This window comes from Bacillus sp. KNSH39 (assembly GCF_052656585.1).
In genome coordinates, this window is sequence record NZ_JBQXYO010000001.1 from 4,507,843 (window position 1) to 4,565,513 (window position 57,671).

Annotated in this window: 57 protein-coding genes (2 of these 57 only partly in view); 44 read left to right on the forward strand and 13 right to left on the reverse strand. The window is 35.3% G+C overall.

What is annotated here, in order from left to right; translation table 11 throughout:
• Positions 1-240 carry the final stretch of an alpha,alpha-phosphotrehalase gene (gene treC, locus ACUL40_RS22980; protein ID WP_047792195.1) on the forward strand. It extends 1,422 nt beyond the left edge of the window, so the window shows 240 of its 1,662 coding nt (coding positions 1,423-1,662); its start codon lies off the left edge, out of view; its stop codon occupies positions 238-240.
• Positions 241-271: 31 nt separating this feature from the next.
• On the opposite strand, the gene gerKC is transcribed toward treC, so the two are convergent.
• Genes gerKC through gerKA form a run of 3 tightly spaced genes read right to left on the reverse strand, consistent with a single transcriptional unit; the run spans position 272 to position 3,966 of the window.
• Positions 272-1,396: a spore germination protein GerKC gene (gene gerKC / locus ACUL40_RS22985; RefSeq protein ID WP_000486848.1), complete on the reverse strand. Its 1,125-nt coding sequence runs from the start codon at positions 1,394-1,396 to the stop codon at positions 272-274.
• On the reverse strand, positions 1,377-2,483 hold the full coding sequence (locus ACUL40_RS22990; RefSeq protein ID WP_000185789.1) for a GerAB/ArcD/ProY family transporter: 1,107 nt from the start codon (positions 2,481-2,483) through the stop codon (positions 1,377-1,379). Before ACUL40_RS22990 ends, gerKC begins: the two co-directional genes overlap by 20 nt.
• Positions 2,464-3,966, reverse strand: a complete 1,503-nt coding sequence (gene gerKA / locus ACUL40_RS22995; protein ID WP_445423040.1) for a spore germination protein GerKA — start codon at positions 3,964-3,966, stop codon at positions 2,464-2,466. Before gerKA ends, ACUL40_RS22990 begins: the two co-directional genes overlap by 20 nt.
• A gap of 149 nt (positions 3,967-4,115) precedes the next feature.
• Here gerKA and ACUL40_RS23000 point away from each other — a divergent pair, with 149 nt between their 5' ends.
• The 12 genes from ACUL40_RS23000 to ACUL40_RS23055 all read left to right on the forward strand — a co-directional run bounded on the left by ACUL40_RS23000 (position 4,116) and on the right by ACUL40_RS23055 (position 15,133).
• Complete coding sequence (locus ACUL40_RS23000; protein WP_000175182.1) at positions 4,116-4,802, forward strand: CPBP family intramembrane glutamic endopeptidase; 687 nt, start codon at positions 4,116-4,118, stop codon at positions 4,800-4,802.
• Positions 4,803-4,825: 23 nt separating this feature from the next.
• Positions 4,826-5,797, forward strand: coding sequence for a phosphotransferase enzyme family protein (locus tag ACUL40_RS23005; RefSeq protein ID WP_445423039.1), 972 nt, complete (start codon positions 4,826-4,828; stop codon positions 5,795-5,797).
• A 159-nt stretch (positions 5,798-5,956) separates the two neighbouring features.
• Entirely contained in the window at positions 5,957-7,417 is a 1,461-nt protein-coding gene (locus tag ACUL40_RS23010) for an alanine/glycine:cation symporter family protein (protein ID WP_000387160.1), read from the forward strand.
• A 133-nt stretch (positions 7,418-7,550) separates the two neighbouring features.
• Positions 7,551-8,279 carry an amino acid ABC transporter ATP-binding protein gene (locus ACUL40_RS23015; protein ID WP_016125464.1) on the forward strand — a complete coding sequence of 243 codons (729 nt, stop codon included), beginning with the start codon at positions 7,551-7,553 and terminating at the stop codon, positions 8,277-8,279.
• 12 nt (positions 8,280-8,291) lie between these two features.
• Positions 8,292-9,122 carry a glutamine ABC transporter substrate-binding protein GlnH gene (gene glnH, locus ACUL40_RS23020; RefSeq protein WP_445423038.1) on the forward strand — a complete coding sequence of 277 codons (831 nt, stop codon included), beginning with the start codon at positions 8,292-8,294 and terminating at the stop codon, positions 9,120-9,122.
• 100 nt (positions 9,123-9,222) lie between these two features.
• The gene (locus ACUL40_RS23025; RefSeq protein ID WP_001112671.1) at positions 9,223-9,879 is read left to right on the forward strand and encodes an amino acid ABC transporter permease; all 657 of its coding nucleotides are present in this window, start codon (positions 9,223-9,225) and stop codon (positions 9,877-9,879) included.
• Positions 9,880-10,524, forward strand: a complete 645-nt coding sequence (locus tag ACUL40_RS23030) for an amino acid ABC transporter permease (RefSeq protein ID WP_000345960.1) — start codon at positions 9,880-9,882, stop codon at positions 10,522-10,524.
• A 203-nt stretch (positions 10,525-10,727) separates the two neighbouring features.
• Positions 10,728-12,155: an amino acid permease gene (locus ACUL40_RS23035; RefSeq protein ID WP_001187097.1), complete on the forward strand. Its 1,428-nt coding sequence runs from the start codon at positions 10,728-10,730 to the stop codon at positions 12,153-12,155.
• Complete coding sequence (locus ACUL40_RS23040; RefSeq protein WP_000778831.1) at positions 12,130-12,507, forward strand: OsmC family protein; 378 nt, start codon at positions 12,130-12,132, stop codon at positions 12,505-12,507. The genes ACUL40_RS23035 and ACUL40_RS23040 overlap by 26 nt, the downstream gene beginning before the upstream one ends.
• 36 nt (positions 12,508-12,543) lie before the next feature.
• Positions 12,544-13,005, forward strand: coding sequence for an HIT family protein (locus ACUL40_RS23045; protein WP_171287438.1), 462 nt, complete (start codon positions 12,544-12,546; stop codon positions 13,003-13,005).
• A gap of 180 nt (positions 13,006-13,185) precedes the next feature.
• Positions 13,186-13,743 (forward strand): RNA polymerase sigma factor, encoded by a 558-nt coding sequence (locus ACUL40_RS23050; protein ID WP_000869257.1) that lies wholly within the window; start codon positions 13,186-13,188, stop codon positions 13,741-13,743.
• On the forward strand, positions 13,709-15,133 hold the full coding sequence (locus ACUL40_RS23055; protein WP_000185137.1) for a DUF4367 domain-containing protein: 1,425 nt from the start codon (positions 13,709-13,711) through the stop codon (positions 15,131-15,133). The genes ACUL40_RS23050 and ACUL40_RS23055 overlap by 35 nt, the downstream gene beginning before the upstream one ends.
• A 29-nt stretch (positions 15,134-15,162) precedes the next feature.
• Here ACUL40_RS23055 and ACUL40_RS23060 read toward each other — a convergent pair whose 3' ends face one another.
• Positions 15,163-16,125 (reverse strand): helix-turn-helix transcriptional regulator, encoded by a 963-nt coding sequence (locus ACUL40_RS23060; RefSeq protein WP_139245457.1) that lies wholly within the window; start codon positions 16,123-16,125, stop codon positions 15,163-15,165.
• 95 nt (positions 16,126-16,220) lie between these two features.
• On the opposite strand from ACUL40_RS23060, the gene ACUL40_RS23065 reads away from it, so the two are divergent.
• Complete coding sequence (locus ACUL40_RS23065; RefSeq protein WP_000085781.1) at positions 16,221-16,742, forward strand: dihydrofolate reductase family protein; 522 nt, start codon at positions 16,221-16,223, stop codon at positions 16,740-16,742.
• 165 nt (positions 16,743-16,907) lie between these two features.
• Here ACUL40_RS23065 and ACUL40_RS23070 read toward each other — a convergent pair whose 3' ends face one another.
• Positions 16,908-18,299: an ATP-binding protein gene (locus ACUL40_RS23070; RefSeq protein WP_445423037.1), complete on the reverse strand. Its 1,392-nt coding sequence runs from the start codon at positions 18,297-18,299 to the stop codon at positions 16,908-16,910.
• 11 nt (positions 18,300-18,310) lie between these two features.
• A complete protein-coding gene (locus tag ACUL40_RS23075) occupies positions 18,311-18,988 on the reverse strand; it encodes a response regulator transcription factor (protein WP_000565475.1) in 678 nt (225 codons plus the stop codon).
• 175 nt (positions 18,989-19,163) lie between these two features.
• On the opposite strand from ACUL40_RS23075, the gene ACUL40_RS23080 reads away from it, so the two are divergent.
• From ACUL40_RS23080 to ACUL40_RS23095, 4 genes are all read left to right on the forward strand, one after another.
• Entirely contained in the window at positions 19,164-20,411 is a 1,248-nt protein-coding gene (locus ACUL40_RS23080; protein WP_063220867.1) for an ArsR family transcriptional regulator, read from the forward strand.
• Between the two features lie 156 nt (positions 20,412-20,567).
• Positions 20,568-22,019: a SulP family inorganic anion transporter gene (locus ACUL40_RS23085; protein WP_063220866.1), complete on the forward strand. Its 1,452-nt coding sequence runs from the start codon at positions 20,568-20,570 to the stop codon at positions 22,017-22,019.
• 65 nt (positions 22,020-22,084) lie between these two features.
• A complete protein-coding gene (locus tag ACUL40_RS23090; protein WP_000277999.1) occupies positions 22,085-22,507 on the forward strand; it encodes a universal stress protein in 423 nt (140 codons plus the stop codon).
• A gap of 203 nt (positions 22,508-22,710) precedes the next feature.
• Positions 22,711-22,827 (forward strand): DUF4027 family protein, encoded by a 117-nt coding sequence (locus ACUL40_RS23095; RefSeq protein WP_000834733.1) that lies wholly within the window; start codon positions 22,711-22,713, stop codon positions 22,825-22,827.
• Between the two features lie 118 nt (positions 22,828-22,945).
• Here the strand turns inward: ACUL40_RS23095 and glpT are convergent, their stop codons facing one another.
• Complete coding sequence (glpT, locus tag ACUL40_RS23100) at positions 22,946-24,295, reverse strand: glycerol-3-phosphate transporter (RefSeq protein ID WP_000466385.1); 1,350 nt, start codon at positions 24,293-24,295, stop codon at positions 22,946-22,948.
• Between the two features lie 269 nt (positions 24,296-24,564).
• Here glpT and ACUL40_RS23105 point away from each other — a divergent pair, with 269 nt between their 5' ends.
• From ACUL40_RS23105 to ACUL40_RS23160, 12 genes are all read left to right on the forward strand, one after another.
• A complete protein-coding gene (locus ACUL40_RS23105) occupies positions 24,565-25,023 on the forward strand; it encodes a MarR family winged helix-turn-helix transcriptional regulator (RefSeq protein ID WP_001132365.1) in 459 nt (152 codons plus the stop codon).
• Between the two features lie 19 nt (positions 25,024-25,042).
• Positions 25,043-26,656, forward strand: a complete 1,614-nt coding sequence (locus ACUL40_RS23110; protein WP_000437647.1) for an MDR family MFS transporter — start codon at positions 25,043-25,045, stop codon at positions 26,654-26,656.
• Positions 26,657-26,793: 137 nt separating this feature from the next.
• Positions 26,794-27,765, forward strand: a complete 972-nt coding sequence (rbsR, locus tag ACUL40_RS23115) for a ribose operon transcriptional repressor RbsR (RefSeq protein WP_000104051.1) — start codon at positions 26,794-26,796, stop codon at positions 27,763-27,765.
• Between the two features lie 13 nt (positions 27,766-27,778).
• On the forward strand, positions 27,779-28,675 hold the full coding sequence (rbsK, locus tag ACUL40_RS23120) for a ribokinase (protein ID WP_001132865.1): 897 nt from the start codon (positions 27,779-27,781) through the stop codon (positions 28,673-28,675).
• Complete coding sequence (gene rbsD, locus ACUL40_RS23125) at positions 28,672-29,067, forward strand: D-ribose pyranase (RefSeq protein ID WP_000716152.1); 396 nt, start codon at positions 28,672-28,674, stop codon at positions 29,065-29,067. Before rbsK ends, rbsD begins: the two co-directional genes overlap by 4 nt.
• Positions 29,068-29,085: 18 nt before the next feature.
• Positions 29,086-30,570, forward strand: coding sequence for a ribose ABC transporter ATP-binding protein RbsA (rbsA, locus tag ACUL40_RS23130; RefSeq protein ID WP_000546778.1), 1,485 nt, complete (start codon positions 29,086-29,088; stop codon positions 30,568-30,570).
• Positions 30,571-30,572: 2 nt separating this feature from the next.
• Positions 30,573-31,508 (forward strand): ABC transporter permease subunit, encoded by a 936-nt coding sequence (locus ACUL40_RS23135; protein ID WP_001074641.1) that lies wholly within the window; start codon positions 30,573-30,575, stop codon positions 31,506-31,508.
• 14 nt (positions 31,509-31,522) lie between these two features.
• Positions 31,523-32,449 carry a ribose ABC transporter substrate-binding protein RbsB gene (gene rbsB / locus ACUL40_RS23140; protein ID WP_000758976.1) on the forward strand — a complete coding sequence of 309 codons (927 nt, stop codon included), beginning with the start codon at positions 31,523-31,525 and terminating at the stop codon, positions 32,447-32,449.
• Positions 32,450-32,483: 34 nt separating this feature from the next.
• The gene (gene fsa / locus ACUL40_RS23145) at positions 32,484-33,131 is read left to right on the forward strand and encodes a fructose-6-phosphate aldolase (protein ID WP_000667670.1); all 648 of its coding nucleotides are present in this window, start codon (positions 32,484-32,486) and stop codon (positions 33,129-33,131) included.
• Positions 33,132-33,512: 381 nt separating this feature from the next.
• Positions 33,513-35,912, forward strand: coding sequence for a M6 family metalloprotease immune inhibitor InhA2 (inhA2, locus tag ACUL40_RS23150; protein ID WP_445423036.1), 2,400 nt, complete (start codon positions 33,513-33,515; stop codon positions 35,910-35,912).
• Positions 35,913-36,230: 318 nt separating this feature from the next.
• Positions 36,231-36,572 carry a hypothetical protein gene (locus ACUL40_RS23155; RefSeq protein WP_000665754.1) on the forward strand — a complete coding sequence of 114 codons (342 nt, stop codon included), beginning with the start codon at positions 36,231-36,233 and terminating at the stop codon, positions 36,570-36,572.
• Positions 36,573-36,593: 21 nt separating this feature from the next.
• The gene (locus ACUL40_RS23160; protein ID WP_000964465.1) at positions 36,594-36,923 is read left to right on the forward strand and encodes a hypothetical protein; all 330 of its coding nucleotides are present in this window, start codon (positions 36,594-36,596) and stop codon (positions 36,921-36,923) included.
• Positions 36,924-36,939: 16 nt separating this feature from the next.
• Here ACUL40_RS23160 and ACUL40_RS23165 read toward each other — a convergent pair whose 3' ends face one another.
• Positions 36,940-38,094 carry an MFS transporter gene (locus ACUL40_RS23165; protein ID WP_000873271.1) on the reverse strand — a complete coding sequence of 385 codons (1,155 nt, stop codon included), beginning with the start codon at positions 38,092-38,094 and terminating at the stop codon, positions 36,940-36,942.
• A gap of 225 nt (positions 38,095-38,319) precedes the next feature.
• Here ACUL40_RS23165 and bdhA point away from each other — a divergent pair, with 225 nt between their 5' ends.
• From bdhA to ACUL40_RS23195, 6 genes are all read left to right on the forward strand, one after another.
• A complete protein-coding gene (bdhA, locus tag ACUL40_RS23170; protein WP_000645827.1) occupies positions 38,320-39,372 on the forward strand; it encodes a (R,R)-butanediol dehydrogenase in 1,053 nt (350 codons plus the stop codon).
• 118 nt (positions 39,373-39,490) lie between these two features.
• Positions 39,491-39,835: a potassium channel family protein gene (locus tag ACUL40_RS23175; RefSeq protein WP_000948241.1), complete on the forward strand. Its 345-nt coding sequence runs from the start codon at positions 39,491-39,493 to the stop codon at positions 39,833-39,835.
• Between the two features lie 253 nt (positions 39,836-40,088).
• Positions 40,089-40,940 (forward strand): phospholipase CerA, encoded by an 852-nt coding sequence (cerA, locus tag ACUL40_RS23180; RefSeq protein WP_000730997.1) that lies wholly within the window; start codon positions 40,089-40,091, stop codon positions 40,938-40,940.
• A gap of 76 nt (positions 40,941-41,016) precedes the next feature.
• Positions 41,017-42,018 carry a sphingomyelinase C gene (gene sph, locus ACUL40_RS23185; RefSeq protein WP_445423035.1) on the forward strand — a complete coding sequence of 334 codons (1,002 nt, stop codon included), beginning with the start codon at positions 41,017-41,019 and terminating at the stop codon, positions 42,016-42,018.
• Positions 42,019-42,125: 107 nt separating this feature from the next.
• Entirely contained in the window at positions 42,126-43,298 is a 1,173-nt protein-coding gene (locus tag ACUL40_RS23190; protein ID WP_000373756.1) for an amino acid deaminase/aldolase, read from the forward strand.
• Positions 43,286-44,602, forward strand: coding sequence for a D-arabinono-1,4-lactone oxidase (locus ACUL40_RS23195; RefSeq protein ID WP_000948958.1), 1,317 nt, complete (start codon positions 43,286-43,288; stop codon positions 44,600-44,602). The genes ACUL40_RS23190 and ACUL40_RS23195 overlap by 13 nt, the downstream gene beginning before the upstream one ends.
• Before the next feature lie 53 nt (positions 44,603-44,655).
• On the opposite strand, the gene ACUL40_RS23200 is transcribed toward ACUL40_RS23195, so the two are convergent.
• Positions 44,656-45,807 (reverse strand): VanZ family protein, encoded by a 1,152-nt coding sequence (locus ACUL40_RS23200; protein WP_000128025.1) that lies wholly within the window; start codon positions 45,805-45,807, stop codon positions 44,656-44,658.
• 171 nt (positions 45,808-45,978) lie between these two features.
• Between ACUL40_RS23200 and ACUL40_RS23205 the strand changes: the two genes are divergently transcribed.
• The gene (locus tag ACUL40_RS23205) at positions 45,979-46,182 is read left to right on the forward strand and encodes a hypothetical protein (RefSeq protein WP_001268332.1); all 204 of its coding nucleotides are present in this window, start codon (positions 45,979-45,981) and stop codon (positions 46,180-46,182) included.
• 127 nt (positions 46,183-46,309) lie between these two features.
• Here the strand turns inward: ACUL40_RS23205 and ACUL40_RS23210 are convergent, their stop codons facing one another.
• From ACUL40_RS23210 to ACUL40_RS23220, 3 genes are all read right to left on the reverse strand, one after another.
• A complete protein-coding gene (locus ACUL40_RS23210; protein ID WP_074048023.1) occupies positions 46,310-46,597 on the reverse strand; it encodes a hypothetical protein in 288 nt (95 codons plus the stop codon).
• Between the two features lie 179 nt (positions 46,598-46,776).
• On the reverse strand, positions 46,777-47,589 hold the full coding sequence (locus ACUL40_RS23215) for an undecaprenyl-diphosphate phosphatase (protein ID WP_000434794.1): 813 nt from the start codon (positions 47,587-47,589) through the stop codon (positions 46,777-46,779).
• Positions 47,590-47,725: 136 nt separating this feature from the next.
• The gene (locus tag ACUL40_RS23220; protein WP_000495039.1) at positions 47,726-48,667 is read right to left on the reverse strand and encodes a methyl-accepting chemotaxis protein; all 942 of its coding nucleotides are present in this window, start codon (positions 48,665-48,667) and stop codon (positions 47,726-47,728) included.
• A gap of 220 nt (positions 48,668-48,887) precedes the next feature.
• Here ACUL40_RS23220 and ACUL40_RS23225 point away from each other — a divergent pair, with 220 nt between their 5' ends.
• The 5 genes from ACUL40_RS23225 (at position 48,888) to ACUL40_RS23245 (ending at position 52,977) form a co-directional block, all read left to right on the forward strand.
• Positions 48,888-50,168 (forward strand): 3D domain-containing protein, encoded by a 1,281-nt coding sequence (locus ACUL40_RS23225; protein ID WP_059304140.1) that lies wholly within the window; start codon positions 48,888-48,890, stop codon positions 50,166-50,168.
• A gap of 112 nt (positions 50,169-50,280) precedes the next feature.
• Positions 50,281-50,499, forward strand: coding sequence for a helix-turn-helix transcriptional regulator (locus ACUL40_RS23230; RefSeq protein WP_000154019.1), 219 nt, complete (start codon positions 50,281-50,283; stop codon positions 50,497-50,499).
• Positions 50,492-50,965 (forward strand): hypothetical protein, encoded by a 474-nt coding sequence (locus ACUL40_RS23235; RefSeq protein ID WP_053565231.1) that lies wholly within the window; start codon positions 50,492-50,494, stop codon positions 50,963-50,965. Before ACUL40_RS23230 ends, ACUL40_RS23235 begins: the two co-directional genes overlap by 8 nt.
• 117 nt (positions 50,966-51,082) lie before the next feature.
• Complete coding sequence (locus tag ACUL40_RS23240) at positions 51,083-51,715, forward strand: class A sortase (protein WP_001041726.1); 633 nt, start codon at positions 51,083-51,085, stop codon at positions 51,713-51,715.
• Between the two features lie 140 nt (positions 51,716-51,855).
• The gene (locus ACUL40_RS23245; RefSeq protein WP_139245456.1) at positions 51,856-52,977 is read left to right on the forward strand and encodes a YHYH domain-containing protein; all 1,122 of its coding nucleotides are present in this window, start codon (positions 51,856-51,858) and stop codon (positions 52,975-52,977) included.
• A gap of 30 nt (positions 52,978-53,007) precedes the next feature.
• On the opposite strand, the gene ACUL40_RS23250 is transcribed toward ACUL40_RS23245, so the two are convergent.
• Positions 53,008-54,393 carry a peptide MFS transporter gene (locus tag ACUL40_RS23250; protein WP_000443143.1) on the reverse strand — a complete coding sequence of 462 codons (1,386 nt, stop codon included), beginning with the start codon at positions 54,391-54,393 and terminating at the stop codon, positions 53,008-53,010.
• A gap of 252 nt (positions 54,394-54,645) precedes the next feature.
• On the opposite strand from ACUL40_RS23250, the gene brnQ1 reads away from it, so the two are divergent.
• Together brnQ1 and ACUL40_RS23260 are read left to right on the forward strand one after the other, a co-directional pair.
• Entirely contained in the window at positions 54,646-55,947 is a 1,302-nt protein-coding gene (gene brnQ1 / locus ACUL40_RS23255) for a branched-chain amino acid transport system II carrier protein BrnQ1 (RefSeq protein WP_000771689.1), read from the forward strand.
• 140 nt (positions 55,948-56,087) lie between these two features.
• Positions 56,088-57,671, forward strand: the 5' portion of a protein-coding gene (locus ACUL40_RS23260; RefSeq protein WP_445423034.1) for a DUF2339 domain-containing protein. 138 nt of this gene lie beyond the right edge of the window; only the first 1,584 of its 1,722 coding nucleotides appear in the window; it begins with the start codon at positions 56,088-56,090; the stop codon falls past the right edge of the window.

Genomic DNA, 57,671 nt, shown 5'->3' on the forward strand with positions numbered 1-57,671 from the left:
GCTATTTTGGATAAAAATGATCCTAAAATTTGGGCATATACTCGTACTACAGAAAGTGAAGTACTACTTGTTATAAATAACTTCTATGGAGAAGAAATAACGTACTCTGTACCAGCGCACGTTCAATTAGATGGAATGAAACAAGAAGTACTACTGTCGAATTATAAAGATGCTAGCAAGGATATTACAAAACTTAGCTTAAGACCATATGAATCAATTGTGTATCGATATACGAAATAAAAGGTTGTATGCCGCATGGGCATACAACCTTTTATTTTAGGACACCACTGTACAAAATGTTTACCTCTACCTCAGGTTTGAATTTTACTTTTGCATAATCTTTATTCCAATTTTTCTTCTTCCATAAGTCAGGGTGATAGGCGATAAGGTGTCTGCCGATACCGAAAGCATCACAGTTTGCTTTTTGTAACTTTTTCGTTATCTTTTTAGCTTCTTTCGTAAGTTGTGTAGACAATTCTTTATTTAGTTTTTTTCTTTCATCCATTTTGTAAAGATTATCTCTCGGAGCTTCAAGCGCTATAACTTTTAGTTGGAGCTTAATGTGAGCATAAACATTTCCTTTTTTATCTGTTGTTATTTTTAAGTCGCGTTTTAACTTTCGATTGCTAATTTCCATTGTTAAATAATCAGATGTTTTCTCTGATTCATCGCTAGTAAGCTTTTGGGTTATACGGGCACTTGTTCCCATTTTTCCAGTTAATAATACGAATAAAACAGATTGTTTCAAAGGTAAATGCCCAGTTAATTTATCATTATTAAATAAAGCTAGACCGTTTGTAATCACTTCTTTTCCTTTTATTTTTATAGAAGGGAGGGTAAAGTCTTTACCGGGATCTAACATTTTTGTAGCAGCTGTTTCTAAAGTTTCTTTTGGAAACACACTCATATCTTCTAAACTTTTCACTTTTTTCTTTAGAAAATCTCCAATTAGTAAATTTCCTACTTTCTTTTTTTCTAGTATCTCGGATGTTTCACCATCTACTGCAATAAGTTTTACTAAAGCAGTTGGGTTTGTTGGGTCCCGAAAGCTGACATCTAAATAAGGTAATATACCTTTTTTTAGGATTTTGGTTCCGAGTAATTGAACGCCATATTTAAAATAGCGAATATTCCCAGTCACATTTTTTTTTAGGGCATCGCTTGTATCCCTTATGTTATGCCCGTTTGCTGAATGTATTTCATTTTCGAATGAAGATTGCTCGCCGCTTGAACTTTTTACGAGTTCAAGCGTTTGCTGAAGTTTATTCTCTTCCGTAATATCATAACCAATGCTATAAGCTAATCTGGCTTCTCTTAATGGCTCTTGATCCCAACAGCCAGAAAGGAGGGAACTAGTACATAATATAAAAAGTAATTTAACTCTTTTTTGGAACATACTGTTCTCCTTTCTTATTTCTTATTACTGAATAAAGTAGAAATAAAAGAGGGAGGACAACGATGAAAATATACGTGAACTTATCAGTGAAAGTTGAAATTACTTTTAATTCTTCAGGTGTATCTATAAATAAGGCTACACTAAAAGCAATAATACCGACGATTGGAACAGCTTTTTTATGATTAGCAAGATTGAATATATGCCCAACTCCGATTGAAGCAGCGCAATAATAACTAGCAATAGAAGCCACAACTGTTATCATCCATATTGGTATGAATAGTAAATCCGTCCGGTCTATAATCCCGATATGTAAGGAGCGTAATAAGTAAGCAACTGGTTCTGGAATAAGCTCGATTTGTTTTGGGCTAAATACGATATAGCAAATCCAAACAGTAAAAGTATAAAAAAGAGTTACAAATCCGTTAGCGATAGAAATTGCCTTCAGTTTTGCCACAGAACTCCCGTTTACTTTTGGGAAAGCGATAAGAATGATTTCAAAACCATACATGGCTGTAATTGTTTCCTTGGATGCTTGAATTATATTCCACCAGCCGGCTTCTGTAATGGGAAAAATGTAAGAGAAATCAGCTCGGGAAAGCCCTAGGGCAATTAAAAGAGCCATGGGCAAAATGAGAATAGAAGCCATGACATAAAATCGTACGATGACTTTAAATGTATTATAGGCTATATAGCAGCAAGCTATCGTAAATAGTAAGAGAATTGCGTACCAAGGGGTCGCTTGCAAAACCCACACTTTAATGACATTACAAGCATTTAACATAACTGTCATACCGATAAGAGTAAAATAAAAAACATAAGCAAAGCCTAATAGTTTTCCAAACTTATTACCAAATAGCATACAAACACTTTCATACATATCTGCATCAGGGAATCGTTTTAAGAAAAGCCACATTAGTAAAATAATAAGCTGAATCGCAAGCCCGGCGATGAGCGCGGAAATCCATCCACCACCTTTTGCTATTGGGTGAAGACGGTTAGGTAGAGAAAGGATACCAACTCCGATTTGGCATTGAATAACGAAAAAGGTAAATTGAACGAGCGAAATTTTACTTTGCGTGTTTGTCACCGTCCTCATCCTCTCTCGTTACATGTTGTCGTTGCATTTTTTTCGGTTTTGGATCATTTGGTCGTTCCCAAAACGACCAAATTGGAAGTCTTACAAAAGAATCTTTCATATCTTTTATCCGCATCGGGGCAACAGGAGAAAGATATGGCGTATGAAATGAATGTAATTGACATAAATGAACGAAAGTTATAATTAGACCGAATGATATTCCGACGTATCCGAATATAGCAGCAAGAATCATTAATGGAAAACGAAGAATTCGAACTGCTGAACTCATATCGTTTGATGGAACGAGAAAAGATGAGATGGCAGTTAAAGCTACAACAATGATCATCGTATAAGAAACAAGTCCAGCTTTTACAATCGCATCACCAATTACTAAACCACCTACAATACCGATTGTTTGTCCAACTCGGCTTGGCAAGCGAATACCAGCTTCCCGTAATAACTCGAAAATTAGCTCCATTAAGAGAGCTTCAAAAATAGGAGGAAGTGGTACTTTCTCTAATGAAGCTTTAATTGTATACACAAGTTCAAGCGGCAATACATCAGGATGAAAGGCTACGGTTGCGATATATATAGCTGGTAAGAGAAAAGCAATTAAGAAACTCACTAAGCGAATCATTCGGACGAAAGATCCAACAATCCAGCGGTTATTATAATCATCTGGTGATTGATAGAAAGCGAATAACGTAACAGGAACGATAAGCGCTGTGGGATCTCCATCAGATAAAATAGCAACTCGTCCTTCCATTAAATTTGCAGCGGTCCTATCTGGACGCTCTGTATTTAATTGCTGCGGAAATGGTGAGAAAGACGTATCCTCTATAAATTCTTGTATATATCCTGGAGGCATAAGTGCATCTGTCTTAATCGTTTCTAACCTTCTTTTTACTTCTGTAACTAAATCGTCATTCGCTATGTTTTGCATATAAGCAATTGCCACTTTCGTATGCATTTCTTCACCAAGTGTGAAATATTTAACGACGATATTTGGACTTTTTATGAGCTTACGAATCGAAGCTAAATTAGTTGCTAGATCCTCTACAAAACCAGTATGTGGACCGCGCACAATCCCTTCATTATCAGGCTCTGCTATATCTCGCTTTAAAGATAAAGCTGTTTCGAAAATAAAAAAACTGTCGACGTGTTCATGAAAATATAAGGATTTACCTTGTAATAAAAGCTGCACACCATAATTTAAATTCGTTTCTTTTTTCATATTTAATGTGGCAAAAGCTTTATCTAAAGCCAAATCCGACCGAGTTAATAAAGGCTCAAGAGCTAATTGGTGAATCAAATTTGGGTCTGCTAAAGATTCGATATATAAGATTGTTCCTTTTCCGTTTTGAAATGGGACATCTAATTTTTTTATATCATCTGAGTGACATAGCTTATTTTCAATGTAATTAATATTTTCCGGAAGTGATGGAAACATATGCTTTTGGCCCGTACTCTCTTGTTGTTCTTTTTTCTCTGTCATAATTTCCACCTCTTTTAGATAAAGTTACTTCTGTTAATTTTTGCTTTTTGTGAGAAATTTATGCTTGGATTATTTTTGACAAAGTAGCTTGAAAGTTACGTTACGTCATCTTTTATACTATAGAAAATAGGGTATAGGGGATGATATAAATGACTTTGAGGGATATGTGGGGATGGAAAGAAATTTTATATTTATTTATGTTTGTATTTGTTATTGTTCCAGTAACTGTTGAATCTCTTTTTTATAAATATATTTTAGAAATAATAGGTAACTCACTATATGCTGGAGTATTAATGGGCTTTATAATGGCAGTGATATTTACTACTGTAGTTTATCTTTTTTGTATCAAAAGATATAAACTCTCGTGGAAAGATATTGGAATTCGGAAGCTTTCATGGAAAGATCTTTTATGGACAGTTGGAGCGGTTATTTTCTTAATTGTAGCTAGTATTGCTGTATTAGTGATAATGGAGAAAATGGGTATTTCCTTTGAAAATAGTAAGACGGAGACGGTCCAAAATGATAAATCAATCTATTCATTCTGTATCGTGGTAATTGGAGCAGCAATTATATCACCAATCTATGAAGAGATTTTATATCGAGGTGTTTTTTATACATTTTTTCGTGATAGATATGGCATGTGGGGCGGTATGTTTATTAGTTCCATAATATTTACCGTTGTCCATATCCCTACATATAACACATTACTGGTGAATTTTTTGAGTGGGGTAGTATTTGCATGGTTATATGAGAAAACAAATTCTATTTTATCAGCTATGATTGCCCACGCATTATTCAATTTCATAGCAGTACTTCTAACATTTGTGTCGAATTAAGAAGATATATAGGAGGGATATATATGGAAATAGCTGTAGAACGTGTTTTTACGAAAGAGATTTTAAAAAGAGCAGCGAATTTGTTTCATGTAACAGTGGAAGACAAGCCGCTTGGAGATTTTGAGAATTATATTTTTAAGGCGAAGGGTGATAATGATGAAGACTATGTATTACGTTTAACGCATTCGTCGCATCGCTCTAAAAAAGAAGTCGAGGCTGAACTAGATTTTTTACGATATGTTGCAGAGAACGGAGCAAAGGTAGCAGGCCCCCTGTACTCAACGTTTCAAAATCTTGTAGAAGAAATCGGAGCAGAGGATGAAACTTTCTTTTTCGTTTCCTTATTTACATATGCAAAAGGTGAGCAAGTAAAAGGAGAGGAATCACCATATTGGGGAGAGGCTTACTTTGAAGCATGGGGAAAAGCGATTGGACAACTGCATCGTCTAACAATGAACTATCCTAAAACGGATCATCGTGATACGTGGGAAGAAGATGAGAGTGGGATTGTTAATGAATTAGAGGATAATCAAGTGAAAAAGATTGCTGCGGTATTAATGGATGAGATAAAGGCTCTTCCAATTGAAAGAGAAACATTCGGCCTTATGCATGGTGATATTCATCCAGGTAATTTTCATTATGATGGAAAAGAGCTAACAATCTTTGATTTTGATGATGCGGCTTATAATTACTTTATACACGATTTAGCAATGGTTCTTTATTACTCTGTTCTATTTACAACGTGGACAGCGGAAGAGAAGACAGACTTTGCTCGTAAACAGTTACAAGTGTTACGGAAAGGCTATGAGTATGAGCACAGACTGGCGGATAGCTGGTATGAATCATTACCACTATTTTTACGTTTGCGTGACATAGGTCTATACGGCACGCTTCAAAAGAAATTTAAAGGGAAAGATATGCCAGATAACTTCTTGAAATTATCAGAAGAGCTATACGAAAGAATTATAAAAAGAGAAGCAATTGTGAATATATAATACATTTAGTTCAAAACAAAGTATATAAAACAAATATATACTTTGTTTTTTTATACAAAAATATGTTTACTTTATTAAAATAATATTGTCCTAGATTCGGTATACACTTATAATTTTATATATATTCTGAATATTCTTTATAAAAGAGGAGGGGGAATGTTGGAAGCTTTCGTAAATTGGTTAAATAATATTGTTTGGAGTCCAGCACTTGTTTATTTATGTTTAGGAGTAGGTTTATATTTTTCTATTCGAACGAAGTTTTTACAAGTAAGACATGTAGGAGAAATGGTGAAGCTGACATTTCAAGGAGAAAAATCAGAAGCTGGTGTTTCTTCATTCCAAGCGTTAGCACTTTCGTTATCAGGACGTGTTGGAACAGGAAATATCGCTGGGGTAGCGACAGCGGTTGCATTCGGTGGACCAGGAGCTGTATTTTGGATGTGGGCAGTAGCCTTTTTAGGTGCAGGATCAGCTTATGTAGAATCAACACTCGCGCAAATATATAAGACGAAACATCAAGGGCAGTTTCGTGGTGGACCTGCTTATTACATCGAAAAAGGTCTAGGTGTGAAATGGTATGCTTTAGTATTCGTTGCAGCGACAATTCTTGCAACTGGGCTTTTATTACCGGGCGTGCAAGCAAATAGTATTGCTGTAAGTTTAGAAACGGCTTTTGGTATTAATACTACCGTATCAGGGGCTATATTAGTTGTCGTATTAGCTCTTATCATTTTCGGTGGAGTAAAGCGAATTGTTAACGTAGCGCAAGTTGTCGTACCGTTTATGGCAATAGGCTATATTTTAGTAGCTTGCGTCATTGTTGCTATGAATATTGAAAAATTGCCAGAAGCATTTATGTTAATTATAAGAAGTGCATTTGCATTAGAAGCTGCTTTCGGTGGTATTATCGGTTTAGCAATCTCTTGGGGGGTAAAACGTGGTATTTATTCCAATGAAGCAGGACAAGGGACTGGACCACACGCAGCAGCTGCAGCCGAAGTATCACACCCAGCTAAGCAAGGGTTAGTACAAGCATTTTCCGTTTACATTGATACATTATTTGTTTGTTCAGCAACAGCATTTATGATGATTATTACAGGCATGTATAACGTATTTGATGCAAGCGGAAAAAACTTTATCGTTAATAAACTAAACGGCGCTCAGCCAGGACCAGGATATACGCAGGCGGCGGTAGAATCTGTTTTCCCTGGATTTGGAAATGGTTTCGTTGCAATCTCGTTATTATTCTTCGCGTTTACAACAATTATGGCGTATTACTACATTGCAGAAACGAATATCGCGTACTTAAATCGTGATAAAGACCGTCCTTGGATGTCTATGGTATTAAAATTTGTATTTTTAGGAGCTGTATTCTACGGTTGTATAAAAACAGCAGCAACGGCTTGGGCTTTAGGCGACATTGGGGTAGGAATTATGGCATGGGTAAATATCATTGCGATTTTATTGTTACAAAAACCTGCATTAGTCGCATTAAAGGATTATGAAAAACAGAAAAAAGAAGGAAAAGATCCAGTATTCGATCCAGGGCCATTAGGAATTAAAAATGCTGATTTTTGGGAGCATGAATACGGGAAAGATAAGAAAGAAGAAGTATCTTAATCGAATAAAAATGAAGAAGCAAAGGGAAACCCTTTGCTTTTTTTATGGACAAATTGAAGCTAAAAGTTATTTTTGGGACTATTTTTGAATATAAAAAGAATGTACATGCATTGTTAGGGGAAGGGGGAGTATGTTGATAGAATTTCGTAATGTAAATAAATATTATGGTAACTTTCAAGTTTTGAAAAATATTAATGTGCAAGTGAAAAAAGGTGAAGTAGTAGTAGTTGTCGGGCCTTCAGGATCAGGAAAAAGTACATTGCTTCGATGTATAAATCAATTAGAGGCAATTACAGATGGAGAATTAATTGTACAAAATACAGAGGTACACAATAAAAAAACGGACATGAATGACTTGCGGCGAAATATTGGAATGGTCTTTCAACATTTTTATTTATATCCACATAAAACTGTTCTTCAAAATATTACACTAGCACCTATTAAAGTAAATAAAATTTCAAAAGAGGAAGCTGAGAAAACGGCGATGTTTTATTTAGAGAAAGTAGGAATCCCTGAAAAGGCCAGTGTATATCCACATCAATTATCTGGTGGACAACAGCAACGGGTGGCAATTGCTAGAGGACTTGCGATGCAGCCGGAAATTATGCTATTCGATGAGCCTACGTCTGCTCTTGATCCAGAGATGATCGGGGAAGTACTTGATGTTATGAAAACGCTAGCTAAAGAAGGGATGACGATGGTCGTTGTCACGCATGAAATGGGATTTGCTAGAGAGGTAGCAGATAGGATCTTATTTATGGATGATGGCCAAATTATTGAAGATACAACACCGGCGAACTTTTTTGCAAACCCTGAACAAGAAAGAGCCCGTTTATTTTTAAGTCGGGTACTAAATCATTAGAGGAGGAATTTCATGCTTAAAATGAAAAAGTTATTTACTTTAATCGTATTTTCATGTTTATTCGTGCTTGTTGTTGCTGGATGCGGAAGTAAAAAAGATGAGGCGAAAGAAACGAATACGAAGCAAGGCGGGGCCGTTGAGCAAATTAAGAAGCGCGGGAAACTAGTAGTTGGGGTGAAGAATGATACGAACTTATTTGGATTGAAAAACCCTTCCACAGGGCAGGTAGAAGGATTTGATGTTGATGTTGCAAAGGCGCTTGCCAAAAAAATTCTCGGAGATGAAAAGAAACTAGAATTAAAAGAAGTAACGTCTAAAACGCGTATTCCACTACTGAAAAATGGTGACATTGATGCAATTATCGCAACAATGACAATTACGGAAGAACGTAAAAAAGAGGTCGATTTTTCAGATGTATATTTTAAAGCAGGGCAATCGTTACTCGTGAAAAAAGGGAGCGAAATTAAAAGTATTGATGATGTGAAAAAGGGTGTGAAGGTGTTAGCCGTAAAAGGTTCAACATCGACAAATAATATTCGTCAAAAGTCACCGGAAGCGACTGTATTAGAATTTGAAAATTACAGTGAGGCATTTACGGCGTTAAAAGCAGGAAAAGGTGATGTTTTAACGACAGATAATGCAATTCTTTACGGCATGGCAAAACAAGATTCAAATTATGAAGTTGTAGGGAAAATTTTTACGGATGAGCCGTACGGAATCGCAGTGCAAAAAGGTGCAGATGATTTAGCGAAAGAGATTAATAGCTTGCTAAAAGATATGAAAGCGAATGGAGAATACGATAAATTGTATGAGAAATGGATTGGGCAAAAACAAGAGAAGTAAAGTGAAACTTTAATTAGTGGGGCTTTATTCCTATTGAAGAGTAAGAGTGAGAGGATGAGGGATGCTCATCCTCTTCTTGTAAAGAAAGAGGGGAGAATATGTGCCTGATTTTTCTATATTAACGAATAACATTGATATGTATTTAGAAGGGTTTAAATATACAGTTATGTCTAGTGTAATTGCATTGATAGGTAGTTTTATTTTAGGAGTAATTTTGGCAGTAATGCGTATTGCACCTATTCGCATTTTAAATTGGATAGGATCAGCTTTTGTGGAGTTTGTAAGAAATATTCCACTTGTATTAATTGCATTTATATTCTATTTTGCTTTACCTGTAATAGGAATTACTTTAAATGGTTTTGTAGCAGGAACAGTTACGCTTACGGTATATACGGCAGCTTTTATTGCAGAAGTAATTCGCGCTGGTATTTTATCCGTTGCAAAAGGTCAAATGGAAGCAGCACGTTCCTCAGGATTAACGTATGTACAGGGAATGTATTATATTGTTTTACCCCAGGCGATGAAAATCGTAATCCCTCCTTTAGGAAATCAATTTCTCAATTTAGTAAAAAACTCTTCCATACTCGGAATTATCGCTGGTATGGATTTAATGTATCAAGGAGATTTAATTTCAACGAAGACATTTGTTACGTTCGATGTCTATATATTTGTCGGAATGTTTTATTTAATATTAACAATTCCGCTCAGTATGCTAGTGCGTTATTTAGAAAAACGCTTAGCAAAGGAGGCGGTGTAAATGGATTTCAAGGGAGCAATTACAGGAGATCATATTCTATTTTTATTAAAAGGATTACTTATAACATTAGAGGTAGCGCTCATAGCAATTGTACTTAGTTTTATTATTGGAAGTGTAATCGGTATATTGCGCTACACGAAAATACCTGTCGTCTCACAAGTATTAGGAGTTATAGTTGAAGTGATTCGAAACTTACCACTACTGTTAATTATATTTTTCACGTATTTTGCACTTCCAGAAGCAGGCTTGAAATTAGAAATTATAACAGCTGCAATTGTTGCTTTAACAATATTTGAGGCAGCAATGATATCTGAAATTGTTAGAAGTGGTCTATTGTCTATTGAAAAAGGGCAGGTTGAAGCTGCAAGATCTTCGGGATTAACGTATGTTCAAGCGCTTTGGCATATTATTTTGCCACAAGCATTAAGGAGAATGGTTCCGCCGCTTGTCAGTCAATTTATTTCATTGCTGAAGGATACGTCGCTAGCGGTTGTTATATCACTCCCTGAGCTTATGCATAATGCTCAAATTATTAGCGGGCAAAATGTGAATTACATGATTCCGACGTTTATAGTAGTAGCTTGTATGTACTTTATCGTAAATTATAGTTTATCAATTTTATCGAGAAGATTAGAACTCCGTTGACTCTTACAATATATGTAAGGGTTTTTTCCTTGTTTCTCCTTATTTTCCTCTAAATAGAATCTAAATCTTGCAATAATTCGATTTTTATATTGTTTTATCAGAAAAGTTTTAATTTTATATAGAAAATGTAATCGCTTTCGTGTATATTTTTATTATCAGAAAATTTTAACAGGATATAGGGGTATGGTAGGGGGAGGATTTAGATGCAGCAACCAACGAATGAGAAATTACATCGTACGATGAAGAGTAGACATTTATTTATGATCGCACTTGGTGGTGTAATCGGAACTGGTTTCTTCTTAGGTTCAGGTTACACCATTAATCAGGCTGGACCAGGGGGAGCCATCCTTTCATATTTAGTAGGCGGATTTATTATGTATTTAACAATGCTTTGTCTTGGAGAGTTAACGGTAGCGATGCCGGTTTCAGGATCTTTCCAAAAGTATGCGACGAAGTTTATTGGACCAGGAACGGGCTTTATGATTGGCTGGTTATACTGGCTCGGCTGGGCAGTAACAGTGGGTCTAGAATTAACGTCAATCGGTTTAATGATGAAAAGATGGTTTCCAAATGTTGATGTTTGGGTATGGTGCCTTGTATTCGGCGTTATTTTATATGCTTCAAACGCAATTTCGGCGAAAAGTTATGCTGAATTAGAATTTTGGTTCTCTAGTATTAAAGTAATTACAATTCTTGCATTTGTTGTGCTTGGTGGTAGTGCATTATTAGGATTTATATCATATGACGGAAAAGAAGCAGCACCTCTTTTCTCTAACTTTGTAAGCGATGGTGGACTTTTCCCGAATGGACTAGCTGCCGTATTACTTACAATGATTACAGTTAACTTCTCGTTCCAAGGAACAGAGTTAATCGGAATTGCAGCGGGAGAAAGTGAAAATCCAGAAAAAACAATTCCACGTGCGATTCGTAATACAGTATGGCGCATTATGTTATTCTTCATTTTAACAATGACGATTTTAGTAGGATTAATTTCTTGGAAAGAAGCAGGCGTAATTGAAAGTCCATTCGTAGTCGTATTTGATAAAATTGGTATTCCATACGCAGCTGATATTATGAACTTCGTTATTATTACTGCGTTATTATCTGTAGCGAACTCTGGATTATATGCAGCGACGCGTATACTATGGTCACTTGCAAATGAGGGAATGGCACCAACTTCCTTCCAGAAAGTAAATAAGCGTGGTATTCCAATTACAGCGCTAGTCGTAACGATTGCGGTAGCGGGATTATCTCTATTCACAAGTTTCCTTGCAGAAGATACAGTATACATGTATTTATTATCGATAGCTGGTTTATCGGCTGTTTCAAGTTGGATCATTATTGCTCTATCGCAACTTCGCTTTAGAAGTCAGTATATAAAAGGCGGAGGAAAGTTAGAGGACTTAAAGTATAGAACACCACTATACCCAATTGTCCCGATTTTAGCCTTAATTACAAATAGCATTGTTGTTATTAGTTTAGCGTTTATTCCTGAACAAAGAATGGCGTTATACTGTGGTATTCCATTTATCATTTTCTGCTATATATATTATTATATTAGTAAGAAACGGCAGAAACCGATGAAAGTGGAGATGGAAAAAACAAATGAAACTAACAATCAAACACGATGATATAGAAGCAGATTTATCGTATGGTCAATTAGCGATTGGAAAAGAAAACGGGTATTCACCGTTACAATTACTCATTTCTTCTATCGCAGGATGTAGTGCAATTGTCTTTCGAACAATTTTAGAAAAGAAACGTATTACATATGATACGTTTACAATCGAAACTGAAATTGGTAGAAGTGAAGCTTTATCGAAGCCAGTTGAAAGTGTTCATTTGCACTATAAAATTAAAGCAGAAAACATTACAGAAGAGCAGCTGGACAAGGCGCTGCAACTTGCAGTGAAAAATTGTACGATTGTTCAATCTGTAAAAGATAGTATAAAGGTTACGGAAACAATTGAACTAATAAAATGAAACATAAAAACGTGAGAATACGGCTCTCACGTTTTTATGTTTTTAATAAAGGGAGAAAGTATGATGGAATGTTTAGGTTGTAAATTAGCAAATGAAGAGGAAAAAATATATAAAATATATGAAGATGACTATGTAACATGTTTTTTAGATCATGAGCCTTTCTATACAGGACATACTTTAATTGTGCCAAAGCAACATGTTGTAGAAGTAGACGAATTAGATGATGTTGTAGCAAAATCCATTATGGATGCTTCTAAGCTGATTGCAAAAGCGATTAAGGTATTATATAAACCTGACGGAATTACGATTTGTCAAAATGGTGGAATCTTTAATGAACTTACGCACTATCATATGCATGTTGTACCGAGATATAAAGAGCGTTCATTTGCTGAGTTTTATACGGTACAATCGGGAGAAAAGAAGAATCATAATTTGGAAGAAATAAAGACGTTGTTAAAAGAAGAGATAGAGCAAGTGTTGCTGACTGAAAAGGCATAAGAGGAATGTTCTTTATGAAACAGTCAGGAAAATTCGAATAAACAAAAGCCCGATTTCTTAGTTAAAATAGAGAAATTGGGCTTTTGTTTATTCTATTATTAAATTTTATATATAAAAAGATTTTGCAGTGTCACAAAGTTACAGTGCTCATTCGTTATATAGAGTGAGAGGAGGAATTATATGAAAGTTACAAACAAAGATTATGAAAAGATGGAAGAGCTATATGAGTTGTATGAACAAAAAATTTATTATGTAGCTTATTCTATTTTAAATAATATTCAACAGGCTGAAGATGCGGTTCAAGAGACGTTTATTACTCTTTATAAGAACTTGGAAAAGCTCCATAGCTTGAGCACTGAAGAGCTTAAACGCTATATTTTGAGGGTCGCGAAAAACAAGGCGATTGATAGTTACCGGAAAAATAAACGACATGAAACATTTTTAGAAGAATATGAAAGAGAATCAATAGAAGCAGTAGATGAAAATATTGAAGAGTGGGAAAAACGTAAAATGTCTGAGGTTCAAATTGATACATTGCTAAAAGAGTTAAATGAATCTAACAGACAGGTGTTTAAGTACAAAGTCTTCTATAACTTAACGTATCAAGAAATTTCAAGTGTAATGGGGATTACGGAGGCTAATGTCCGCAAGCAGTTTGAACGCGCTCGAAAACGAGTCCAAAATATGATAGGAGGTATACAACATGACGAATTCAAAGAACTCCAAAGAAATATATGAACTTGCTGAAAAAATTGCTTTAGATGATTTTGATAAATCCGAAGAACAACATGAATTTTCACATACATATACGCGCAAAAAGAAATTGTTTATGGAAGAAATGAAGCTGAGAGGCGAGCGACCACAGAAAAAGCGTAAAAGACATCGTATGTTAATCGCTGCTGCCTGTTTATTAATTGGTATGCCAACAACTGTTTTTGGTGCAGTGAAAGTCTATAATATGATTGTTCAAAAACAAAATTACGAAGTAAATGTTTCCTTAACAAATAAGGATTCGAAAAAGAGTAATCAGTGGTATAAGTTGAAGATTGGTAAATTGCCAGAAAATATGGAAGCAATTGATGATAGTGCTATGAAATATTCATTTAAAGATAACGACGCAATGGGCGGGTTTTCATTTGTTCTTTCGAGAGTGGGAGAAAATGCGGATTTTCAAACTTTATATTCAAAAAGTTATGAAGAAAAAGAGATAAATGGCAGGAAAGCAGTAATTGTCCATAAAGAAACTGGAAACAACAACGTAATGTTTGACAGAAAGGTCTTTCTCTTTTTTGAGAAAGAAGGGATTATGTTAGAAAGTTATATTGGATCCGATGTAAACGAAGAACAAATGATAGATGTGTTAGGGAGTATTTCACTTGAGCCTACGTCAAAAGAAAAGGCATCATATATAGCAGATTATGATGAAAATCGCTTTACCAAAGCAGCTGAACCGAAAGAAAATAAGGTGATTCCATTAAAAAAAGATAGTAAACGACTATTTCATATAGGACAAAAGGTTCCAGTAACGATATCTATGGATAACAGCCAAATTGAATATGTGATAGAAAAAGTTGAAGTCTTTGATTCAATTAAAGATTTTAAACAAGAGAATTTTAATGAACTTGGCCTAGAGATATTAAGCAAGAATAAGGCTTTAGATCAGATGGGAAAATTACTATCGTACAGACGAGATGAATATAAATTAGGGAATGGTAAAGATTCAATTGATACATTAGTAGATTCGAAATTAGTTAATGTTAAATTTGTCTATTTAACAACAACAGTGAAAAATATTGGTAAAAAGTCGACTGAAGAAATCTATATGCATCCATCCATAAAACAGCTTAAATTTGAAGGGAATGCATGGAACTACGCTAAAGAAGAGGGAATGGACGCAACGCGTATTATGACGGGTGAAGTTGATTACTTGGAACCTCACGGAGACGGGAAAAGCTTTTATAATATTGGCAGTATCACACCAGGACAAACGGTGAAGGTTAACTTAGGTTATTTTGTAGATGAGGATAAACTAGATTCAATCTTTTTGGATGCTTTCCATTACAGAGGGAATGGTGGCACTGAAAATATGAATGCGGAATATCGTTGGTGGATTGATATTCGTCAATAGTAACAAAGAGACTAAAAAGCTGCTTACATCTAGCAGCTTTTTTCGTCTTCATACATATGTAAAATTTCTTTCGCACGTATACGTAAACCATCTATCAATTCTTTCGGTTCTAACACTTTTGCATCTTTTCCAAGCCTATAAAATAAAGGCGTAATAAAATTAATTTCACCTTTATCAATTGTTGAATGTATATATCCTGTTCCGTCCTCATTTACTACAACGAATTCTTCAAGGTAAGGCACGCTTTTACATTGGCGCACACCTTCTGTCGTTAATAAAACATGTAACTGGATAGGAATGTTTATGACGTTAGAGCTAGAGTCAAACCATTCTTCTAAATTCATGAACGTACTTTCACTTTCTTCTGTTGATAATATAGAAAGAATACGATCAACGCGATACAGTAATACTTTTTTTCTACTGAAGTCATAGGACGGTAAGTACCATAACCCGTCGTGAGCATATACACCAATCGGATGAACATGTTTTGTTTTTATCCCTGATTTAGATTCGTATTGAAAGTGTAAATTTTTATTTTCAATAGCCGCTGTTAACACTTCGTTTAAAAGTGGGGTCTCAATTGTTCTCTTCGGATTCCAAAAGGCGATATAAGAACGTATTTTATCAACTTTCACTTTCGCATCATGTTGTAGGGAGCTATACAGTTTATGTGTAACGGAATTGATTTCTGTGTTAAAAGGTAAGTCGCGATAGTAACTTAAAGATTGAAAAGCAAAAAAGATAGAGACTGCTTCTTCTTCCGTAAATAAAATAGGCGGAATTACTCTATTCGTTAATACTTTATAGCCGCCGTTACGACCTTGTTCTGCGTAAATGGGCAACCCCATATCACTTAAATCTAAAATGTATCTATGAACCGTACGAACGGAAATATTAAATTCATCAGCTATTTCTTGAGCTGTAAATGTTTTTTTCGCAGAAGCAAATATAAGAATATCTAATAAGCGTTTAGCTTTTGACAAATGTATCACCTTTTCTTTTTAACGTGACATAAATTGTCATGTTTTATTGTTAGTATATTGTTTACATCATATGTTATCAAGATGAGATACAAGGAGGAAAAGATATGTCACGTGAAATAGTTTTATTTATAGCGGCGAGTTTAGATGGATATATTGCGAAAGAAAATGATGATTTAGAGTGGTTAATGGAAACGGAAGGAGAGGGAGATAATGGTTATACAGAAATGTACGAAACGATTGATACAATAATTATGGGAAAGAAAACGTACGATTATGTAGTAGAGCATACGGAAACATTCCCGTACTTAGATAAAGCATGTTATGTTTTTTCTCGTTCAGAAAAAGGTTCAGACGGAAACGTGGAATTTGTAAATGAAGATGTAGTGGAGTTTACAAAAAGGTTAAAAGCACAAGAAGGGTCTAAAATATGGATGGTTGGTGGAGGAGAGCTACTGAGAGAATTCTTTAAGAATAATCTAATTGATGAATATGTTGTTACGATTACACCGCATATATTAGGTTCTGGAGTTCCGTTATTTCAAGACAAGAACCCAGAAATTAATTTAACTTTGACGGATACGAAACGTTTTGGGCAATTTGTAAATTTATATTATAAAGTAAAGTGATAAAGTGAAACTTTAATCAGTGGGGGTTTTGTTCATCTCCCACTGATTATTAGTTGAACCAATCGGGCTTTTACGGGCAGTTGATCCCCTACCTAACTTCTTTGCTTCCGCTGAATTTTGATGTAGGGGTCTTACTGCCCGTTAATGCGGGATAAAGAAACACGACTACTGATGGTAGTCGTGTTTCTTTATAGATGGCAATGAAATGATAAAGCAAGACCCGTAATCGACTTCGCTCGTTACAGTAATATTTCCGTCGTGTAGTTCTACAATTTCTTTTACGATAGATAGCCCTAAACCAGTTCCGCCTGTAGATCGTGTTCTTGCTTTATCGACACGGTAAAAGCGGTCAAAAATGTGAGGGAGGTCTTCAAGCGGAATACCTTCGCCTTCATCTTCAATTGTAATGGAGATACGTTTATGTTCTTCTGTAATAGAAATGTTTATATGAGAATGCTCTTTTGAATGTCTATAAGCGTTATTTAAAATATTCACAACAACTTGTTCGAATCGTTGTTCATCTAAGTTTACTAGCAGTGTAGGAGGACAAGAGAAAGAAACTTTAATGTACCTTTCTTTATACATGGCGTTTACTTTTTCACATATACGCGTAAGGAAGGTGTGTAAATGCACTTCCTTTACTTGAATAGAAAAGTTATGTTGTTCCATTTGTGCAAGTGAAAATAAATCTTGAACTAAGTTTGTAATGTAATCAGACTCATCTTTTATAATTGATAAATATCGCAAACGTTGTTCAGAAGGGGTGCTTTCTTTTAAAGCAATGTCAGCATAACCTCTTACGTATGTTAACGGTGTTCGTAATTCGTGAGCAACACTTGCTAGAAATTCACTTCGCTCTGTTTTCATATAATGTAGATCATTTGCGAGCGTCTGAATAGATGATGCTAGTTCACCAATTTCATCATTTCGAGTAGTTGTTAATGAAACAGATAAATCACCTTTACTCATTTTTTCAGTGGCATGTTTCATGTGTAACAATGGTTTTGTTAATAATCGAGATAATAGGAAAATTGTGATGACTGTGAGTAGAAATGTGATGGCACCAGCAATAATGAATTGTTTTGTTAATCCATTAACTAACTTTTCAATTGATTCTGTTCCAAGAAACATGTACACATAGCCTTCATGTTTTCCATCTACTACAATGGGGCTAACTGTACATATATAATTAGATGTTTTCCAATGATTTTCTATAATCGCTCCATTATGGTCTGTTCGAGTTTGCATTTTACTAATATGATCGTTTATAGTCGTGTTTATTTCGTTAGATTTAGCTAGTATTTCTTTATTTGCATTTGTAATAACGACAGTTGTTTCAGCTTCAGATTCCATTAATGCTACGTGAGAGATGGTTTGCTCATCGTAATATTTTTCAAGTACATCTCGATGACTATTTCCTCGCTTTAATAAAGCTGTCATTTCTTCATTTACTCTAGTGTTTACAAGACTATAATAGAGCAAAATAAAGAGAACACTTTCAATTAAAAGTGTAACAATTAAAAAATAAAATCCGAATTGAATTGAAATTCGTTTCATCGTTTTGCCCCTTACTGTTCAGTATCAATCCATCGATAACCTACTCCATACACGGTTTTTAAATGATGATCAATAGGGAAATTTGCTTTTCGCAATTTATCACGTAAATTACGAATATGTGAATCGACTGTGCGATCTTCTGTATTTGTGTTTAACCCCCAAATTCGTTCGATGAGCTGATCACGGTTTAATACGTAGTTTACATGGCGTAAAAATAATCCGAGTAAAGAAAATTCAATTGGTGTGAGAAGGAGTTCTTCATTATGGACAGAAACGAAGTGTTTTGTTTCATCCCATACAATACCGTGATATTGGATTTGTTTATGTTCATTTGTACGTCTTAAAACGGCTTCAATTCTTGCGAAAAGTTCTTCTTCATGGAAAGGTTTCGTTACGTAATCATCGGCTCCAATTTTTAATCCTTGAACGACATCTACTGTTTGATCACGAGCTGTAACCATAATAATAGGAATGTTACTAAAAGATCGGATTTTTTTGCACGTTTCCCATCCGTCCATCTTTGGCATCATAATATCGAGTAAAACAAATTTAAAGTTTCGATTTTCTATATGTAAAATAGCTTCTTCTCCTGAAGTCGCACATACGCAGTTATATCCAATTGGTGTAAGATAAAGCGTTAATAATTCAAGCATTCTCGGTTCATCGTCTACGAGCAGTATATCAATCATAGAGAGCCCTCCATATTTATAATCGTTACTTAAAGTGTAATGCAAAATCATGAAGAAATGGTGCAGATTATGATGTGTCTGCATAATTTCTTCAGAATTGCTTGTTATTGTGGAGTTGAAATTACATTTTAGGTAATCATATTGGCTCAAAAATGATTAATACGGAGGCGGTATAGTGAAAAAAATGACCCGAATTTTTGGGATAACAATAATTACAGCAGTTGGTCTTGCTGCATGCGGACAAACGAATACAGACCATAAAAACCATGAATCTACAAAAGAGAAGAAAACAGAGCAAAAGGAAATGAAAATGAATCAGGAGGTAACGGCGCCAAAAGAAATGAACCAAGGTGCATCTAATGATTTATTAACGACAAGTTTAAAAAATGTAACGAGATTAAACACAAACGACCCTTTGCAAATGGCAGTATTAACTTCACAAACGATATGGCCAGCAACTCATAAGGAGAATCAGCCAGGTGCTGTTATTTTAGTACCAGCAAGCGAGTGGCAATTAGGTATTGCGAGTGCAGACCTTATTCATCATCCGAATAACGGGCCGATTTTATTTATAGAAAAAGAAAAGATACCGGAAATGACGTTAAAAGAAATAAAACGATTAAATCCAATCGGAACGAAAGATGGAACACAAATTATGGTGATGGGGGATGTAGGTACTAGCGCGCTTGAGCAATTAAAAGGTTATAAAGTAAAACAAATAAAAGAAACAGATCCAGCTATATTTGCGAAGGATGTTGATAAGGAGTATGCCGATATAACAGGAAGCTACCCAAATAGTGTTATTATCGGTTCGTCTGCAGAAGAAGGACGTTTATATACAACCCCCGCTGTAAATTGGATTTCTCATATGCCGGAACCACTACTCTATACAGAAAAGAATAAAGTGCCAGAAGCGACAATAGAGGCACTAAAAATGAGAAAAGATAAAGCAAATATATATGTATTAGGGCCAGAAAAAATTGTTTCAAAAGAAGTAGAAAAAGAGCTAAGCAAATACGGGAAAGTAACGCGTATTAGTGGAGAGACCCCTACAGAAAACTCGATTGCGTTCGCTAAGTTTAAAGATGAAAAAACAAAATTTGGCTGGGGATTCACAAAACCTGGTCACGGTTTATCATTTGTTTCAAGTAAAACACCAGATTTAGCAGTTGCTGGGGCACCTTTTTCACATATGGGTAAACATGCACCTGTTGTATTATTAGAAGAAGGTAATGCTTCACAACCAGTGTATGACTTCCTTGCAAGCATTCAGCCGAAGTTTAAAGATGATCCAACACTTGGACCATATAATCACGGTTTCTTATTAGGAAATACGAGTGATATTTCATTTGAAACACAAGGAATACTAGATGAGAGGTTAGAAATTGTTCAGGAAAGTGGTCAAGGACACGGTGGACATTAATGAAATGAGAAAAGATGCTACTAAGGTAGTGTCTTTTTCTTTAGGAAACTTTTACATAGCAAAAAATCTTCTACTCGTTATATAATAGCTTTCGTGCAGTCGGCTAGATTTTCTTATGGAGAAAATCAAATTATAAAGGAGTAGAGGAGTGATATTTTGTTTCAAACGATAAAAAATGACTGGTTTTCTAATGTGAAAGGGGACGTGTTATCAGGAATTGTCGTTGCTTTAGCGTTAATCCCTGAAGCGATAGCCTTCTCTGTTATTGCAGGCGTGGATCCGACAGTTGGACTATACGCAGCCTTTTGTATTGCAGTTACCATTTCATTTGTTGGCGGAAGAACTGGAATGATTTCAGCTGCAACAGGTGCAATGGCATTATTAATGGTAACGCTTGTTAAAGATCATGGTTTGCAATATTTATTTGCTACAACAATATTAACAGGTATTGTCCAGGTTATTTTTGGCGTGTTCAAACTGAGCTCATTTATGAAGTTTGTTCCGAAATCTGTTATGAGTGGTTTTTTAAATTCACTTGGAATTTTAGTTTTTACAGCGCAATTGCCACATTTTAAAAATGCAACTTGGCAAATGTATGCACTCGTTGTATTAGGACTTGCAATTATATATTTATTTCCACGTATTACAACGGCTGTACCTTCTACGCTTATTTCAATTATTATTGTGACGAGTATTGCACTTATGAGCGGATTACAGTTGAAAACAGTAGGAGATATGGGAAGCCTGCCGAAAGAATTACCGTTCTTTAGTATTCCTGACGTGCCTTTTACACTTGAGACATTAGGGATTATTTTACCTTATGCAGTTATGCTTGCAATTATCGGTTTACTAGAATCATTATTAACAGCTTCAGTTTTAGATGATATGACGCATACGGAAAGTAATAAGCATAAAGAGGCACGCGGACAAGGGATCGCAAACATTGTTGCTGGTTTCTTCGGAGGAATGGCAGGTTGTGCAATGATCGGTCAATCTGTTATTAATATTAAATCAGGTGGACGAGGTCGCCTGTCAACATTTGTAGCGGGCGGATTTTTAATCGTATTACTATTCGTTTTAGGAGATTATGTCGTTCATATTCCGATGGCAGCTTTAGTTGCAGTTATGATTATGGTTTCAATCGGAACGTTTGATTGGAACTCTGTAGCAACGATTCATAAAGTGCCAAAAGGGAACGCATTCGTCATGATCGTAACAGTCGTGGTCGTTCTTATCACTCATAATTTGGGATTAGGTGTAATTATCGGAACAGTAATTAGTGCGGTTTTATTTGCATTCAATATGGCAAAGATTCACGTGAAACATTTATATATTGAAAATAAGAAAATATACGAAATTCACGGTCAACTCTTCTTTGCATCTACAGCAGATTTTATAAATGCTTTTTCATTGGATGAAGATATAAAAGAAATCGAAATGAACTTTACTCATGCGCACGTATGGGATGATTCGGCAGTGGCATCAATTGATAAAGTTATTATGAAATATGAACAAAGTGGCGTGAAAGTAAGTATAACAGGATTAAATGAACGTAGCTCAAAACTTGTTGCAAATTTAGCTACTTATAATAAAAGAATTGCTAGTTAAAAGCCTCCTTTTTAGGGGGCTTTATTATATAATACGAGTAGGATAACGAAAAGGGGATTCAGCATATGTACAAACAAATTATATTAGCATGTGACGGTTCTGAACATGCACTTCGAGCAGCGGAACATGCAACATATATTGCAAAATGTAGCGAAGAAACAAATGTTGAAGTTGTGTACGTAGTAGATAATAGAACGGCAAAATCAGATATTATACAAGGTCAAACAGATTTAGAAACAATATCAGCTAGTCGAAAAGATAAATTAAAAGAGATTGAAGGTTTATTAAAGAAAGAGAACATTTCTTATACAATTACGATATTACATGGTGATCCTGGAGATACAATTGTTCAATATGTGAATACAGGAGATATAGATCTTGTCATTGCTGGAAGTAGAGGGCTCAATACACTGCAAGAAATGGTGCTGGGAAGTGTAAGTCATAAAATAGCAAAGCGTGTGAAATGTCCAGTGATGATTGTAAAATGAAATAGAATGTAACGAAGACCTTAGTATAACTGAGGTCTTTTTTTATGTATAAATGACTCTTATCTGTGGAAATACTAGATATATAAGTTGAAAAGATGTTAACTTACAAATTTGTAAGTTAGTTGTTAGAGAAATCGATGTTATGAAATTTTTCCCATTGGTAAAATAAAAGTATCAAAGGGGAGATAGGGAGGATGGAAGCAATGAAATCATTTCAAAATTTGTCATATAGTCAAGGTGTCAGTCTTATTTGTTTAGGGGGATTTGCTGCATCTGTTACGTTAGCCGTTTTAATAAAGGTGTTTCATCAAATCTTTTAATCGTATAGTAGGGAAGGAATGGGTTGTTATCATTAGTAGGAACAGCAATGAAAATAAAAAATAGCTCTTAGCATGTATGTAAATGCTAAGAGCTATTTTTATGCTTGTTATATATTATTTAAGCTTGTTTTGATTTTACTGACCCTGTATTTAAAGTAAGAGCAAGGAAGAACATTGCAAGTACGCAAGATGCAAGTAATAAGATGAATCCGCCATCCCATCCGAATGCATCTACGATAAAGCCCATAGCTGCACTAGCGAAAGCTGCTCCGCCTAAGTAACCGAAGAATCCAGTTAAGCCTGCTGCAGTTCCAGCAGCTTTCTTTGGTGCTAAATCTAGAGCGTGTAGACCAATTAACATAACCGGTCCGTAAATTAAAAATCCAATTGCGACAAGTGCGATACTATCAACCATTGGATTACCAGGAGGGTTTAACCAGTAAACAAGAACTGCGATAAATACACCAACCATAAATAGAATACCAGCAGGTGCACGACGTCCTTTAAATAGTTTATCACTCATCCATCCGCAAAGAAGTGTACCTGGAATACCAGCCCATTCATATAGAGCGTAAGCAGTACGTGAGCTACTATGAGTAAAGCTTTTTTCTTCTACTAAATAAGTAGGAGCCCAGTCTACAACGCCGTAACGTACGAAATATACGAAAACGTTCGCAATAGCGATGTACCATAAAAACTTATTGTTTAATACGTATTTAAATAAAATTTCCTTTACTGAAAGTTCGCGTTCGCGATCTTTTACTTTTTCATCTGGTGGATATTCCCCAGTATGTTCTTCAATAGAAGGTAGTCCACAAGATTGAGGTGTATCTTTCATCGTAATTAATACATAAATACCAACTAAAATTGAAAGAATACCTGGGAAGTAAAAAATACTTTTCCAGTCATCTGCGAAGAAGTATAAGCCTAATGTTACAAGGGAAGGCATAAGCGCTCCGCCAACATTATGAGCGACGTTCCAAATAGACATTTTTGTACCACGTTCGCTAATAGAGAACCAGTGAACCATCGTACGACCACAAGGAGGCCATCCCATACCTTGTACCCATCCATTTAAAAACTGAAGTACAAACATAAGTATAATGCTCGTTGTAATGAAAGAAAATGAGCCGAAAATAATATTAATGATACCTGATAAAAATAGCCCAGCTGCTAAAAAGTAGCGAGGATTACAACGATCGGATACGATACCCATAAGAAATTTACTTAATCCGTAAGCAATAGAAACTGCTGAAAGGATAACCCCAAGTTCCCCTTTACTAAAGCCTTGCTCGATTAAGTATGGCATTGCTAGTGAAAAGTTTTTTCGAACAAAGTAGTAGCCTGCATAACCGATGAAGATACCTAAGAATACTTGTAAACGTAATTTACGGTATTCGCTATCAACGCGATCAGCTGGTAAGCGTTCCGCGTGGGGCGCAGGTTTAAATAATTGTGTGAAAAACATAAAATGAAAATCCTCCCCTAATTAATTCGAAGCGTTTTAAGACAGAGAATATAAAAAGGCCATGAAATATAAAAAAGTTTCCTTTTTTATGATTCATAGCCGTGTACTCCGTTTCTCCGTGACTGTCAATATTAACTTCGTCGAAAATTATACAACTTTGTGACAAAAATGTAAACGTTTTTATGAATAAAAGTATTGACGGATTTTGTTCGCGGGATTAATATTTAAATACGTTAAATATTTTATTGTTTAAATAAGAGGTGGATAACATGCCAAATGATATGACGCATATCGATAAAATTCAAGCTCTTGCCTTTTCGATTGGAAAGAAAATGCAGACGGAGTTATTAGAACAAATGCAAGCAACAGGACTTACACCACCGCAGTTTTATATTTTAAAGATTTTAGATCATTATGGGGCTTCAAGAGCGACAACATTAGCAAAAAAGATGTATGTGAAGCCTAGCGCAATTACAGTGATGATTGATCGTCTAATCGATCAAGAACTTGTAGAACGCTATCACGACAAAGATGACCGTCGTGTTGTCATCATCGAGTTAACGAAAAAGGGGAAAGCTAGAGTAGAAGAGGCAATGACAGCTCGCAACGAGCATATTGCAAAATACTTTTCACATTTAGAGTTGCAAGAAAGAGAAGATTTATTACGTCTCTTTGAGAAGTTAGAAACCATTATTTGCGGGACACAAGAGAAAAAAGAGAATAACTAAGAGGAATTGAGGAGATTACATGGAGCAACAAGAAAATCAAAATAGAAAGTTGTTGTTAATCGGTTTAGTAATCGCGATGCTATTTGCTGCATTAGATGGAACAATTGTTGGTACAGCAATGCCACGTATCGTCGGTGACCTAGGCGGATTAAGTTTAATGACATGGTTAACGACAGCTTATATGTTAACATCAACGACAGTTGTACCAATTGCAGGTAAATTAGCGGATTTACTTGGTCGTCGTAACGTATATATAACAGGGCTAGTTATTTTCATGATTGGTTCGGCGTTATGTGGTATGGCGAATGGTATGACAGAATTAATTATTTTCCGTGGTATTCAAGGTCTTGGTGGCGGTATTATGATGCCAATGGCTATGATTATTATTGGAGATATGTTCACGGGAAAAGAACGTGCGAAATGGCAAGGTATTTTTGGTGCGTTATACGGTCTTGCTTCTGTAATTGGACCGCAAGTTGGTGGTTGGATTGTAGATGCAGTGAACTGGAGATGGGTATTCTACATTAACTTACCGGTTGGTATTTTAGCAACAATCTTTATTGCAATGGGATTAAAATCACATAAACAAACAGGACCAATTAAAATTGATATCGCTGGAATCTTTACGATGATTCTAGGTGTTGTAAGTTTATTACTTGCGCTAACGTTTGGCGGAAAAGATTATGCATGGGATTCTTGGCAAATTATCGGTTTATTCGCACTAGCTGTAATTGGTATCGTTAGCTTTGTTATTGTTGAAACGAAAGCTGAAGAGCCGATTTTACCAATGCATTTCTTTAAAAATCGCACATTTACAATACTGAATGCGATTGGATTCTTTATGAGTATTGGAATGTTCGGCGCGATTATGTTCGTACCATTCTTCATGCAAGGTATTGTAGGAGTAAGTGCTGCTGAATCAGGAACAATTATGACTCCAATGATGATTACAATGATTGTAATGAGTATTATCGGTGGGCAACTTGTATTAAAAGTTGGTGTAAAACCACAAATTATCGCAGGTATGCTTATTATGGCCGGTGGTTTTTGGTTATTAACAACGATGGATATGCACACAACGAAGCTTACAGCTACTTCTTATATGATGGTTATCGGTTTAGGAATGGGTCTTGTAATGCCGACATTAACATTAGCGTTACAAGAAAGCTTCCCGAAAAAAGACCTTGGTGTCGTAACGTCATCAAGTCAGTTCTTCCGTCAAATTGGTGGAACATTTGGTATTACAATTTTAGGATCAATTATGAATAACACTTCAGGTACAACGTTAACAAATAAATTAGTACCTGTATTAGATACATTCCCGAAAGAAGCGGGACAAATGGTAACGAAATTTAAAGATATGATTCACACAGATCCACAAGGTTTATATTCGATGCTATTTAGCCCAGAGGCATTAAAACAAATGCCAGAAGCGTTTGCTAACAGCATTGTACCTATTTTGAAAAACTCTTTAGTAGACTCGCTTCATACTGTATTCTTAACAGGATTAGTATTTATCGTAGTAGGTGCCATCTTTACGATTTTCTTACAAAAAATTAAACTATCAGATCGTAAAAAAGATGCTGAAGAGCCTGCTGTTGAAGAAAAAGAAAAAACTGTATCATACTCGTAATGAAGAAGCATCGCCTTATGGCGGTGCTTTTTTGAGTATAACCTTAAAAGCTTTTTAGTGAGAAATGATTGACGTATTTTTAGAAATACGTTATATTATTTTCTGTAAACGGTTACATGAAATGAGGAGAAAAGAGAATGAGTACGATTAAAGACGTTGCGAAATTAGCGGGAGTATCTGTTGCGACCGTTTCCAGAGTTCTAAATAAAAATGGATATGTTCATGAAGATACATTAAAAAAGGTAGAGCGTGCAATAGAGATGTTAGATTATAAGCCTAGTACAGTAGCGCGTTCACTGTATAATAAAAAGTCTCGTTTAATTGGCTTAGTTGTTCCGAATATCGTGAATCCGTTCTTTCCAGAAGTTGCACGTGCCGTAGAAGATGTAGCACATAAACAAGGTTACACAGTTGTTCTTTGTAACTCTGATGAAAGTTTAGAAAAAGAGAAACAATACATTGATGTACTTAGACAAAATAATGTAGATGGATTTATTGTAGCAACGAATCCACAAAATAGTGTTAATTACATGAATTTATCTGTTCCGGTTGTTGCGATTGACCGTATGTTTAATGAGCGTATTCCTACTGTATATGCAGATAACTATGCAGGAAGTCAGGCTGCGACAAAGTTGTTACTAGATAAAGGATGTAAACATATTGCACATATTCGCGGACCACGTGATGTGAGTACTGCAAATGAACGTTTTGAAGGTTTTGTAGACGTTATTACGCAAAATAATCTTTCGTATATGATTGCGGAGAGTACGTTTGAGCCAGCAAATAGTGAGCGTGTAGCGATGGAATTATTAGAAGAATACCCGCATATTGATGGTATTGTTGCTGGGAATGATTTAATTGCGATTGGTATTGTAAAGGCTGCACTTCAAAAGGGGATTGCCATTCCAGATGATTTACAAATTATCGGATTTGATGGCATTTCTTTAACGGAAATGATGTATCCATCTATTACAACAGTTGCACAACCGATATATGAAATGGGGAAAATTGCAACAGAGTTGTTGTTAGAGCAAATGGAAGGAAATACATTAGAAGAGAAACACTATCGTTTGCCAATTGAAATTATAGAACGAAATACAACGAAGTAAGGAGATGAAACAGATGCCAAATATTGCAGTAGTAGGAAGCATTTCAATGGACTTAGTGGCTGTTTCAAAAAAACGGCCGAAAGCAGGAGAAACAGTAATTGGTGAAGCGTTTCATACAATCCCAGGAGGGAAAGGGGCAAACCAAGCAGTTGCTGCAGCTAGGTTAGGAGCAAATGTAGCAATGGTTGGAGCGGTAGGAAATGATGATTATGGAACAGTAGTTAGAAAAAATTTAGAGAACGAACGCATTTTTATCGATTATGTGGTACCGGTTACAGATAGAACGACAGGAATTGCTCATATCGTTTTAGCAGAAGAAGATAACAGTATTGTTGTCGTACAAGGGGCAAATGCTCTTGTAAATAAGTCAGTTGTAGATCGCTCCAAAGACCTTCTTGTAAAAGCGGATATGGTTGTTCTTCAACTAGAAATTCCACTTGAAACAGTAAAATATGTATTGGCTATTTGTGAGGAACATAATATTCCTGTTATGTTGAATCCAGCGCCAGCACAAGTTTTATCAGAAGAAATTTTAGAAAAAGCAACTTATATTACGCCAAATGAACATGAGTGCCGCATCGTATTAGATGATTTTACATCACCAATTGAAGATTTATTGGCGAAGTATCCAAATAAATTATTGATGACAGAAGGTTCTAACGGTGTTCGTTTCCATAATGGAACAGAGATTGTACATGTTCCTAGCATTGCTGTTGATGTAGTGGATACAACTGGAGCTGGTGATACATTTAATGGTGCGTTAGCAGTTGCACTTTCTGAAGGGGAGACACTTCAAAAAGCAATTCGTTTCGCGAATATTGCCGGTGGTCTTTCTGTAACGAAACTTGGGGCACAGGGCGGTATGCCAACGAGAGATCGAGTACGTGAAGTGCAGGTGATTGTTGGATGAAAAAGCATGGTGTATTAAACAGTGAAATCGCGGCAGTCCTTGCTTCACTTGGGCATACAGATACGGTTGTAATTGCTGATTGCGGTTTACCAATTCCTGACGGAGTAAAACGAATTGATTTAGCTGTTGAGATTGGAAAACCGAGTTTTTTAGAGGTGTTACAAGTTGTAGCTGATGATATGGCAATCGAAAAAGTGACGTTAGCAGAAGAAGTCATTATAAATAATGCGGAAGTAAATAAAGAGATCGAACGGAAATTAATAGAGCCAGCATTTGAGTATGTATCTCATGAACAATTTAAAGAGCATACAAAGAAAGCGAAGGCAATTATTCGTACAGGCGAGGCTACGCCTTATGCAAATGTAATTTTACATGCAGGCGTGATTTTTTAATAAAGGGAAGTGATGGGAATGCATATTGAAATGAAAAACATTTCAAAGGCGTTCAATGGCAATCCTGTTTTGAAGAATGCACAGTTTATGATTGAAACAGGAGAAGTCCATGCATTGATGGGGGAAAATGGAGCGGGTAAATCAACGCTCATGAAGATTTTAACAGGTGTATACAAAAAAGATGGTGGGACAATCAAGATTGATGGGCAAGAGCGCACCTTTAAAAATGCGAAAGAAGCTGAAGAGTACGGCATCGCATTTATACATCAAGAACTAAACATATTGCCGAATTTAACAGTAGCTGAAAATATGTTTCTCGGTAAAGAGTTAATGTATGGGAAAACAGGTATTTTACGCACTCGACAAATGAACGCGATTGCGCAGCAGCAACTAGCAGAGCTAGGGCTGCATGTAAGAGGCGCTATGTTAGCAGAGGAATTATCGGTTGGACAACAGCAAATTATCGAAATTGCGAAAGCATTAATGACAAACGCGAGCGTTATTATTATGGATGAACCTACTGCGGCACTGACGGATCGTGAAATCGAAACGCTCTTTACAGTAATCAATAAGTTACGTAAAGAAGGTGTTTCATTCGTGTACATTTCGCATCGTATGGAAGAGATTTTCTCAATATGTGATGCTATTACGATTTTGCGTGATGGAGAATACGTGGGAAAGAGATTAATTCCAGAAACATCATTTGATGAAGTAGTGAGTATGATGGTGGGGCGCAGCATTGGTGAACGTTACCCAGAGCGAAATAGTCAAATTGGTGATGTCATTTTTGAAATGCGTAATGGAACGAAGAAAGGGAAATTTGAAAATGTTTCGTTTCAAGTGAGGAAAGGTGAAATCCTTGGTGTAGCTGGTTTGATGGGGGCTGGTCGCACTGATATTATGAAAGCGATATTTGGTTATGAACCTTTAGACTCTGGACAAATTTTTATAAATGGACAAGAAGTAAAGATTGATAGTCCAATAGATGCAATTAGACAAAGAATTGCTTTCATTACAGAAGATAGAAAGTCTGAAGGATTAGTGTTAGATTTTTCAATTCGAGAAAATTTAGCTTTACCGAATTTAGAAAATCTTTCAAAGGGAAGTGTTCTAAGCAATGAGCTAGAACAACAGTTTACAGAGGATATGATGAAGCTTCTTAATGTGAAAGCATCTAGCGGGGAGCAGGCAGTGAAATCTCTTTCTGGTGGAAATCAGCAAAAGATTGTAATCGCAAAATGGCTAGGCATTCATCCACAATTACTCATTTTAGATGAGCCAACAAGAGGTGTTGATGTTGGAGCGAAAAAAGAAATTTACTCTATTATGAATAAGCTTACAGAGCAAGGCGATGCCGTTATTATGGTATCATCTGAGCTTCCGGAAGTTTTAGGGATGAGTGATCGAGTTCTTGTTATTCATGAAGGAAAAGTCGGCGGAATTTTAGGGAAAGATGAGGCATCACAAGAGTCTATTATGGCACTAGCTACAGGGGGAGAGTAAGGATGGCTAAGAAGGGGAATGTATTACAACAACTCGGTTCTTTAATCGGTTTAGTATTAATTATCGTCGTAATTACAGCTTTAAATCCAGCGTTCATTGAAATTCCAAATTTATTTAATATACTGCGTCAAGTATCGATTAATGCGCTTATTGCATTTGGAATGACCTTCGTAATTTTAACAGGGGGTATTGACTTATCGGTAGGTTCTATTTTAGCATTATCAAGTGCACTTGTTGCTGGAATGATGGCAAGTGGCATGGATCCGTTCCTTGCAATGGCAGTTGGACTATTAGCAGGTCTTGTAATGGGAATTGTAAACGGTATCATCATTGCGAAAGGAAAAGTAGCTCCATTTATTGCAACTTTAGCAACAATGACTATTTTTCGTGGGTTGACGCTTGTTTATATGGACGGACGTCCGATCACTGGTCTTGGTGATCATTTAATGTTCCAAATGTTTGGCCGCGGTTATTTTCTTGGTATTCCGGTACCAGCTGTTACAATGATGATCGCTTTCGCAGTACTGTACTTCATTTTGAAGAAAACGACATTTGGTCGCCGTACATTTGCAATTGGTGGAAATGAAGAAGCAGCAGCACTATCAGGTATTAATGTTACGAGAATTAAAGTAATGATTTACGGTCTTTCCGGAATTTTGGCAGCGCTTGCAGGTATTGTCTTAACATCACGATTAGATTCTGCACAGCCGACTGCAGGTACTTCTTATGAATTAGATGCAATTGCAGCAGTTGTATTAGGTGGAACAAGTCTTTCTGGGGGAAGAGGATGGATTGTTGGTACATTCATCGGTGTACTTATTATCGGTGTACTAAATAACGGTTTAAATTTATTAGGTGTATCTTCTTTCTTCCAACAAGTTGTAAAAGGACTTGTAATCTTATTAGCTGTATTAATTGATCGTAGAAAAGAAGCGTAATGGAGGAACAGTTCATGAAGAAATGGTTACTTATACTCGTTGCATGTATTATGGTCATTACTGCTGGTTGTTCAATGGAACCGCCAGAATGGGCAAAGGATTCTAGCGATAAAGGTCGAAATAAAACTATTAAAGTTGGATTCTCTGTTTCAACTTTAAATAATCCCTTCTTTGTAACTTTGAAAAAGGGGGCAGAAAAGAAAGCGAAAGATAGTGGCATCGAATTGATTGCTGTTGATGCGCAAAATGATGCAGCAAAGCAAACGAACGATGTTGAAGATTTAATTCAAAAGGGTGTCGATGTAGTTGTTATTAATCCGACCGATTCAGATGCTGTTGCTTCAGCAGTAAGTGCAGCAAACGCAGCAAATGTTCCTGTTATTACAGTAGACCGCGTTGCGAATTCAGGTAAGGTTGTTTCTCACATTGCATCTAATAATATCGAAGGTGGTCAAATGGCTAGTGATTACATTCGTGAATTAGTCGGCGAAGGAGCAAACGTTGCTGAGTTAGAAGGAATCCCTGGATCGTCTGCTGCTCGTGAACGTGGGAAAGGATTCCATAACGTAGCCGATAAGTCTTTAAAAGTAGTTGCCAAACAAGCGGCTGATTTTGATAGAGCGAAAGGATTATCTGTTATGGAAAACATTTTGCAAGCAAATAGCGATATTAAAGCCGTGTTTGCTCATAACGACGAGATGGCATTAGGTGCACTTGAAGCATTGAAGTCTGCTGGAAAAACAGATGTAGTAGTTGTTGGATTTGATGCAACAGAAGATGCTGTGAAAGCGGTTAACGATGGGCGTATGGCTGCAACAGTCGCTCAAAAACCAGAATTAATCGGAGAGAAGGCGATGCAAACAGCAAAAGAGATAACACAAGGTAAAAAAGTGGACAAATCTATTCCGATTGAATTAGAGCTTATTAAGAAAAATAAATAAATATAAAATGAAAATTAGGAAGGAAGAACAACAAATGAAATTCTTTATTGATACAGCAAACATTAACGAAATTAAAGAGGCAAATGAATTAGGCGTATTAGCTGGAGTAACGACAAATCCATCACTTGTAGCAAAAGAAGGCGTAGATTTCCACGAGCGCATTCGTGAAATTTGCAACGTTGTAGAAGGACCTGTAAGTGCAGAAGTAATTAGCTTAGAAGCTGATAAAATGATTGAAGAAGGAAAAGAATTAGCGAAGATTGCTCCAAACGTTGTTGTAAAAGTTCCAATGACAACAGAAGGTTTAAAAGCAGTAAAAGCGTTCTCTGATTTAGGAATTCGTACAAACGTTACATTAGTATTCTCAGCAGTTCAAGCATTACTTGCTGCTCGTGCTGGTGCAACGTACGTTTCACCATTCTTAGGTCGTTTAGATGATATCGGTCATAACGGTATGGATTTAATTCGTCAAATCGCAGAAATCTTTGCAATTCATGGTATCGAAACAGAAATCATCGCAGCATCTGTACGTCACAGCGTTCACGTAACTGACGCAGCATTAAACGGTGCACATATTGCAACAATCCCAGCAAACGTAATTGCTTCATTAGTGAAGCACCCATTAACAGATCAAGGAATTGAGAAATTCTTAGCTGATTGGGAAAAAACACAAGAGAAATAATAGAAAAGCAAGAATCCTAGTTTAATTGACTAGGATTCTTTTTTATTTAAAAGAATTTTCATGCAATTTTGCATATTGTCTTTTAAATTTGTTATATAAGATATTTAATATATATCACATAACTCTTTATTTTTAATATTTCGACATAAAGTGAAACTTTAATCAGTGGGGGCTTTGTTCATCCCCCCACTGATTATTAATTGAACCAAGGGATAAAAAGATAGAGGGTCTGACCAGAAAACTGGAGGGCATGATTCTATAACAAAAAGCTTAATGTTTATAGAATTATGTCTTTTTATATAGGGAGGGTAGTAAACAGAGATTTGGACAAAAATGCACCGATTTATCTGAATTTTAAGTTTTATAAAGGGGAGAAATGGAATGAGAAGAAAAGCACCATTTAAAGTGTTGTCATCATTAGCAATTGCGGCAATTATCGGATGTACATCTGTAATGAGTGCTCCGTTAGCATATGCAGAAACGGTAGCAAAAGAGAAAGATAGTGTATCTACAACACCAATTGATTACAATTTAATTCAAGAAGATCGTTTAGCGGAAGCTCTGAAAGAAAGAGGAACAATTAATCCAGCATCTTCTAAAGAAGAGACGAAAAAAGCTGTTGAGCAATATATTGAAAAGAAACAAGGAGATCAGGCGAATAAAGAAATTCTTCCAGATGCTCACTCACAAGAAACATCTGATTTCACAAAAAAAGTAAAAGAGAAAAAGATGGAAGAAAAGGAAAATGTAAAAAAGGCTGAAAAAAATGTTAGCCTTGAGCAAAAGCCAGAACCAAATAAAAAGCAATTGAATGGGCAAGTTCCAACTTCAAAAGCAAAGCAAGCTCCATATAAGGGATCTGTTCGATCGGATAAAGTATTAGTGTTACTCGTTGAATTTAGTGATTATAAACATAATAATATTGATCAAACACCAGGTTATATGTATTCGAAAGACTTTAGTAGAGAACATTATCAAAAGATGTTGTTCGGTAATGAGCCGTATACTTTATTTGATGGTTCAAAAGTAAAAACGTTTAAACAATACTATGAAGAGCAGTCTGGTGGTAGTTATACGACAGATGGATATGTAACGGAGTGGCTAACTGTTCCAGGAAAAGCATCTGATTATGGAGCTGATGGTAGCAGTGGTCACGATAATAAAGGTCCAAAGGGTGCACGTGATTTAGTGAAAGAAGCTTTGCATGCAGCTGCTGAGAAAGGACTAGATTTATCTCAGTTTGATCAATTTGATAGATATGATACAAACGGGGACGGGAATCAAAATGAACCTGACGGTGTAATTGATCATTTAATGGTAATCCATGCTGGTGTTGGTCAAGAAGCTGGTGGCGGTAAATTAGGTGATGATGCGATCTGGTCACATCGTTCAAAATTAGCAGTAGATCCAGTAGCGATTGAAGGTACGAAATCAAAGGTAGATTACTTTGGTGGTAAAGTAGCAGCACATGATTACACAATTGAACCAGAAGATGGAGCTGTAGGTGTGTTTGCACATGAATTTGGACATGATCTTGGATTACCAGATGAATATGACACGAAATATACTGGAAATGGTTCACCAGTCGAAGCTTGGTCATTAATGAGTGGAGGTAGTTGGACAGGGAAAATCGCAGGAACAGAGCCGACTAGTTTTTCACCACAAAATAAAGACTTCTTACAAAAGAATATGGGTGGCAACTGGGCAAAAATATTAGAAGTAGATTACGATAAAATTAAGAGTGGTGTGGGAGTTCCTACCTATATTGATCAAAGTGTTACGAAATCAAATCGTCCAGGCGTTGTACGTGTTAACTTACCAGGTAAAAGTGTTGAAACGATTAAACCGGAGTTTGGAAAGCATGCATATTATAGTACAAGAGGCGATGATATGCATACAACGTTAGAGACACCATTCTTTGATTTAACAAAGGGAACAAATGCAAAATTCGATTATAAAGCAAATTATGAGTTAGAAGCAGAGTGCGATTTCGTCGAAGTATATGTAGTAACAGAAGATGGAACGAAAACATTAATTGATAGACTTGGGGAAAAAGTAGTCCAAGGAGATAAAGATACAACAGATGGGAAATGGATTGATAAATCATATGATTTAAGTCAATTTAAAGGCAAAAAAGTGAAACTACAATTCGACTATATTACAGATCCGGCTGTAACATATAAAGGTTTTGCGATGGACAATGTAAATGTAACTGTTGATGGACAAGTTGTATTTTCTGATGATGCAGAAGGACAGTCTAAAATGAATTTAAATGGTTTTGTTGTTTCTGATGGGACAGAGAAGAAAGCTCATTATTACTACTTAGAGTGGAGAAATTATGCGGGATCAGATAATGGTTTAAAAGCAGGAAAAGGTCCAGTGTATAATACAGGTCTTGTCGTTTGGTATGCAGATGATAGTTTCAAAGATAACTGGGTTGGGGTGCATCCAGGTGAAGGATTCCTTGGTGTTGTAGATTCTCATCCAGAAGCGCTAGTTGGTAATTTAAACGGAAAACCAGCATACGGTAATACAGGCATGCAAATTGCAGATGCAGCATTTTCATTTGATAAAACACCAGCATGGAGTGTAAATTCATTAACACGTGGTCAGTTTAACTATTCTGGATTACAAGGTGTTACAACTTTTGATGATTCAAAAGTATATAGTAACAAGCAAATTGCAGACGCAGGAAGAAAAGTTCCAAACCTTGGACTTAAATTCCAAGTTGTTGGACAGGCAGAAGATAAATCGGCAGGCGCTGTTTGGATTAAACGTTAATAACATAAAAGCACATTCTTCATATGAAGAGTGTGCTTTTTAATTTGTACAGTAAGTTATTATTTTAGTTTATGTAATACAAGTGTTTATTCATGTGTAGTGTATCAAATTATGTGGGGAAAGGAAATATTTCCGAGGAAATTGTCGAAGTATCGTCGGTATTTATAAACTTTCTTTTTAAAAGAAGCGATGTATTATTGCCTTTACGGCTCAATTTATTTACATTGTTATTTGGTTATACACAAAAGTAATATATTGGGCAAAAAAGAGTTCTATTCAATAGGGCTCTTTTTATAGATAGAAAGGAGTAAGCGATAAATGAAAGAAGTTATTGAATGTCCACAGTGTGAAGGGGATATTACTGTACAGCATATTATTGATCTCCCGCATCCTTTTTCATTAAGGTGTCCACATTGTAAGGTGAAGTTGAAAGAAATCAGGGTAACGCCATGTTTAATATTAGCGATGATTTGTATAATTCCATTGTTTATTATTATTGGAGAGAGTATTAAGGAATTACTAGTAAAATATTTTTCTATTGTAGACAATGTACCAACTGTACTTATTTTCTTTTTATTTTGTTATCCATTGTATTATTTCTATGAAAAATATAATGCTATATTGTTTATTAAATATGGTTTGCTGAAAGTTAAAAGTTAAATTGAATAGGAGATTATCATTATGCTTTGGAAAATATATTTAGTTATTGTAGCAATGTTAGCTATTATTTCGTTAGTAAGGGGTATGTTTCAAACACCAATTCAAAAGTTTGACTTTGTAGTATCTATTATTACGTGGATAGGGCTCTTTGGTTTTGTATTTGATATACAAATATTAACCTCAATTGTTTGGAAATGTATCTTCTTGTTTAGCGTCATTTGGACTTTAACTGCAGTTTTTGTTTTTCGTTTATATGAAGAGCGAGATGAGCCATTACCTTTTATATTTAAATTAATTGGCATTATTCCAACGCTTCCATTATATTACGGATTATATCAATATGCATTTTAAAAAAGACAACGATGGATTATCCCATCATTGTCTTTTTTACTTTGCTTCTTACATAAATCATCCCAGCAAATGTTAATAAAAATGCTGTCCCGATAATGAAGCTGATGCTAGGTGATGCTCCGATTGCGCCGACTGTAAAGGAGCCAGCAACAACTCCTAATGAGAAGAAGGCATAAAATAATCCGAATGCCTTTCCGCGATTATCGTCTGTAGTATTTTCAACGAGTAAAGCGTTAATAGACGGAAAGAGGATTGCGAATCCAATTCCATAAATCATCATTACGATAAAGAGCATACCTTTTGTAGCAAATAATCCGAGTAAAGATAATGCGAATGCCATAACTGCAATTCCGATTAGCATTAGTTTCGAACGATTAAATCGATCGTAAATACGATTTGTTGGAAGCAAGAAGAAGAGGATAGCAGTAATACCGAATACACTTAACATCATGCCTGTTGTAGATGCTTTAAGCGCTAATGCCTCAACTTTTACTGGTAACATATAAGTGACAATCCCTTGTGAAAACATTAATGTGAAAGCACCAATATATGCTTGTAATAACGGTTCTGATTTTAAAAGTTCAACCATATCTTCTTTGTTCATCATTTGCGTTCTTGATGTATCTTTTCTTGATACGTTATTTGGTAAGAAGAATAGAGATACGATTGTACCAAGAGCCATTAAAATAGAAATAGTAATGAAGACCCACTCTACGCCAGCTGTTGCTTTCATAATACCGCTGAAAGCAGGTCCTACGATTGCGGCTGTTCCAACAGCAGCACCAGATAGAGCCATTGCTTTTCCTTGTCTTTTTGCATTTGTTTGTTTTGATAAAAATGTAAAGGCAGCAGGAATTAAAAAGCCATCACTAAATCCATGCATAAAGCGCACAACTAATAGTTGTTCACCACTTTGAACAACGGTGTATAACAAGACTATGAAACTCGTAATTCCCATGCTTATATAAAGGATTTTTTTTGCACCAAATTTATCGACAGCGGCTCCAGCAATAATATTACCGATCATATTAGCGAATGAGTACATACCGACAACTAGCCCGATAATAAGAGGAGTTCCTCCAAGGCTTTGAGCGAAAGTACTCATAATAGGTAATTGTGAAAATGTATCTAAAAATGCCACGATAACGATAAAGTAAATAAAATATTTCAAGCGATATTCACCTCTCCTATGCTATTATGGCACAATGCTAATTTCACCTGCAATGAAATTGAATTAACAGATGTGGAAAAAAGTACAAAGTGACAAAATATTGAACGTTATTTGTAAAAAATTAGTGGGAACGTGATTGTTTTTTTGAAATATATGGATAGAAGTATTATAATAGAATTGTAAACTTCACCAGGTTAAGTATATACATAGAGAGGGATGTATAAAATGAAAGCACTACTTTGGCATAATCAACGTGATGTACGAGTAGAAGAAGTACCAGAACCAACAGTAAAACCAGGAACAGTGAAAATCAAAGTTAAATGGTGTGGTATTTGTGGGACAGACTTGCATGAATATTTAGCAGGGCCTATTTTTATTCCAACAGAAGAACATCCATTAACACATGTGAAAGCACCTGTTATTTTAGGTCATGAGTTTAGTGGTGAGGTAATAGAGATTGGTGAAGGAGTTACATCTCATAAAGTGGGAGACCGCGTTGTTGTAGAGCCAATTTATTCTTGTGGTAAATGTGAAGCTTGTAAACATGGACATTACAATGTTTGTGAACAACTTGTTTTCCACGGTCTTGGCGGAGAAGGCGGCGGTTTCTCTGAATATACAGTAGTACCAGAAGATATGGTTCATCACATTCCAGATGAAATGACGTATGAACAAGGTGCGCTTGTAGAACCAGCAGCAGTAGCAGTTCATGCAGTACGTCAAAGTAAATTAAAAGAAGGGGAAGCTGTAGCTGTATTTGGTTGCGGTCCAATTGGACTTCTTGTTATCCAAGCAGCTAAAGCAGCAGGAGCAACTCCTGTTATTGCAGTTGAACTTTCTAAAGAACGTCAAGAGTTAGCGAAATTAGCAGGTGCGGATTATGTATTAAATCCAGCAACTCAAGATGTGTTAGCTGAAATTCGTAACTTAACAAATGGTTTAGGTGTAAATGTTAGCTTTGAAGTAACAGGTGTTGAAGTTGTACTACGCCAAGCGATTGAAAGTACAAGCTTCGAAGGACAAACTGTAATTGTTAGTGTATGGGAAAAAGACGCAACAATTACTCCAAATAACTTAGTATTAAAAGAAAAAGAAGTTATTGGTATTTTAGGATACCGTCACATCTTCCCAGCTGTTATTAAATTGATTAGCTCTGGTCAAATTCAAGCAGAGAAATTAATTACGAAAAAAATTACAGTGGATCAAGTTGTTGAAGAAGGATTTGAAGCACTTGTAAAAGATAAAACACAAGTGAAAATTCTTGTTTCACCTAAATAAGATAGAATCGAAAAGAGTAGCCCTTTTCTAGAAATAGAAGAAGGCTACTTTTTTTCTGTACAGAAAGGTGATAGACTTTCCTGTAACTAAAGGTATTTTGTTTGGAAGGGGAAGTCTAATGCTTTCATTTATGTTGACATTGAAACGGATGCTAAAAGCTTGTTTGCGAGCATGGAAAGATAAAGAATTTCAAGTGTTATTCGTATTAACAATTTTGACATTAATATCTGGTACAATCTTTTATAGTACAGTGGAGGGGTTACGTCCTCTGGATGCTTTATATTTTAGCGTTATGACGCTGACTACTGTCGGTGATGGACAATTTAGTCCCAAAACTGACTTCGGAAAGATATTTACGATATTATACATATTTATAGGGATCGGATTAGTGTTTGGATTTATACATAAGTTGGCAGTTAATGTACAATTGCCAAGTATATTATCGAATAGAAAAAAAGAGTAAAGCATGTGTATGCTTTACTCTTTTTTTACATTAGTTTAGACAAGCCTTAATAATAGTTTATTAAAATGAAAGTGTATTCATTCATTATATTCACTGTGTATAAAGTTATAATGATATGAACATTTGCATATTTTAATTTAGTGATAGAAATTTCGTGAAAGGTGGGATATTCTAGTCATAGGTTAACCGGACGACATCATAGGATCCTAACAAAATGTTTACAATAATTCAATTATAAAATGGAGGATTTTATATGAAAAAGAAAGTACTTGCTTTAGCGGCAGCTATTACATTAGTTGCTCCATTACAAAGTGTTGCATTTGCTCATGAAAATGATGGGGGACAGAGATTTGGAGTTATTCCGCGCTGGTCTGCTGAAGATAAACATAAAGAAGGCGTGAATTCTCATTTATGGATTGTAAACCGTGCAATTGATATTATGTCTCGTAATACAACACTTGTAAAACAAGATCGAGTTGCACTATTAAATGAATGGCGTACTGAGTTAGAGAACGGTATTTATGCTGCTGACTATGAAAATCCTTATTATGATAATAGCACATTTGCTTCACATTTCTATGACCCTGACAATGGGAAAACTTATATTCCGTATGCAAAGCAAGCAAAGGAAACAGGAGCTAAATATTTTAAATTAGCTGGTGAGTCTTATAAAAATAAAGATATGAAACAAGCGTTCTTCTATTTAGGATTATCTCTTCATTATTTAGGGGATGTAAACCAACCGATGCATGCGGCAAACTTTACGAATCTATCGTATCCACAAGGATTCCATTCTAAATATGAAAACTTTGTAGATACGATAAAAGATAATTATAAAGTAACGGATGGAAATGGATATTGGAACTGGAAAGGTACGAATCCAGAAGATTGGATTCATGGAGCGGCAGTAGTTGCGAAACAAGATTACGCTGGCATTGTAAATGATAATACGAAAGATTGGTTCGTGAGAGCTGCTGTATCACAAGAATATGCAGATAAATGGCGCGCTGAAGTTACACCAATGACAGGTAAGCGTTTAATGGATGCACAACGTGTTACTGCTGGATATATTCAGCTTTGGTTTGATACGTACGGAAATCGTTAAGTATTTAAAAAAGGTCAAATCTCAGAATAGAGTATTTGGCCTTTTTATCACTATACAATACATGGAGGTATGAAACGTGAAAGGTAAATTGCTAAAAGGTGTACTTAGCTTAGGTGTTGGTTTAGGAGCTTTATATAGCGGAACGTCAGCTCAAGCAGAAGTGTCTACAAATCAAAATGATACATTAAAAGTGATGACGCATAATGTATATATGCTATCAACAAACTTATATCCGAACTGGGGACAAACTGAGCGTGCTGATTTAATCGGGGCGGCAGATTATATAAAGAATCAAGATGTAGTTATATTAAATGAAGTGTTTGATAATAGCGCTTCAGATCGTTTATTAGGGAATTTGAAGAAAGAATATCCAAATCAAACAGCAGTATTAGGTCGTAGTAGTGGAAGTGAATGGGATAAAACGTTAGGAAACTATTCATCTTCAACTCCTGAAGATGGTGGCGTTGCGATTGTGAGCAAATGGCCAATCGCTGAAAAGATTCAATATGTATTTGCAAAAGGATGCGGGCCAGATAATTTATCGAATAAAGGATTTGTATACACGAAAATTAAGAAAAATGATCGTTTCGTTCACGTGATTGGGACGCATTTGCAGGCTGAAGATAGTATGTGCGGAAAAACTTCACCAGCATCTGTACGTACGAACCAATTAAAAGAAATTCAAGATTTTATTAAAAATAAAAATATACCAAATAATGAGTATGTGTTAATTGGTGGTGATATGAACGTAAATAAGATAAATGCAGAGAACAATAATGATTCAGAGTATGCATCTATGTTTAAAACATTGAACGCTTCTGTACCATCTTATACTGGACAAACAGCGACTTGGGATGCAACGACAAACAGTATTGCAAAATATAATTTCCCTGATAGTCCTGCCGAATATTTAGATTATATTATTGCAAGCAAAGACCATGCGAACCCATCGTATATAGAGAATAAGGTGTTACAGCCGAAATCTCCACAATGGACTGTTACATCGTGGTTCCAAAAATATACGTATAATGATTACTCTGATCATTATCCAGTAGAGGCGACTATTTCTATGAAGTAGTTTCAAAAAGTTTCTTCGTAAAGAAGAAACTTTTTTTATTTACAAACAGGAAAATCATACTTTCTTTCCAATATGTATAAGACATATTGAAAAGAGGAGAGAAAAATGTGGATCGAGGAATTTTTAAAGAAGTTCCATTACCGTGTGCATTTTTGGATGAAGTGGCTTTAGATAGAAATATTCAATCGATTATAGAGTTAAGTGGAAATAAGAAGATTCGTATAGCGAGTAAATCGTTACGTTCTGTTCCGATTATGCAAAAGATTTTAGCTGCAAATGATCGATTTCAAGGTATTATGTGCTTTTCACCTAGAGAGGTTTTATTTTTAATAGAACAAGGATTTAATGATTTATTGCTCGGATATCCTGCTTATGATGAAAGAGCTTTGTGTGAAATTAGTTTGCTAACAAAGAAAGGTTTCATTATAACTTGTATGGTGGATTGTGAAGAGCATATTGTGTATTTAGAAAAAATTGCTGAGAAATCTAAAGGATGTTTTCGTGTTTGTTTGGATATTGATATGAGTAGTCGTTTCTTTCAATTTCATTTTGGTGTACAAAGATCCCCAGTAAAAAATGTGCAGGATGCGTTGAAAGTAGTAGAAAAGGTGAGAAGGTCATCATATTTAATGTTAGATGGTGTGATGGGTTATGAAGCTCAAATTGCTGGGGTGGGAGACCATATACCGAATCAATGGCTGAAAAGTAAAGTGATTTCGTATTTAAAGCAGAAATCAGTGCTAGAAGTGAAAGAAAGAAGAGAATATATTGTAAAAGCAATACAAAAACTTGGTATTGAGCTAAGGTTTGTAAATGGAGGCGGAACAGGAAGCATAAAAACAACTGAGAAAGATAATTCAGTTTCAGAGATTACAATAGGTTCTGCTTTTTATTCTCCGAAGCTGTTTGATTATTATAAAGAGGTGAAATTTCATCCAGCGGTCGGATTTGCTTTACCAGTTGTGCGTAAACCAGTCCCGTTTATTTACACTTGCCTAGGTGGTGGATATATTGCTTCAGGAGCAGTTGGAAAAGATAAAGAGCCTGAAGTTTGGAGACCGAAGGGTGCAAAACTATTAGCTTTAGAAGGTGCTGGCGAGGTACAAACGCCAATTTTTTATAGCGGCGAGGAACGAGTGGATATAGGAGAGTCCATTTTGTTTCGTCATAGTAAGGCTGGTGAATTATGTGAGCGCTTTCCTTTTTTGTATCGTGTCAAAAAAGGAGAGATTGTTGGGGAGTATTCAACATATCGGGGGGATGGCCAATGCTTTCTATAAAGGGACAAAAGTGGAGGAATTGGACAGGGAATGTAGAAGGAACGCCGCATTATACGATGTATCCAGAAAGTATACAAGATGTAGTAGAAGTAGTGGGGCTTGCACGAAAAAAGGGGCGGAAAATTCGTGTTGTTGGTTCAGGACACTCGTTTACACCCCTTGTGCAAACCGAAGAAGTTTTAGTTTCTTTAGATGAATTGAAGGGCATTGTGAATATTGATGAAGAGAAGATGGTCGCTGAAGTGTGGGCAGGAACAAAGTTATATGATTTAGGGAAGTTACTTGAGGAAAAAGGTTATGCGCAAGAAAATTTAGGGGATATTGATTCACAATCTATTGCAGGAGCGATTAGTACGGGGACTCATGGAACGGGTATTACCTTTGGGAGTTTATCAACACAAGTTATAGAGATTACGGCCGTTTTATCTAATGGTGAGAGTATAGTTTGTTCGGAAGCTGAGAACGTAGAATATTGGAGAGCGTTTCAGTTGTCACTTGGAATGTTAGGTATCATTGTAAAGATAAAATTGAAGGTTATTCCAGCGTATTCACTCGTTTATGAAAGTGAAAAACAGTCATTATCTACTGTAATGAATAAACTAGAAGAGTATAAGAAGCATCGTCACTTTGAATTTTTTGTTTTTCCTTATTCTGATGAAGTACAAGTAAAACTTACGAACGAAACAACGCATACAGGCAGTGATTTGAAATGGCATAAACTAAAGGTGGAGTTACTTGAAAATAGGATGTTCTCTTTGCTATCTAAAGGGTGTAAATGGTTTCCTTCTATAAGTAAAGGAGTGAGTCGATTATCAGCTAAGGCTGTACCAAACACAAAAATAATTGGACCGAGCTATGAAGTATTTGCTACATCACGTACGGTACCATTTTATGAAATGGAGTATAGCATTCCTTCAAAGTATATGAGGACGGTTGTAGAAGAAATCTCAAATCTTATTGAAAAGAAAAAGTATAAGGTGCACTTCCCGATCGAATGCCGCTATGTGAAAGGTGATGATATATGGCTTAGTCCAGCCTATGGAAGAGATTCAGCGTATATCGCTGTTCATATGTATAAAGGTATGAAATATGCTGCTTACTTTGGCGAAGTGGAAAAAATTTTTCTGAAGTATGAAGGGCGTCCGCATTGGGGGAAAATGCATACATTATCGTATGAGCAATTACAAGATATATATCCAGAGTTCCATTCGTTTTTACAGGCGAGGAAGTCTCTAGATGAACTTGGAATGTTTTTTAATCCTTATGCAGAAAAGTTATTTATCCCGCTATTTGCTGGGCAGTAAGACCCCCACTGATTAAAGTTTCACATTATGTATATAAAAAAGCTGACAAATAATTATTTGTCAGCTTTTTTTAGTGTAATTGCATTTCTTGTATGACTAATATGTTCATAAAATAGTAGTTTATCACGGCTAAATACATGCAGTAAAACATGAATAATGAATAGGCCGTTAATGATAAATAGGAATAACAATGTAACGAGTAATACTAAAGGTTCTGTATGATTTAACATAGAGCTACTAGAAAGAATATAATTGATTCCGCCTAACGCAAAATAAAATATACCGTAGCGAATAAATAGTTCTTTTAATGTAATACGATCTGATTTTCCTTTCAGATGAATGCGAAGCAATGCTTTCCCAATTGTTTTTCCATTTGTAAAGTATGGAATAAGAATAAAATAAATAAGGATTGAACACGTAATGAAAATGAGTTCATACATATTCGTGTAAGATTGCATATTAGAAACGAAGAAAGAATTTCCTTTGTTTTTAACGACAGGTACGACGATAGATAAGAAAATCCAATCAATTTGCATCGCGATAAGGCGACGAATGAATCCGACTGGTTTCGTTTCCAAATCAATATGACTATCTAACTCGTTTGTCTTCGGAAGGAAGTACGTAAATATTGGTGCAATGATAAAACCAATTACGCCACCTAATGTATTTAAAAACAAATCATCGATATCAAATAATCGGTATGCACAATTGTATATACCGTATAATCCAGTCACTTGTGTTAGCTCGAAAAATAGTGAAAGGAAAAAGGAAATGCAAATTGTTTGTAAGAAACTACGTCGGAAATAATAACGTAAGTAAATACCGAATGGAACAGTTAATAGAACATTAAATGCAACTTGTAAAAACGCAGACTCTTTTAATAAGTAGAAATAAGTAGCTGGTTTCGTTAAAACTGCCGATGTATGACTACTAATCTCTTGTATGAAATAAAATGGTGAGAGTTGCATGTGTTGTGTATTAGCTGGTTGTAGGCTACAAGTATCAAACGTTTGTGGTAACGGCAAAATAACAAGAAAATAGGCATTTAATAAGTAAAGTAATAATGAGTATAAAATAAATGAGCGCCATTTATTTAAATAACCGTATTTTCGATAATTAAATATTAAAAAAGGGATTAAAAGAAACATTGCTAAAAAGGGGAATAAAATAAATGCTGTTTTTACTGGAAATAAATATGCAGTCAAAGTAAAACTCCTTTCAATGAAAATTCGTTTATCATTATAGCGCTAAAAATATTTAAATACAAAGTTAAAATCTTTCGAAATAGAAATAATTACTAATTTTATAGGAATTAAGTTATAATAAATTTAATATGAGGATATTATGATTATGTAAGTTGAGAGAGGGTACAAGAGATGCGATATGAACTTTTTTCTGTAAGTGGGGATCATATTACGACTTTTGAAAGTGCATGGCGTTTTCAGGAGGGAGAACAGATTTTTGTTCATGATGATCAAACAAAAAGAAACTTTATTATTATTCGTCTGACGCATGATGTATTTCAACAAAATAAACATGTTATTCGTTTGTATTGTCAAGAGAAGAAAGTGTATGCATAAGAGAAGCCCTCTTACAGTATGAAAAGTAAGAGGGCTCTTTATCCCGCTATTTGTGGGAAGCACAATTGGTGAGGATTAAAGTTTCACTTTATCATTTTGCCCCTCGTAAGGAATAAAAAGAGAAGGGTTAATGCACATAGGTAGCATTTGATTTGGAAGAAAGTATATAGCCTTGTATTTTGTGCTTCAAAGTTACATGGCCTTCTCTTTGAGAAAGCCATGTATGGTAATCTTGTTGTGTTTTCCATAACAGACGAATCATATATTCTGCCTTATCATTTGTAAGATGAACATGTGAAAACTCTATGTTAATACAACCGTTCGTTCCAGGGGAAGGATAATATTGTTTAAGCCCATAAAGTAGCTCATTTTCATATTCGTACTTAATGTGAATGAGTTTAGTAACTATAAACATATAAACACCTCTTTTACGATAATAGTAGGAAAGATAGAATTACTGTAATAGTAAACTTAAATAATATTATACTATTCAGAAAATTCTAAGTAAATAATAGATTTTAACTTAATAGAGGTATAAAAAAGCGAGTCATTCTATTACACTAGATGACTCGCTTTCAATTTGTAAGTTTTACTTTATAAGAAAATAAGAGTAAGTACACCTACGATAATACAATAGAAAGAGAAATATTTTAAATTTCCTTTTGCCATAATGTTCATAAACCATTTTAGTGAAATATACGTCATGATAAATGTTGCGATGAATGCAACGACATATGGTACGAATAATGTGTCTAGATTTGGATCATTTGCAATGTCTGTAATGCTTAACAATAAGCCACCTAAGCTAACAGGAATGTATAGTAAGAATGAGAAGCGAAGTGCTGTTTCTTGCTTCATACCAAGTAACATTGCTGCTACGATTGTGGCACCAGATCGGCTTATTCCGGGAATCAGTGCGCAAGCTTGTGCTAATCCGACGATGATTGCATCTTTCATAGAAAGGTCGCCATCATTTTTACGACCGCGTAAATTTCTAATAATCCAAAGGCCGACAGCAGTAATAAGAAGGGAAATCCCAACCATCTTCACACCTTTTAAGTACTGATCGATGTAATCTTTAAATAAAACACCAATAACACCTGCTGGAATGGTTGCAATAACAAGATAAATAATAAAGAAGAAATCTGATTTTGCGTCTTCTGCTCTTGTAAATATATAAGAGAGACCATTCTTCGTTAGACGAATTAAATCATTTCTATAAATAAGTAATACAGCTAATAATGAAGCTGAATTAACAAGTAGTTCGAAGCTAAACCCTTCTATTTTTAGTCCTAGCAAATGTTGTGCTAAAACGAGATGACCACTTGAAGAAATCGGAATTGGTTCTGTTAGTCCTTGGAACAGACCGAGAATTAAATATTTTAAAACGTAGTAAAATTGTTCCATAATAACCTCCTTGTTTATTAGTTGAAAGAAACAACTTTTCCATTATAACAAAGATATGGATGAATATTGAAAAGAAATAAATATTCAAAATAAAATAAAAATCCCTTATAGCAGTATAAGGGATTTTTATTTTTAATTAAGAAGTTACTGTTTCTTGAAGACTTTTAGACAATTGAACATCGACTTTTTCAGCATCATGAATATGATTCATAATAGTAGTATTTAATTTTTGGAACATTTGTTGTGTGTTAGCGAATTCTCGTAATATGTCATCATTACAAGACTTTTGGTTTTCGATAGCCTTAATAACATTTGTAGCACCATTTTGTAACGTTTGAATCATAACTAAAATATTTTCAATTCTAGCATTTGTATCGGCACTCATTTCTACACCTTCATCAACTAAATGTAAATTATCTTTTGTGTTATCATATGCTTTTTCAATTTCTTCTTGAATTTTTTTCGTTAAGTTGCCGATGTTTTTTGTACTTTCTGCTGTACTTTCCGCTAGTTTTCTTACTTCATTGGCAACGACAGCGAATCCCTTACCATGCTCTCCAGCACGCGCGGCTTCAATACTCGCATTTAAAGCAAGTAAATTTGTTTGTGCTGCAATGTTTTGAATGACTTCTACAATTTGCTCGATTTCTTTTGAGCGTTCGCTTAGATGATTCATACTATTAGACGTGCGTTGAGATTGTTCACCTAATTTATTAATTACAATAAGTAAGCGGTGAACGGATTCTTTTCCTTCATTAGAGCAGTCAATAATTTCTGCAATAGACTGAATTAAGCTTTGTTCCTTTTGTAACATTTCATTATTTAACTCATTGGAATGTGTCGTACGTGTTGAAACATTTTCGAAACATGAACTTAATTGTTGAACTAAGCTTTGAAGTGTATTGTGTTGGTTATTTACAAGTTGATGCTCTTGGACAACGCTTTGTACACGATCGTGGATAGTAGAAATAGTCTCTTGTTTTTCAATATCTTTTTGTTTTAATTCTAATTCTAATTCTTGTATACGCTCTTCTAATTGAGAAATTGTATGTTGGAGTGATTTTTTTTGAGTAAACATGTATTTATTTCAACCGCCTTCGAAAGTTATATTTTCTCTATATTTGGATTTTAGCATCTTTTGTATTTTTTAAATATAGGAATTGTTAAATATTTAAGAATCTATTACATTTTATTCATAATTCTCTTTTTTTCGTCACGAAAAATAAACTGTATTTAATCGTTTTGTAAACAAACTGTAAAATAAATCATGTATAACTGTATAAGAAGGGAGTCGGATTATGAACTATTTTAAGCGAATCAGCTGTCTAGTATTAGCAGGAATTATCGGTCTTTCTAGTACAGTCGCTGTTAAAGCAGAGTCAAACGACGAGAAACTTAACAACATGCAACAGCAATTGCAACAAAACGATGCAGAAATGCAAAAGAAAGAGCAAGAAAAGCAAGCTGTTAGTAAAGAAATTAAAGGTATCGAAAACGAACTACATAATTTAAATAATACAATTGCAAAAAATAAAGAGGATCAAGCTGCTATTCAACGTAAAATCGATGAAACACATAAGCAGATTGAACAAAAAAAGGAAGAAATTGTCGTTTTAGAGGATAAAGTCCTTGCTCGTAAAGATATTATGAGAAAACGTATGGTTTCTGTTCAAAACAGCTCAAATACAAGTTTAGTAGTAGAAGTTGTAGTAGAGTCAAAAAACTTTGCAGACTTCTTACAACGTATGAACGCAGTTTCTACTATTCTAGAAGCTGATAAAGAAATTTTACGTCTACAAGAACAAGATCTTCGTCAAATTGAAGAAGATAAGAAAACAATTGACGAAAAAGAAGCATCTTTAGTAGTAGACAAACAAAAATTAGCAAAAGCGCAAGCTGAACTGCAAGATAACTTGAAAAAACGTCAAGATAACTTACAAACAGTTCAAGCTAAATATAATGAGGTTGCAAGTCAACTTAATTTAGCAGCGGAAGAAAAAGCTAAAATTGAATCAAATATGAAGGCAGTACAAGAAACAATTGCTCGTGAACAAGAAGCAGCAAGAATTGCGGCGGAAGAGCGTGCAAAAGCAGAAGCGGCTGCAAAAGCAGAGCAAGAAGCTTTAGCGAAAGCACAAGCGGAAATTGCTGAAAAGCAAAAGCAAGAAAAAGCTAATAAACCAGCTGAACCAGTTGCTAATAATAATTCGAAGGTAGAACCTGCAAAACCTGCACAACCTGAACCATCTTCTAAGCCAACTGCTGGTGGGAAAGAACTTTATGTACATGCAACAGCTTATACAGCAGATCCAGGTGAAAATGGCTATGCACCAGGTCAACAAGTATATTCTGCATGGGGAGGCTATAATCTAACTGCAAACCCAGGAATGAAGTTGATTGCGGTGGACCCATCTGTTATCCCATTAGGTTCTCGTGTATATGTTGAAGGATACGGAGAAGCAATTGCAGCAGATACTGGTGGCGCGATTAAAGGTCACAAAATTGATGTTTTAATGCCAGATAAAGCTTCGTCTAGTAAGTGGGGCAGAAAAAATGTTAAGCTTACAATTTTAAACTAAAACGTAATCCAACTTTACAATACGTAAAGTTGGATTTTTTTGTAAGAATAATGTTAAGTTGAGTTTACATTTTGTTAAGGATAGCATACAATGATGGTGAGAGGTGGTAAATTTGACCATTTTAAACAGAGTAAAAGAATTAAGAGCTCGTTTTAACTTTACACAAAGCGTATTAGCAGAAAAGGTTGGAGTAACGAGACAAACAATTGCAGCAATTGAAAAAGGGGATTACGTTCCTTCGTTGTTATTAGCACTTACGATTTGTGATGTGTTTCAGTTAAAGATGGAAGATGTGTTTGTTTTAAATAAGGAGGGGGAAGAGGATGAATAGAATTGTTTTTTCTTATATTATAAACGTGCTTTATACTGCTTTAGCATGCTGGACACTTGTTGAATTTTATAGTGTCATTACAGAGTTAGCAGATATAATTAAAAACGAGAAATTCCCGTTTGAAGTAGCGGTTAATGGAGTACCATTCATTTTATTATTTATTGGAGCAATTATAGTTACAATTTTTTATAGAATTCAAAAGAAAAAATATAAGAATTTATCTTTTTGGATGTATCCATTATTATTTCCACTAGAAGATGAACGTGAAAAAGCGATTACGGATAAAGCTTGCCGAACAACATTTGTATCGTTATGGTTTGTGTTACCTTGTGCAGTTGGATTTTTAACTTTTTCGCCTATTATTAATGAATATCTTCCTGGATACCCATTATATATTCTATTTTCGATTTTCTTTATTCAAATGACAGTATTTCACGTATCACTATACAGAAATAAATTAGCTTAAAAAGAAACCTTCTTGCATCGGCAAGAAGGTTTCTTTTCAAGCTAATACTTGTACATATAGCGATATTATTTTATCATTTTATATAGAGTAAGATTTTGTAAGGGAAAGGAACTGTGTATGAATAAGCAAAGAATTTATAGTATAGTAGCAATTCTGCTATTTGTTGTAGGTGGCGTGTTAATTGGAAAGCCATTTTATGATGGATATCAGGCTGAAAAGAAACAGACTGAAAATGTGCAGGCTGTTCAAAAGATGGATTATGAAAAGCATGAGACGGAATTTGTAGATGCTTCCAAAATTAATCAACCAGACTTGGCGGAAGTAGCGAATGCATCATTAGATAAGAAACAAGTAATTGGTCGTATTTCGATTCCAAGTGTTTCAGTAGAACTGCCTGTTTTAAAAGCTTCTACTGAAAAAAACTTATTATCAGGTGCAGCGACAGTAAAAGAGAATCAAGTTATGGGAAAAGGAAATTACGCATTAGCAGGACATAACATGTCTAAAAAAGGTGTTTTATTTAGTGATATAGCTTCTTTGAAAAAAGGCGATAAAATTTATTTGTATGACAATGAAAATGAATATGAGTATGCGGTTACTGGTGTATCTGAAGTGACTCCTGATAAGTGGGAAGTTGTAGAGGATCATGGGAAAGATGAGATAACGCTTATTACATGTGTATCTGTAAAGGATAATTCTAAGCGTTATGTTGTTGCTGGTGATTTAGTAAGAACGAAGGCGAAGAAGTAAAAAAGAAGGTGAACTCTTTAAAGAGTTCACCTTCTTTTTTACTAATGTTGAGAAATAATAGAATATTTTGGTTTTGTATTTAAATATTATTCTATTTATGTATAATAAAATTAGGATTCTATATTTTGGGAGGAACAAGAGTGAGACAACAGGTGAAGAAACTTCTTTTAACAACGAGTATAGCGTTATTGGTAGCTCCGATTTCAGCTTATGCACATCCAGGGCGTACAGATGCTAATGGCGGACATACGTGTCGTACAAATTGTGAGAAATGGGGATTACAGTACGGGGAATATCATTATCACAATAAACCAGCTTCTAGTAGTGGCGCAACGAGCCCAGCTCCTAGCCAGAATAATAATAGTGCTGTAGAAGCTGAGAGACAAGCAGAAGCACAGCGCAATACCGAGGCGGAAAAACAACGTGCTGCAGAAGTGCAACGCAACGCTGAGGCGGAAAAACAACGTAATGCAGAAGCACAGCGTAAAGCTGAAGAAGAGAGACAACGTGTAGCCGAGGAACAAAGAAAAGCTGAAGAGGCACGTAAGCAAGAGGAAGCGCAGCGCCAAGCTGATATGGAAAAAGGTCAACTTGAAGGTCAAAAGAATGGAGAAACTGATTTTAAAGCAGGAAAAAATGATGCAGAAGTGCATGTAGCTGGAAAATCTGATGCATATAAACAAGCGTTTAAAGCGACTTATGCAGCCGTATGGTCTTTAGAAGAGCAGAAGAAAACGCATTTTGAAAAAGGAAAAGAACAAGGTTTAGCACAAGAGACGATGGACGATAGTCAAGTTGCTCCAGAGTTTAAGGTAAACTTTGCAGACGGATTCAAAGTAGGGAATAAAGAAAGAACAGAAAAAATTGAAAAAGAGCAAGCTGAGTTAGGGGAAAAGACAGGGAAAGAACTAGCTGAAAAGAATCCTGGAAATAGAGAGAAAGAAGTATACGTGAAGGCATATGAAACAGCGTATGAAAAAGGCTATAAGTCTACAAAAAAGGTAGTAGAAAATGCTGGCTATAAGTATGCATTTGAAAACTATGATTTAAAAGTTCCTGCTAAGTATGAAAGAAATGAATTGTTAAAGAAATGGTTTACTGAAGGATTTAAATCGAATAAAAAAGCAGCGGAAATTCGAGAAGAAGGGTATAAAAAGGGAGACAGCTGGTTCTCATTCTTCTATAAGAGTTTCGTACCAAGTGAATATAAAGAACATAAAGAGCTGTACGAACAAGCAATTGAAAAAGGTAAAACAGCATAAAAAAAGATGAGGAGAAATTCCTCATCTTTTTTAATCCATCCATTTCACTAATTTCTTAGAAATTAATAATAAAACACAACCTAGTACGATTGCCACAGCGCCAATAACTGTGAATACTTCAGCGTATCCAAGTGAAGTTGTGAAGCTTGCAAGTTGTCCGCCTAAAATGTTGGCGATACCTGAACTTGCTAGCCATACACCCATTAGTAAAGATGCTAATTTTACCGGAGCAAGCGCACTAACCATTGATAGTCCGACAGGTGATAAGAATAGCTCACCTAACGTATGGAAAAGATACGTAAAGACGATAAACAGTAAGTTTGCTTTTTCTGTAATGTTATGTTCATCACTACCTGTTTTTAATGTAGCGATAACGAGAATGATATAACCAATACCGAGCAAAATCATACCAAGTCCCATTTTAGTTGGGATTTTTAAATCACCCTGCTTGCGAGTTGCAAGTTTTGCCCATAATGCAGAAATGACTGGAGCAAGTAAAATAATAAATAATGGATTGACCGATTGGAACCAAGATGTTGGAACTTCCCATCCGAACACAGAGCGGTCTACAAATTTGTTTGTATATAATGTTAATGAGCTACCAGCTTGTTCAAAGCCAGCCCAGAAGAAGACAACGAAGCATGTTAAAATGACGATAACTGCGGTACGTTGTTTTTCTTTTTTTGTTAATGGTGTATCTCCTACTGATGGTTGTCCAGCAGCTGTTTGTAAATCGCGAGTTGGTTTTTTACCGATATTACCAAGGAAGCGATTTGATAGTGTTGTAAATAAAATTTGTCCAATGATCATTCCGATTGAAGCGGCTAAGAAACCGTAACGGAATCCGTAATGTACAACGCCATCAACTGTTGTTTTGAATAAATTTTCTGATAAAAATCCGCAAACGAGTGGAGCTAAAAATGAACCGACGTTAATACCCATATAGAAAATGGTAAATGCACTATCACGTTTTGGATCGTTCTCTTCGTATAATTCTCCAACCAGTGTAGAGATGTTCGGTTTGAAGAATCCGTTACCGATAATAATAAGCGCTAATCCGAGGTATAGGCCTAATTGGTTTTGCAAGGCAAATAGTGTAAGGTTACCGATTGCCATTGTTATACCACCAATTGTGATTGCTTTTCGTCTACCTAGAAAACGGTCTGTTAAGTATCCACCAATCATTGGTGTGAAATAACAGGCTCCAGTATAAAATCCGTAAATAGAGAGTGCCCATGCGGGACTAAACCCAAGACCACCGCTTACTAAAGCTGTCGTTAAATATAATGTTAATAATCCTCGTAATCCATAGTAACTAAATCTTTCCCACATTTCTGTAAAGAAGAGTAAGTATAAACCTGGAGGATGTTTCTTTTTTCTTTGTTGTTCTCTTTCTAGTTGTATCGCTGATTCCATGTTATTTTCCTCCTGACACAAACAAAAACAAAGTTAATAATTTTGTACATTTAATATTTTACTTTATTAACTATTATAAGTCAATAAAGGTTGATTTTTCAGAAGAAATTGGAAAAGAGGAATAGCTATAGAATGGGTGTTTCTTTTGTGATAGACTATGGACTATGTTTTCTTTGTAAGGAAGCGGGTTATTGTACTTTTTTATATGTGAAATTGATTTCATAAAAGATGAAATTAAAGAAGGAGAAAGAAATGAAATTGTTACAGAAAAAAGAAATTTTACTTATTAGCCTTATGTTATTCTCTATGTTCTTTGGAGCAGGGAATCTGATATTTCCACCTTTCCTTGGGTATGAAGCAGGAGAACATGTTTGGATTTCATTAGTAGGGTTTATTATATCAGCAACAGGTCTTCCTATATTAGGTGTTATCTCTATTGCAAAAGCAGGAAGTTTTCAAACGTTAGCGGGTAGGGTTCATTCTTCATTTGCAATTATTTTTCCATGTATCGTGTATGTATTTATTGGACCTGGGCTTGGTATACCCCGTGCGGGAAGTTTAGCTTTTGAAATGGGGCCAGGTCAGTTATTCCCTGAAGCAGGAAACGGATTATTATTGTTTTACACAGTTATTTTCTTTAGTATTGTTTACTGGTTAAGTTTATCCCCATCTAAATTAATGGGGTTGTTTGGAAAAGTCTTGACGCCGTTATTATTATGTATGATTGCACTCATTTTTATAAAGAGTATGTTTACAACAGTAGGAGATATGAAAGAACCAATAGGGAACTATGGCCAAGCTCCTATGTTTCAAGGGTTTTTAGATGGATATTTAACAATGGATGCGTTAGCTGCTTTAATCTTTGGAATTGTTATTGCAAATGCATTACGTGCAAAGGGTATTGAAGATGATAAAGGTTTAGCGAAATATATGAGTATTGCTGGAATTGGGGCAGGACTATTATTATCTATTATTTATGTCATCCTTGGATATGTGGGGGCAATTAGTGGCTCATTAGGAACATTTGATAACGGTGCGAAAGTGTTAGCACAAGTTATGATTACATTATTTGGACAGGGCGGAGTCGTTTTATTAGGTCTTATTTTTACTATCGCGTGTTTATGTGTTTCAATTGGACTTGTTACGTCTTGTAGTCAATTTTTTGCGAGTGCATTTCCGAAAGTATCTTATAAATTGTGGGCATTTATAGTAAGCGTTGTTAGTATGATTTTAGCTAATTTAGGGTTAACGCAAATTTTAAAAGTATCAGTACCAATTCTTGGATTTATTTATCCAATTGCGTTAACGCTTATTATTCTAGGGTTATTCCATCAGTATATTGGAAAGTATGCATACGTATATGCAGTAACTGTTTTGGTTGTAGCGATATTTAGTGCAATTGACATTTTAAATAAAAATGTAATGATGAATCAGTGGACGTCAGCATTAAAATACATCCCGTTTTATACAGAAGGTGTTGGGTGGATTGTTCCAGCTATTGTAGGCATGTGTCTTGGTTTTATCGTTAGCATTTTTCTAAATAAGAATAAATGAGTAAAAAGGTGTTTTCCTATTTTGGGAAGACACCTTTCTTTTTTTGGAAAAATACTATTGAAAATGAATAGACTAAGAGTATGATAAAGATAATTGGTAATATATAGGTTCAATGAGAGTTACGAATAAGGGGGGAGCGTATGAAGAAGGATTTGGATAAGAAAATAGAAGCACTCGAAACGGCAATTGAAACAATTCAAGAAGCACTTGCTGAATTAAAAGTAAAGCAGAGGGAAATAGAAGTAGAAAACGCTCAGCAACATGTTAGTAAGAACAAGAAAGAATATATTGAAACGGTAATGGAGGAAAAGCCAAAAGAAGAAATAGTTAAGATAAAAGAGCCTTTGCAAGAACCTGAGTTAAAACAAGTAGATATATCGGCTTTTAAACCAGAGCCATTTAATATTATTAAGTTTTGTCAGACGTGGTTACCGCGTGTATTTGTCGGTATTATGTTGCTTGGAGTGATCTGGTTATTTAAAGCAGGGGTAGATGCTGGTTTATTAACACCAGCGATACGAATTGTGTTTGGTATCGCATTATCTATCGGGTTGTATTATATAGGAGATATTCAAATTAAAAGAGAGCGGCAAGCGTTAGGATTAGTATTAGCTGGAGGAAGTATTACCGGGATTGTTCTAACGACGTTTGCAGCACATTATTTATATGGATTTATTCCGGCAAGTGTCGCGTTTCTCTGTAATATTGCATGGGTTATTTTAGGGATTTATTTAGCGAAAAGATATCAATCGGAATATCTCACTATTTTCGTAGCGGTCGGTGCGTTCTTCGTACCATTCTTGTTAAATAGTACGACTCCTAATCCTTATATTTTCTTTGGATATGAGACAGTATTAACACTTAGTTTATTATGGTATGCGTTGAAAAATCGTTATAAATACTTATATATGATTTCTTACGCTGTTGCTGCCATTGTCCTTTTCGTTTTCTTTGCTGTTATGTCAATGTTAGTAGAGAACTTGCAAATACAGTTAACGATTGTATATGGTTTGATTCATTTACTATTATTTTGGCATATGTTTACGGAGAGAAGTTTTATACTAGAACCACGTTTGGCGATATTTAGTGCGAATGCAGTGTTCTTTATACTAGCTATTTCAAAAATACCTGATTTTACAACATGGGGATTAATTATTAGTGCACTCGTGCATGCCGCTATGTTCGTATGTGAATATAGGAAAAATAGACATTCTACATTTACAAATCTCTTATTTGGTTTCGCAATGGGAGCATTTAGTTTAGCAATTTTATATGAGTATAGTTTAGTGAATGCAGCGATTGTACTATTGTTACAAGGTTTCCTCGGCATGGTCACTTCTATTAAAGTAAAACAACAGATAAAATTGTATGTTAGTGCGACGGTTTACGCAATTGGAATGATACAGACTATTTTTAGCCCGTTTGATCAATTTATTTCGGCAGACTTTGTTGCTCATCTTATTTTAATAGGAACGTTCTATTATTGCATGAGAGAAGCGAAAGAAGTATTAGCGAGCTTCGGCAAATATATGTATTCTATAGTGCTCTATTGGTTTATGATAATTGTATTTATTACAATTACGAGAATCGGTGAAGTTTTATCTGCAGATGGAAGCGTAATTAGTGTATCAGTATCGTTATTATGGATGGTATATGCATTATTTGCGGTTTGGTTTGGAAGAAATAGAAATATGGATGAAATATTATATGCTGGTTTAGTCGTT

What these genes read in the sequence shown, in the direction of transcription:
- glnH (WP_445423038.1), top strand. Translation starts at nt 8,292, where the DNA reads ATGCTTAAAATGAAAAAGTTATTTACTTTAATCGTATTTTCATGTTTA.
- ACUL40_RS23235 (WP_053565231.1), top strand. Translation starts at nt 50,492, where the DNA reads ATGAATAGAATTGTTTTTTCTTATATTATAAACGTGCTTTATACTGCT.
- inhA2 (WP_445423036.1), top strand. Translation starts at nt 33,513, where the DNA reads ATGAGAAGAAAAGCACCATTTAAAGTGTTGTCATCATTAGCAATTGCG.
- ACUL40_RS23240 (WP_001041726.1), top strand. Translation starts at nt 51,083, where the DNA reads ATGAATAAGCAAAGAATTTATAGTATAGTAGCAATTCTGCTATTTGTT.
- ACUL40_RS23210 (WP_074048023.1), bottom strand. Translation starts at nt 46,597, where the DNA reads ATGTTTATAGTTACTAAACTCATTCACATTAAGTACGAATATGAAAAT.
- ACUL40_RS23110 (WP_000437647.1), top strand. Translation starts at nt 25,043, where the DNA reads ATGGAGCAACAAGAAAATCAAAATAGAAAGTTGTTGTTAATCGGTTTA.
- ACUL40_RS23065 (WP_000085781.1), top strand. Translation starts at nt 16,221, where the DNA reads ATGTCACGTGAAATAGTTTTATTTATAGCGGCGAGTTTAGATGGATAT.
- ACUL40_RS23070 (WP_445423037.1), bottom strand. Translation starts at nt 18,299, where the DNA reads ATGAAACGAATTTCAATTCAATTCGGATTTTATTTTTTAATTGTTACA.
- ACUL40_RS23050 (WP_000869257.1), top strand. Translation starts at nt 13,186, where the DNA reads ATGAAAGTTACAAACAAAGATTATGAAAAGATGGAAGAGCTATATGAG.
- rbsD (WP_000716152.1), top strand. Translation starts at nt 28,672, where the DNA reads ATGAAAAAGCATGGTGTATTAAACAGTGAAATCGCGGCAGTCCTTGCT.
- ACUL40_RS23175 (WP_000948241.1), top strand. Translation starts at nt 39,491, where the DNA reads ATGCTTTCATTTATGTTGACATTGAAACGGATGCTAAAAGCTTGTTTG.
- ACUL40_RS23000 (WP_000175182.1), top strand. Translation starts at nt 4,116, where the DNA reads ATGACTTTGAGGGATATGTGGGGATGGAAAGAAATTTTATATTTATTT.
- ACUL40_RS23195 (WP_000948958.1), top strand. Translation starts at nt 43,286, where the DNA reads ATGCTTTCTATAAAGGGACAAAAGTGGAGGAATTGGACAGGGAATGTA.
- brnQ1 (WP_000771689.1), top strand. Translation starts at nt 54,646, where the DNA reads ATGAAATTGTTACAGAAAAAAGAAATTTTACTTATTAGCCTTATGTTA.
- bdhA (WP_000645827.1), top strand. Translation starts at nt 38,320, where the DNA reads ATGAAAGCACTACTTTGGCATAATCAACGTGATGTACGAGTAGAAGAA.
- ACUL40_RS23160 (WP_000964465.1), top strand. Translation starts at nt 36,594, where the DNA reads ATGCTTTGGAAAATATATTTAGTTATTGTAGCAATGTTAGCTATTATT.
- rbsK (WP_001132865.1), top strand. Translation starts at nt 27,779, where the DNA reads ATGCCAAATATTGCAGTAGTAGGAAGCATTTCAATGGACTTAGTGGCT.
- rbsB (WP_000758976.1), top strand. Translation starts at nt 31,523, where the DNA reads ATGAAGAAATGGTTACTTATACTCGTTGCATGTATTATGGTCATTACT.
- gerKC (WP_000486848.1), bottom strand. Translation starts at nt 1,396, where the DNA reads ATGTTCCAAAAAAGAGTTAAATTACTTTTTATATTATGTACTAGTTCC.
- ACUL40_RS23030 (WP_000345960.1), top strand. Translation starts at nt 9,880, where the DNA reads ATGGATTTCAAGGGAGCAATTACAGGAGATCATATTCTATTTTTATTA.
- glpT (WP_000466385.1), bottom strand. Translation starts at nt 24,295, where the DNA reads ATGTTTTTCACACAATTATTTAAACCTGCGCCCCACGCGGAACGCTTA.
- fsa (WP_000667670.1), top strand. Translation starts at nt 32,484, where the DNA reads ATGAAATTCTTTATTGATACAGCAAACATTAACGAAATTAAAGAGGCA.
- ACUL40_RS23075 (WP_000565475.1), bottom strand. Translation starts at nt 18,988, where the DNA reads ATGATTGATATACTGCTCGTAGACGATGAACCGAGAATGCTTGAATTA.
- ACUL40_RS23225 (WP_059304140.1), top strand. Translation starts at nt 48,888, where the DNA reads ATGAACTATTTTAAGCGAATCAGCTGTCTAGTATTAGCAGGAATTATC.
- ACUL40_RS23095 (WP_000834733.1), top strand. Translation starts at nt 22,711, where the DNA reads ATGAAATCATTTCAAAATTTGTCATATAGTCAAGGTGTCAGTCTTATT.
- ACUL40_RS23005 (WP_445423039.1), top strand. Translation starts at nt 4,826, where the DNA reads ATGGAAATAGCTGTAGAACGTGTTTTTACGAAAGAGATTTTAAAAAGA.
- ACUL40_RS23215 (WP_000434794.1), bottom strand. Translation starts at nt 47,589, where the DNA reads ATGGAACAATTTTACTACGTTTTAAAATATTTAATTCTCGGTCTGTTC.
- cerA (WP_000730997.1), top strand. Translation starts at nt 40,089, where the DNA reads ATGAAAAAGAAAGTACTTGCTTTAGCGGCAGCTATTACATTAGTTGCT.
- ACUL40_RS23040 (WP_000778831.1), top strand. Translation starts at nt 12,130, where the DNA reads ATGAAACTAACAATCAAACACGATGATATAGAAGCAGATTTATCGTAT.
- ACUL40_RS23250 (WP_000443143.1), bottom strand. Translation starts at nt 54,393, where the DNA reads ATGGAATCAGCGATACAACTAGAAAGAGAACAACAAAGAAAAAAGAAA.
- ACUL40_RS23045 (WP_171287438.1), top strand. Translation starts at nt 12,544, where the DNA reads ATGTTTTTAATAAAGGGAGAAAGTATGATGGAATGTTTAGGTTGTAAA.
- ACUL40_RS23055 (WP_000185137.1), top strand. Translation starts at nt 13,709, where the DNA reads ATGACGAATTCAAAGAACTCCAAAGAAATATATGAACTTGCTGAAAAA.
- ACUL40_RS23135 (WP_001074641.1), top strand. Translation starts at nt 30,573, where the DNA reads ATGGCTAAGAAGGGGAATGTATTACAACAACTCGGTTCTTTAATCGGT.
- ACUL40_RS23220 (WP_000495039.1), bottom strand. Translation starts at nt 48,667, where the DNA reads ATGTTTACTCAAAAAAAATCACTCCAACATACAATTTCTCAATTAGAA.
- ACUL40_RS23155 (WP_000665754.1), top strand. Translation starts at nt 36,231, where the DNA reads ATGAAAGAAGTTATTGAATGTCCACAGTGTGAAGGGGATATTACTGTA.
- rbsR (WP_000104051.1), top strand. Translation starts at nt 26,794, where the DNA reads ATGAGTACGATTAAAGACGTTGCGAAATTAGCGGGAGTATCTGTTGCG.
- rbsA (WP_000546778.1), top strand. Translation starts at nt 29,086, where the DNA reads ATGCATATTGAAATGAAAAACATTTCAAAGGCGTTCAATGGCAATCCT.
- ACUL40_RS23035 (WP_001187097.1), top strand. Translation starts at nt 10,728, where the DNA reads ATGCAGCAACCAACGAATGAGAAATTACATCGTACGATGAAGAGTAGA.
- ACUL40_RS23205 (WP_001268332.1), top strand. Translation starts at nt 45,979, where the DNA reads ATGCGATATGAACTTTTTTCTGTAAGTGGGGATCATATTACGACTTTT.
- ACUL40_RS23090 (WP_000277999.1), top strand. Translation starts at nt 22,085, where the DNA reads ATGTACAAACAAATTATATTAGCATGTGACGGTTCTGAACATGCACTT.
- ACUL40_RS23105 (WP_001132365.1), top strand. Translation starts at nt 24,565, where the DNA reads ATGCCAAATGATATGACGCATATCGATAAAATTCAAGCTCTTGCCTTT.
- gerKA (WP_445423040.1), bottom strand. Translation starts at nt 3,966, where the DNA reads ATGACAGAGAAAAAAGAACAACAAGAGAGTACGGGCCAAAAGCATATG.